General features: G+C 39.1%; 61 protein-coding genes, 1 other RNA gene, 1 pseudogene and 2 other annotated features (2 of these 65 only partly in view). Of the genes and pseudogenes, 55 read left to right on the top strand and 8 right to left on the bottom strand.

Going from position 1 to position 57,671, the window contains the following annotated elements:
• The 5 genes from secDF to dtd form a co-directional block, all read left to right on the top strand.
• Positions 1–572, top strand: the final stretch of a protein-coding gene (gene secDF, locus ACWM35_RS06555) for a protein translocase subunit SecDF (RefSeq protein ID WP_454816619.1). Its footprint begins 1,693 nt before the window's first position; the window shows 572 of its 2,265 coding nt (coding positions 1,694–2,265); its start codon lies beyond the left edge, outside the window; it ends in the stop codon at positions 570–572.
• A gap of 106 nt (positions 573–678) precedes the next feature.
• Positions 679–3,033 carry a single-stranded-DNA-specific exonuclease RecJ gene (gene recJ, locus ACWM35_RS06550; RefSeq protein WP_454816617.1) on the top strand — a complete coding sequence of 785 codons (2,355 nt, stop codon included), beginning with the start codon at positions 679–681 and terminating at the stop codon, positions 3,031–3,033.
• Positions 3,033–3,545: an adenine phosphoribosyltransferase gene (locus ACWM35_RS06545; protein WP_454816615.1), complete on the top strand. Its 513-nt coding sequence runs from the start codon at positions 3,033–3,035 to the stop codon at positions 3,543–3,545. The genes recJ and ACWM35_RS06545 overlap by 1 nt, the downstream gene beginning before the upstream one ends.
• Positions 3,546–3,771: 226 nt before the next feature.
• Positions 3,772–5,967, top strand: coding sequence for a RelA/SpoT family protein (locus ACWM35_RS06540; protein ID WP_454816613.1), 2,196 nt, complete (start codon positions 3,772–3,774; stop codon positions 5,965–5,967).
• 12 nt (positions 5,968–5,979) lie between these two features.
• Entirely contained in the window at positions 5,980–6,420 is a 441-nt protein-coding gene (gene dtd, locus ACWM35_RS06535) for a D-aminoacyl-tRNA deacylase (RefSeq protein WP_454816611.1), read from the top strand.
• Positions 6,421–6,449: 29 nt separating this feature from the next.
• Here dtd and ACWM35_RS06530 read toward each other — a convergent pair whose 3' ends face one another.
• Complete coding sequence (locus ACWM35_RS06530; protein ID WP_454816609.1) at positions 6,450–8,186, bottom strand: SH3 domain-containing protein; 1,737 nt, start codon at positions 8,184–8,186, stop codon at positions 6,450–6,452.
• 166 nt (positions 8,187–8,352) lie between these two features.
• On the opposite strand from ACWM35_RS06530, the gene ACWM35_RS06525 reads away from it, so the two are divergent.
• The 7 genes from ACWM35_RS06525 (at position 8,353) to ACWM35_RS06495 (ending at position 15,118) form a co-directional block, all read left to right on the top strand.
• A complete protein-coding gene (locus tag ACWM35_RS06525; RefSeq protein WP_454816607.1) occupies positions 8,353–8,529 on the top strand; it encodes a hypothetical protein in 177 nt (58 codons plus the stop codon).
• A 54-nt stretch (positions 8,530–8,583) separates the two neighbouring features.
• Positions 8,584–8,825: a binding site (T-box leader), on the top strand.
• A gap of 55 nt (positions 8,826–8,880) precedes the next feature.
• A complete protein-coding gene (gene hisS / locus ACWM35_RS06520; protein WP_454816606.1) occupies positions 8,881–10,152 on the top strand; it encodes a histidine--tRNA ligase in 1,272 nt (423 codons plus the stop codon).
• Between the two features lie 13 nt (positions 10,153–10,165).
• The gene (aspS, locus tag ACWM35_RS06515; RefSeq protein WP_454816604.1) at positions 10,166–11,944 is read left to right on the top strand and encodes an aspartate--tRNA ligase; all 1,779 of its coding nucleotides are present in this window, start codon (positions 10,166–10,168) and stop codon (positions 11,942–11,944) included.
• Between the two features lie 61 nt (positions 11,945–12,005).
• Positions 12,006–12,202: non-coding RNA, 6S RNA (gene ssrS, locus ACWM35_RS06510), on the top strand.
• A 144-nt stretch (positions 12,203–12,346) separates the two neighbouring features.
• Positions 12,347–13,114 carry a tRNA threonylcarbamoyladenosine dehydratase gene (locus ACWM35_RS06505; protein WP_454816602.1) on the top strand — a complete coding sequence of 256 codons (768 nt, stop codon included), beginning with the start codon at positions 12,347–12,349 and terminating at the stop codon, positions 13,112–13,114.
• A 140-nt stretch (positions 13,115–13,254) separates the two neighbouring features.
• On the top strand, positions 13,255–14,181 hold the full coding sequence (locus tag ACWM35_RS06500; protein ID WP_454816600.1) for an ABC transporter ATP-binding protein: 927 nt from the start codon (positions 13,255–13,257) through the stop codon (positions 14,179–14,181).
• Complete coding sequence (locus ACWM35_RS06495; RefSeq protein ID WP_454816599.1) at positions 14,174–15,118, top strand: ABC transporter permease; 945 nt, start codon at positions 14,174–14,176, stop codon at positions 15,116–15,118. Before ACWM35_RS06500 ends, ACWM35_RS06495 begins: the two co-directional genes overlap by 8 nt.
• Before the next feature lie 29 nt (positions 15,119–15,147).
• On the opposite strand, the gene ACWM35_RS06490 is transcribed toward ACWM35_RS06495, so the two are convergent.
• Entirely contained in the window at positions 15,148–16,419 is a 1,272-nt protein-coding gene (locus ACWM35_RS06490) for a replication-associated recombination protein A (RefSeq protein WP_454816598.1), read from the bottom strand.
• A 158-nt stretch (positions 16,420–16,577) separates the two neighbouring features.
• Between ACWM35_RS06490 and cymR the strand changes: the two genes are divergently transcribed.
• The 22 genes from cymR (at position 16,578) to ACWM35_RS06380 (ending at position 38,426) form a co-directional block, all read left to right on the top strand.
• The gene (cymR, locus tag ACWM35_RS06485) at positions 16,578–16,997 is read left to right on the top strand and encodes a cysteine metabolism transcriptional regulator CymR (protein ID WP_454816596.1); all 420 of its coding nucleotides are present in this window, start codon (positions 16,578–16,580) and stop codon (positions 16,995–16,997) included.
• A gap of 45 nt (positions 16,998–17,042) precedes the next feature.
• Complete coding sequence (locus ACWM35_RS06480) at positions 17,043–18,185, top strand: cysteine desulfurase family protein (protein ID WP_454817103.1); 1,143 nt, start codon at positions 17,043–17,045, stop codon at positions 18,183–18,185.
• Between the two features lie 223 nt (positions 18,186–18,408).
• The gene (gene mnmA, locus ACWM35_RS06475) at positions 18,409–19,527 is read left to right on the top strand and encodes a tRNA 2-thiouridine(34) synthase MnmA (protein ID WP_454816594.1); all 1,119 of its coding nucleotides are present in this window, start codon (positions 18,409–18,411) and stop codon (positions 19,525–19,527) included.
• A gap of 83 nt (positions 19,528–19,610) precedes the next feature.
• Positions 19,611–20,264 carry a tetratricopeptide repeat protein gene (locus ACWM35_RS06470; RefSeq protein ID WP_454816592.1) on the top strand — a complete coding sequence of 218 codons (654 nt, stop codon included), beginning with the start codon at positions 19,611–19,613 and terminating at the stop codon, positions 20,262–20,264.
• Between the two features lie 36 nt (positions 20,265–20,300).
• Positions 20,301–22,703, top strand: coding sequence for an SF1B family DNA helicase RecD2 (recD2, locus tag ACWM35_RS06465; RefSeq protein ID WP_454816590.1), 2,403 nt, complete (start codon positions 20,301–20,303; stop codon positions 22,701–22,703).
• Between the two features lie 244 nt (positions 22,704–22,947).
• Positions 22,948–23,442, top strand: a complete 495-nt coding sequence (locus ACWM35_RS06460) for a CBO0543 family protein (RefSeq protein WP_454816588.1) — start codon at positions 22,948–22,950, stop codon at positions 23,440–23,442.
• A gap of 410 nt (positions 23,443–23,852) precedes the next feature.
• Positions 23,853–24,323 (top strand): PRC-barrel domain-containing protein, encoded by a 471-nt coding sequence (locus ACWM35_RS06455; RefSeq protein ID WP_454816586.1) that lies wholly within the window; start codon positions 23,853–23,855, stop codon positions 24,321–24,323.
• 17 nt (positions 24,324–24,340) lie between these two features.
• Positions 24,341–24,532, top strand: coding sequence for a hypothetical protein (locus tag ACWM35_RS06450; RefSeq protein WP_454816585.1), 192 nt, complete (start codon positions 24,341–24,343; stop codon positions 24,530–24,532).
• Positions 24,533–24,555: 23 nt separating this feature from the next.
• Positions 24,556–24,690 (top strand): YrzQ family protein, encoded by a 135-nt coding sequence (locus tag ACWM35_RS06445; RefSeq protein ID WP_454816583.1) that lies wholly within the window; start codon positions 24,556–24,558, stop codon positions 24,688–24,690.
• 91 nt (positions 24,691–24,781) lie between these two features.
• A complete protein-coding gene (locus ACWM35_RS06440) occupies positions 24,782–25,861 on the top strand; it encodes an AI-2E family transporter (RefSeq protein WP_454816581.1) in 1,080 nt (359 codons plus the stop codon).
• Between the two features lie 62 nt (positions 25,862–25,923).
• Positions 25,924–26,139: a binding site (T-box leader), on the top strand.
• Positions 26,140–26,229: 90 nt separating this feature from the next.
• Positions 26,230–28,863 (top strand): alanine--tRNA ligase, encoded by a 2,634-nt coding sequence (gene alaS, locus ACWM35_RS06435; RefSeq protein WP_454816579.1) that lies wholly within the window; start codon positions 26,230–26,232, stop codon positions 28,861–28,863.
• 63 nt (positions 28,864–28,926) lie between these two features.
• Positions 28,927–29,193: an IreB family regulatory phosphoprotein gene (locus tag ACWM35_RS06430; protein ID WP_101579205.1), complete on the top strand. Its 267-nt coding sequence runs from the start codon at positions 28,927–28,929 to the stop codon at positions 29,191–29,193.
• A gap of 3 nt (positions 29,194–29,196) precedes the next feature.
• Positions 29,197–29,613 (top strand): Holliday junction resolvase RuvX, encoded by a 417-nt coding sequence (ruvX, locus tag ACWM35_RS06425; RefSeq protein ID WP_454816577.1) that lies wholly within the window; start codon positions 29,197–29,199, stop codon positions 29,611–29,613.
• 12 nt (positions 29,614–29,625) lie between these two features.
• A complete protein-coding gene (locus ACWM35_RS06420; protein ID WP_454816575.1) occupies positions 29,626–29,916 on the top strand; it encodes a DUF1292 domain-containing protein in 291 nt (96 codons plus the stop codon).
• A 425-nt stretch (positions 29,917–30,341) separates the two neighbouring features.
• Complete coding sequence (gene mltG / locus ACWM35_RS06415; RefSeq protein ID WP_454816573.1) at positions 30,342–31,478, top strand: endolytic transglycosylase MltG; 1,137 nt, start codon at positions 30,342–30,344, stop codon at positions 31,476–31,478.
• A gap of 201 nt (positions 31,479–31,679) precedes the next feature.
• A complete protein-coding gene (locus tag ACWM35_RS06410; protein WP_454816571.1) occupies positions 31,680–32,321 on the top strand; it encodes an O-methyltransferase in 642 nt (213 codons plus the stop codon).
• 5 nt (positions 32,322–32,326) lie between these two features.
• Positions 32,327–33,256, top strand: a complete 930-nt coding sequence (locus ACWM35_RS06405; RefSeq protein WP_454816570.1) for a peptidase U32 family protein — start codon at positions 32,327–32,329, stop codon at positions 33,254–33,256.
• 17 nt (positions 33,257–33,273) lie between these two features.
• Positions 33,274–34,545 carry a peptidase U32 family protein gene (locus ACWM35_RS06400; RefSeq protein ID WP_454816568.1) on the top strand — a complete coding sequence of 424 codons (1,272 nt, stop codon included), beginning with the start codon at positions 33,274–33,276 and terminating at the stop codon, positions 34,543–34,545.
• A gap of 1 nt (position 34,546) precedes the next feature.
• Complete coding sequence (gene udk / locus ACWM35_RS06395) at positions 34,547–35,182, top strand: uridine kinase (protein ID WP_454816566.1); 636 nt, start codon at positions 34,547–34,549, stop codon at positions 35,180–35,182.
• A gap of 147 nt (positions 35,183–35,329) precedes the next feature.
• On the top strand, positions 35,330–35,806 hold the full coding sequence (gene greA, locus ACWM35_RS06390; RefSeq protein ID WP_454816564.1) for a transcription elongation factor GreA: 477 nt from the start codon (positions 35,330–35,332) through the stop codon (positions 35,804–35,806).
• A 66-nt stretch (positions 35,807–35,872) separates the two neighbouring features.
• Positions 35,873–37,633, top strand: coding sequence for a peptidoglycan D,D-transpeptidase FtsI family protein (locus ACWM35_RS06385; RefSeq protein ID WP_454816562.1), 1,761 nt, complete (start codon positions 35,873–35,875; stop codon positions 37,631–37,633).
• Positions 37,634–37,754: 121 nt separating this feature from the next.
• Positions 37,755–38,426 (top strand): DUF1510 family protein, encoded by a 672-nt coding sequence (locus ACWM35_RS06380; RefSeq protein ID WP_454816560.1) that lies wholly within the window; start codon positions 37,755–37,757, stop codon positions 38,424–38,426.
• A 19-nt stretch (positions 38,427–38,445) separates the two neighbouring features.
• Here the strand turns inward: ACWM35_RS06380 and ACWM35_RS06375 are convergent, their stop codons facing one another.
• Positions 38,446–38,649 (bottom strand): DUF2536 family protein, encoded by a 204-nt coding sequence (locus ACWM35_RS06375; RefSeq protein WP_454816559.1) that lies wholly within the window; start codon positions 38,647–38,649, stop codon positions 38,446–38,448.
• A 146-nt stretch (positions 38,650–38,795) separates the two neighbouring features.
• Between ACWM35_RS06375 and ACWM35_RS06370 the strand changes: the two genes are divergently transcribed.
• The 8 genes from ACWM35_RS06370 to ACWM35_RS06335 all read left to right on the top strand — a co-directional run bounded on the left by ACWM35_RS06370 (position 38,796) and on the right by ACWM35_RS06335 (position 43,668).
• Entirely contained in the window at positions 38,796–39,434 is a 639-nt protein-coding gene (locus tag ACWM35_RS06370) for a class I SAM-dependent methyltransferase (RefSeq protein ID WP_454816557.1), read from the top strand.
• Positions 39,435–39,449: 15 nt separating this feature from the next.
• Entirely contained in the window at positions 39,450–40,145 is a 696-nt protein-coding gene (gene mtnN / locus ACWM35_RS06365) for a 5'-methylthioadenosine/S-adenosylhomocysteine nucleosidase (RefSeq protein WP_454816555.1), read from the top strand.
• Between the two features lie 22 nt (positions 40,146–40,167).
• Positions 40,168–41,091, top strand: a complete 924-nt coding sequence (locus tag ACWM35_RS06360) for a PLP-dependent cysteine synthase family protein (protein WP_454816553.1) — start codon at positions 40,168–40,170, stop codon at positions 41,089–41,091.
• A 1-nt stretch (position 41,092) separates the two neighbouring features.
• Positions 41,093–42,226 carry a bifunctional cystathionine gamma-lyase/homocysteine desulfhydrase gene (locus ACWM35_RS06355; RefSeq protein ID WP_454816552.1) on the top strand — a complete coding sequence of 378 codons (1,134 nt, stop codon included), beginning with the start codon at positions 41,093–41,095 and terminating at the stop codon, positions 42,224–42,226.
• Between the two features lie 131 nt (positions 42,227–42,357).
• Positions 42,358–42,612, top strand: a complete 255-nt coding sequence (locus ACWM35_RS06350; protein WP_454816550.1) for a YrhC family protein — start codon at positions 42,358–42,360, stop codon at positions 42,610–42,612.
• Positions 42,613–43,183: 571 nt separating this feature from the next.
• Positions 43,184–43,324, top strand: a complete 141-nt coding sequence (locus tag ACWM35_RS06345; RefSeq protein WP_454816548.1) for a YrzI family small protein — start codon at positions 43,184–43,186, stop codon at positions 43,322–43,324.
• A gap of 34 nt (positions 43,325–43,358) precedes the next feature.
• Positions 43,359–43,499, top strand: a complete 141-nt coding sequence (locus ACWM35_RS06340; protein WP_454816546.1) for a YrzI family small protein — start codon at positions 43,359–43,361, stop codon at positions 43,497–43,499.
• A gap of 28 nt (positions 43,500–43,527) precedes the next feature.
• Positions 43,528–43,668, top strand: a complete 141-nt coding sequence (locus ACWM35_RS06335; RefSeq protein WP_454816544.1) for a YrzI family small protein — start codon at positions 43,528–43,530, stop codon at positions 43,666–43,668.
• Between the two features lie 506 nt (positions 43,669–44,174).
• Here ACWM35_RS06335 and ACWM35_RS06330 read toward each other — a convergent pair.
• On the bottom strand, positions 44,175–44,336 hold the full coding sequence (locus tag ACWM35_RS06330; RefSeq protein WP_454816543.1) for a hypothetical protein: 162 nt from the start codon (positions 44,334–44,336) through the stop codon (positions 44,175–44,177).
• A 159-nt stretch (positions 44,337–44,495) separates the two neighbouring features.
• Between ACWM35_RS06330 and ACWM35_RS06325 the strand changes: the two genes are divergently transcribed.
• Positions 44,496–45,467 (top strand): F510_1955 family glycosylhydrolase, encoded by a 972-nt coding sequence (locus ACWM35_RS06325; RefSeq protein ID WP_454816541.1) that lies wholly within the window; start codon positions 44,496–44,498, stop codon positions 45,465–45,467.
• A 14-nt stretch (positions 45,468–45,481) separates the two neighbouring features.
• Here ACWM35_RS06325 and sigK read toward each other — a convergent pair whose 3' ends face one another.
• Both sigK and pssA read right to left on the bottom strand, forming a co-directional pair.
• The gene (gene sigK, locus ACWM35_RS06320) at positions 45,482–46,195 is read right to left on the bottom strand and encodes an RNA polymerase sporulation sigma factor SigK (RefSeq protein WP_454816539.1); all 714 of its coding nucleotides are present in this window, start codon (positions 46,193–46,195) and stop codon (positions 45,482–45,484) included.
• 152 nt (positions 46,196–46,347) lie between these two features.
• The gene (pssA, locus tag ACWM35_RS06315; protein ID WP_454816537.1) at positions 46,348–46,887 is read right to left on the bottom strand and encodes a CDP-diacylglycerol--serine O-phosphatidyltransferase; all 540 of its coding nucleotides are present in this window, start codon (positions 46,885–46,887) and stop codon (positions 46,348–46,350) included.
• Positions 46,888–47,017: 130 nt separating this feature from the next.
• Between pssA and ACWM35_RS06310 the strand changes: the two genes are divergently transcribed.
• Positions 47,018–47,812, top strand: a complete 795-nt coding sequence (locus ACWM35_RS06310; RefSeq protein ID WP_454816535.1) for a phosphatidylserine decarboxylase — start codon at positions 47,018–47,020, stop codon at positions 47,810–47,812.
• Positions 47,813–47,878: 66 nt separating this feature from the next.
• Here the strand turns inward: ACWM35_RS06310 and ACWM35_RS06305 are convergent, their stop codons facing one another.
• Positions 47,879–48,016, bottom strand: coding sequence for a sporulation histidine kinase inhibitor Sda (locus ACWM35_RS06305; protein ID WP_454816533.1), 138 nt, complete (start codon positions 48,014–48,016; stop codon positions 47,879–47,881).
• A 441-nt stretch (positions 48,017–48,457) separates the two neighbouring features.
• Here ACWM35_RS06305 and ACWM35_RS06300 point away from each other — a divergent pair, with 441 nt between their 5' ends.
• The 8 genes from ACWM35_RS06300 to ACWM35_RS06265 are packed head-to-tail and all read left to right on the top strand — an operon-like array spanning position 48,458 to position 53,493.
• Entirely contained in the window at positions 48,458–48,973 is a 516-nt protein-coding gene (locus tag ACWM35_RS06300; protein ID WP_454816531.1) for a YqeG family HAD IIIA-type phosphatase, read from the top strand.
• Between the two features lie 30 nt (positions 48,974–49,003).
• Positions 49,004–50,086 carry a ribosome biogenesis GTPase YqeH gene (yqeH, locus tag ACWM35_RS06295; protein WP_454817101.1) on the top strand — a complete coding sequence of 361 codons (1,083 nt, stop codon included), beginning with the start codon at positions 49,004–49,006 and terminating at the stop codon, positions 50,084–50,086.
• Between the two features lie 27 nt (positions 50,087–50,113).
• Positions 50,114–50,953 carry a shikimate dehydrogenase gene (aroE, locus tag ACWM35_RS06290; protein WP_454816530.1) on the top strand — a complete coding sequence of 280 codons (840 nt, stop codon included), beginning with the start codon at positions 50,114–50,116 and terminating at the stop codon, positions 50,951–50,953.
• Complete coding sequence (gene yhbY, locus ACWM35_RS06285; RefSeq protein ID WP_454816528.1) at positions 50,947–51,237, top strand: ribosome assembly RNA-binding protein YhbY; 291 nt, start codon at positions 50,947–50,949, stop codon at positions 51,235–51,237. The genes aroE and yhbY overlap by 7 nt, the downstream gene beginning before the upstream one ends.
• 20 nt (positions 51,238–51,257) lie before the next feature.
• The gene (locus ACWM35_RS06280; protein WP_454816526.1) at positions 51,258–51,827 is read left to right on the top strand and encodes a nicotinate-nucleotide adenylyltransferase; all 570 of its coding nucleotides are present in this window, start codon (positions 51,258–51,260) and stop codon (positions 51,825–51,827) included.
• Positions 51,817–52,395 (top strand): bis(5'-nucleosyl)-tetraphosphatase (symmetrical) YqeK, encoded by a 579-nt coding sequence (gene yqeK / locus ACWM35_RS06275; protein ID WP_454816524.1) that lies wholly within the window; start codon positions 51,817–51,819, stop codon positions 52,393–52,395. Before ACWM35_RS06280 ends, yqeK begins: the two co-directional genes overlap by 11 nt.
• Positions 52,388–52,744 carry a ribosome silencing factor gene (gene rsfS, locus ACWM35_RS06270; RefSeq protein WP_454816522.1) on the top strand — a complete coding sequence of 119 codons (357 nt, stop codon included), beginning with the start codon at positions 52,388–52,390 and terminating at the stop codon, positions 52,742–52,744. The genes yqeK and rsfS overlap by 8 nt, the downstream gene beginning before the upstream one ends.
• On the top strand, positions 52,741–53,493 hold the full coding sequence (locus tag ACWM35_RS06265) for a class I SAM-dependent DNA methyltransferase (RefSeq protein ID WP_454816520.1): 753 nt from the start codon (positions 52,741–52,743) through the stop codon (positions 53,491–53,493). Before rsfS ends, ACWM35_RS06265 begins: the two co-directional genes overlap by 4 nt.
• 55 nt (positions 53,494–53,548) lie before the next feature.
• Here ACWM35_RS06265 and comER read toward each other — a convergent pair whose 3' ends face one another.
• A complete protein-coding gene (gene comER / locus ACWM35_RS06260; RefSeq protein WP_454816518.1) occupies positions 53,549–54,373 on the bottom strand; it encodes a late competence protein ComER in 825 nt (274 codons plus the stop codon).
• 87 nt (positions 54,374–54,460) lie between these two features.
• Between comER and ACWM35_RS06255 the strand changes: the two genes are divergently transcribed.
• The 3 genes and pseudogenes from ACWM35_RS06255 to ACWM35_RS06245 all read left to right on the top strand — a co-directional run.
• Entirely contained in the window at positions 54,461–55,093 is a 633-nt protein-coding gene (locus tag ACWM35_RS06255) for a helix-hairpin-helix domain-containing protein (RefSeq protein ID WP_454816516.1), read from the top strand.
• A gap of 78 nt (positions 55,094–55,171) precedes the next feature.
• Positions 55,172–55,618, top strand: a pseudogene (locus ACWM35_RS06250) (ComE operon protein 2); the annotation flags it as partial.
• 73 nt (positions 55,619–55,691) lie between these two features.
• Positions 55,692–57,671, top strand: the 5' portion of a protein-coding gene (locus ACWM35_RS06245; RefSeq protein ID WP_454816514.1) for a DNA internalization-related competence protein ComEC/Rec2. The gene runs 354 nt beyond the window's last position; 1,980 of the gene's 2,334 nt are visible here — the first part of the coding sequence; its start codon is at positions 55,692–55,694; its stop codon lies beyond the right edge, outside the window.

The following is a 57,671-nucleotide window of genomic DNA, read 5'->3' as shown; positions in this document are numbered from 1 at the left end:
AGGAGTTGGCGAAAAATGGAATCATTGCTCTAATCATCGCATCAATCGGTATCATTATTTATGTAACGATCCGCTTTGAATTCGCGATGGCGATTTCGGCAATTGTGTCCTTGCTTCATGATGCCTTCTTTATGGTTGCCTTCTTCAGCATCACTCGGCTTGAAGTAGATTTAACCTTTATTGCTGCTGTCTTAACAATTGTCGGTTACTCGATCAACGATACGATTGTTACCTTTGACAGAATGCGTGAAAACTTGCAAAAGAAAAAGAGACTTAAAACCTTTGATGACATCGCTGATGTTGTAAATATAAGTGTTCGTCAAACATTAACACGTTCGGTTAATACCGTGTTAACCGTGTTAGTAACGGTTATTGCGATGGTTATCTTCGGCAGCGAATCCATTCGTAATTTCAACATCGCCTTGCTGGTAGGATTAATTACTGGTGTATATTCTTCTATCTTCATAGCTACAAACCTATGGGTTGTCCTTAAAGCTAGAGAATTGAAAAAGAAGGGTACAATCAAAACAGTAAAAGAAAAAAGAAAATACTCAGACGAACCACAAGTATAAAGTATTTAAAACCGCAGAAAATATCTGCGGTTTTTTCTACGTTAATTTAACATTTGAAAGGACCTGATCACTCCTGTATAATAGTAAAGTCTGAGAGGTGATTCGCATGTTGAAGTCGAAAACGAGATGGATTGTTCGTGAATCTGATACACAATTAGTAAAAACACTTGAAAATGAACTGAAAATAACGCCACTTGTTGCGTCTATGCTTGTCAACCGCGGATTCAAAACGTGCGATACAGCACGGTATTTTTTATTTGGTAAAGAACAGTTCCATGACCCATTTTTACTTAAAGGCATGGATTTGGCTGTTGAGCGGATTCGCAAAGCCATTGACAATCAAGAACCGATCCTCATATTTGGAGATTACGATGCGGACGGAGTGAGCAGTACAACGGTTATGATACTCACGCTAAAGGAATTAGGAGCAAATGTACAATTTTACATTCCTAACCGTTTTACAGAAGGATATGGACCGAATGAACCTGCCTTCCGTCATGCAGCTGAAATCGGAATAAAATTAATTATTACTGTTGATACGGGAATATCTGCGATACATGAAGCAAATGTTGCGAAAGACCTTGGGCTTGATCTCATTATTACGGATCACCATGAACCTGGTCCGGTATTACCGGAAGCGCTGGCCATTATCCATCCCAAACTTCCTGATAGTGTGTATCCGTTTAGGGAGCTTGCAGGTGTTGGTGTTGCCTTTAAGTTAGCTCATGCTTTATACGGTAAAGTTCCGGAGCATTTACTTGAAATCGCCGTTATTGGAACAATTGCAGATTTAGTTTCTTTAAAAGATGAAAATCGTCTGATTGCTAAAAAAGGCTTAGAAAAACTAAAGGTTACGAAAAATATTGGTTTAAAAGCGATTTTTAAATTGGCTGGAGTCGATCTTCAATCCATAAATGAAGAAACAGTCGGATTTGCACTAGCACCAAGGATTAATGCCGTTGGACGTTTAGAAAATGCCGATATGGCTGTTGAACTACTACTTACGGATGATCCGATGGAAGCAGAAGTGTTGGCTGAAGAAATGGATGCGCTCAATAAGACAAGGCAATCAATTGTCAATGAGATTACCGCTGAAGCGATCGAAGAGGTTGAGAGCAAATTTCCAATTGACAAGAATTCCGTTCTTGTTATTGGAAAAGAAGGCTGGAATGCTGGTGTCATTGGGATCGTTGCTTCCAGACTAGTTGAAAAATTTTACCGTCCGACCATTGTCTTGAGTTTTGATCAAGAGAAGGGACTGGCTAAGGGCTCGGCGCGGAGCATTGAAGGTTATGATTTATTCCGAAATTTGTCAACTTGCCGCGATATTTTACCTCATTTTGGGGGACATCCGATGGCAGCGGGCATGACTCTTCAACTAGAAAATGTTCCTGACCTGCGCAATCGATTAATTGACCTTGCCAATCAACAATTAACGGAAGAAGACTTCACTCCGATTACAAAACTTGATCTTGAAACGAATATCGACGAGGTCACTTTAAAATCTTTAGAGGAAATGAATCTTCTTGCACCATTTGGGATGGACAACCCTAAACCCAAGGTATTAATCAATGATGTTCAAATTACCACTTTGAGAAAAATCGGCAGTGATCAAAATCATTTAAAGGTGATCGTTAATGAAAATAATGCCAACTTGGATGGAATTGGTTTTGGTTTAGGGGCATTAGCTGACCATATTTCACCAGCGGCGAAAATTTCATTAATGGGTGAATTAGCGATAAATGAGTGGAATAATATTCGTAAACCACAAATTTTTATACAGGATATAGCCATCAAGAGTTGGCAGCTATTTGATTATCGTGGAGCAAAACGCTTGAACGTGATAGCAAATACAGTCCCAAAGGAAAAGCGGAAATTTGTTGTTTTCAACAAGGAACAGTTTGAAATCATTGACCCGGCACTTAAAGATGAGGCATGTCTAATTCAAGACACCGAAGCGGCAATGGCTTTCGATACTCATCAAGCAAACCTCGTATTTGTTGATTTGCCGCCTTCCAAGGAAATCCTTGGTCAAATGCTAAATGGTAAACAGCCAGCTAGAATTTATGTTTATTTTCTTAAAGAAAATAGTGATTTTTTCAGTACGGTACCAACAAGGGATCATTTTAAATGGTTTTATGCCTTGCTTTTAAAAAAAGGTCCTCTTGATTTAGCACGATATGGGGAAGATATTGCTAAAAGCCGTGGGTGGTCACAGGAAACAATCGCCTTTATGTCAAAGGTGTTTTCTGAACTTGAATTTGTTACAATAAACAATGGATTTATCACATTGAATAAACAAGCGCAAAAGCGCGATTTAACGGAATCGATAACCTATCAAACAAAACAACAACAATATGAGCTTGAAAAGGATTTATTATTTTCTTCCTACCAGCAATTAAAAAGTTGGTTTGATGGAGTCATCCAAGATTCGGTTACAATTGAGGAGGCACTAATTTAATGGACTTAAAGCAATTTGTAGCAATCGTACCAGATTACCCAAAACCAGGGATTAAATTTAAAGATATTACTCCGTTAATGAATAACGGTGAAGCCTATAAGTATGCTACAGATCAAATTGTTGATTATGCAAAGGATATGCAAATTGATATAATTGTTGGACCTGAAGCACGTGGTTTCATTATTGGCTGTCCTGTTGCCTATTCTTTAGGGCTTGGCTTTGCTCCTGTTCGTAAGGAAGGAAAACTTCCGCGTGAAACAGCTAAAGTCAGCTATGGCTTGGAATACGGAAGTGATGTTTTAACGATTCATAAGGATGCCATTAAACCAGGTCAGCGTGTTTTAATCACAGATGATTTACTAGCAACTGGGGGCACGATTGAAGCAACGATTCAATTAGTAGAACAACTTGGCGGTGTTGTTGCTGGAATTGCTTTTCTTATTGAATTAACGTATCTTGATGGTAGGAAAAAGCTAGACGGCTACGACATTCTGACTTTGTTAGAATATTAAAATTAGGTAGAGGGCACTCGCAAATCGAGTGCTCTCTTAATTGTAAATAGAGCTAATTCTTCGTTATTTTCGACATTTTTCACTGGAATTGTAGAAAAAACTTCTCAATCCCTTTACATCTGCGGTTTTTTTTTCGATAATAGTAACAATCATTTCAATTTTGTAACGACTATAGTTAGTGAAACATTTAATAAATAATAAAATGAGACGAACAAAAGGTGATTTTATGGCGAACGATCAAGTGTTATCGGCCGAACAAGTCATCGACAAGACGAAAGCCTATTTAAACGAAGAGCATGTTGAATTGGTAAAAAAAGCATACGAATTCGCAAAACATTCTCATCGTGAACAATACCGGAAATCGGGAGAGCCTTACATTATTCATCCCATTCAAGTTGCTGGCATTTTGGCAGACTTAGAGATGGATCCTGCAACGGTTGCTGCTGGTTTTCTGCATGATGTCGTTGAAGACACCGATGTTACCTTAAAGGACATCGAGGAGGCTTTTAATGACGAAGTGGCGATGCTTGTCGACGGGGTAACAAAGTTAGGGAAAATTAAATATAAATCGCATGAAGAACAGCAGGCAGAAAACCACAGGAAAATGTTTGTGGCGATGGCTCAGGATATCCGCGTCATTTTGATCAAGCTCGCGGACCGTTTGCATAATATGAGGACGCTTAAGCACCTTCCTTTTGAAAAGCAGCGTCGAATTTCAAATGAAACACTTGAAATTTTCGCACCTTTGGCTCATCGTCTTGGAATTTCTAAGATTAAGTGGGAGTTGGAAGATACCGCATTAAGATATCTAAATCCGCAGCAGTATTACCGGATTGTTAACTTAATGAAGAAAAAGCGAGCAGAACGGGAGCAGTATTTAGAGGATGTTATGGACGAAGTCAGCGGTCGGATGAAGGAAGTATCCATCAACGCCGAGGTTTCGGGGAGACCTAAACATATTTATAGTATTTACCGGAAAATGGCACAACAAAATAAACAATTTAGTGAAATCTATGATTTACTTGCCGTGCGAATTGTTGTGAATAGCATCAAGGATTGCTACGCCGTTTTAGGGATTATCCATACATGCTGGAAACCAATGCCAGGCCGCTTTAAGGACTATATTGCGATGCCTAAGCCAAATATGTATCAATCTCTGCATACGACGGTGATTGGTCCGAAAGGGGATCCGCTGGAGGTCCAAATTCGTACATTTGAAATGCACCGCATCGCGGAATTCGGGATTGCCGCCCATTGGGCCTATAAAGAGGGCAAGGGGCTTAGTGAAACGACTTCCTATGAACAAAAATTAACTTGGTTTAGAGAAATTCTTGAGTTCCAGAATGACACACAGAATGCCGAAGAGTTTATGGAATCGTTAAAAATCGATTTATTCTCTGACATGGTATTTGTGTTTACACCTAAGGGTGATGTCATCGAGTTGCCTGCTGGATCAGTACCGATTGATTTTGCTTACCGAATCCATTCGGAAATCGGAAATAAGACAATTGGTGCAAAAGTAAACGGCAAAATGGTCACATTGGATTATAAGCTCAAAACAGGTGATATCATTGAAATCCTTACCTCGAAGCATTCATATGGTCCAAGCCAAGACTGGTTGAAGCTTGCACAAACTTCACAGGCAAAGAATAAGATTCGGGCATTTTTTAAGAAGCAGCGTCGTGAAGAAAATGTTGAAAAAGGTAAGGAACTTGTTGAGAAAGAAATCCGCTCGATGGAATTTGATTTAAAAGAGATCTTAACCTCTGAAAACCTGAAAAAGGTTGCCGACAAGTTTAATTTTATGAATGAAGATGATATGTATGCTGCCGTAGGTTATAACGGTGTTACCGCCTTACAGGTGGCCAATCGTTTGACTGAGAAGTGGCGTAAAAAGCGAGATCAGGAACAATCAGCGACCATTACAAATGCTGTTTCTGATTTAAAGGCGTTTCCTTCCACGAAAAAACGTGAATCCGGTGTCCGCGTTTCCGGTATTGATAATTTATTAATCCGGTTATCAAGATGCTGTAATCCCGTTCCAGGGGATGAAATCGTTGGTTTTATTACAAAGGGGCGGGGTGTTTCAGTTCACCGATCCGATTGTACGAATATCGATTCTAATGATGCGCAATCACGTTTAATTCCGGTTGAGTGGGAATCGTCATTAAATGATCGAAAAGAATATAATGTCGATATTGAAATCAATGGCTATGATCGTCGTGGCTTGCTAAATGAGGTTCTTCAGGCGGTTAATGAAACAAAAACAAATATTTCAGCCGTTTCTGGGCGTTCTGACCGTAATAAAATGGCTACGATTATCATGTCGATTGCGATCCACAATGTCGCCCATTTACAAAAGGTTGTTGACAGAATCAAACAGATTCCAGACATTTATTCGGTACGCAGAATCATGAATTAAGGAGTTCTAAAAATGCGAGTTGTTGTTCAGCGCAGTAAAAAAGCTAGAGTCACCGTTGGTGGGGAAGTGACCGGAGAAATATCAAGCGGACTTGTTTTGCTTGTTGGTGTTACTCATGATGATTCAGAATCGGACGCTGTCTTCCTCGCTGATAAAATTGCAAACCTGCGAATTTTTGAAGATGCTGAAGGAAAGATGAACTTATCTTTACTGGATGTTGGCGGGGAAATCCTTTCTGTATCTCAATTCACTCTTTATGGTGATTGCCGTAAGGGGAGACGGCCGAATTTCATGGATGCAGCAAGACCGGAGCAGGCCAATCAACTATATGAAAGCTTTAACAGTCTTTTACGAGACAAAGGAATTAGTGTCGAGACTGGACGCTTCGGTGCGATGATGGACGTTGAGTTAATCAATGATGGACCAGTAACATTGATTATCGATAGTAAATAAAAGAAGCTTGGCATAATGCCAAAGCTTCTTTATTTTTCTTTAAAGTATAATGCTAATCCGTTATATAATCCGGTTGCTGCATTTTCTTGATATTGACTAGATTTCAATGTCATTTCTTCAGCAGAATTACTGAGGTATCCTAGTTCCATCAGTACAGCCCTTTGAGGATTTTCACGTACTACATGGAAATCACCTGTGCGGACTCCACGGCTTTTTAACCTAGTTTGGGCATTTGTGGCATTGTAAACGTATGTAGCCAACGCTTTTTGATAGGAATGGTAGTAATAACCGGTCATTCCCCGTACGCTTTGATCGAGGCTGCTATCATAATGTAAACTGATAAAGGCGTCAGCGCCATGGGTGCTTGCCATTCTTACCCGTGATGGCAGTGATATGAAGGAATCATTGCTTCTAGTTAAAAACACATTTGCCCCCGAGGCCTTTAGCTTGTCATACAAAAGTTTCGCCGTTCTTAATGTTAATTCTTTTTCACTTGTACCGCTGCGACCTGATGCTCCGTCATCCACACCACCATGTCCAGGATCAATGACAATTGTCTTGGACTGGAGAGAATCATCAGCACCTTTCTTTTCTATGCGCTTCGTGGAATCATTGGTGCTGACAATCCAGCCAGCAATAAATCCACTAGACCCGTTAGGTAAGTCGATTTCATACCAATCATTGCGGATACTTTTTACAGGATAAGTCTCACCCTCATTTGCTCGAAGAACAACATCTGATTGAACGGTGGCATTTTTTCTAATATTACTACCATCATGGAGAACAGTTATCGTGCTTTCTTTTACTGGTTGTTTTGGCGTTTCTTTATCTCGATTAAAATACCAGCCTGCGGCCCAGCCAAACCTTCCGGGCTGGAATTCTATCTTAACCCAATTATTTACTTCCTCTACAATAGGATAACTTTCCCCTTTAGAAACCGATCCGATAATGCTGGCATTTTGCGAGTAATCCTTACGCACATTTAAATTGCTTGCTGTTACAGTTCCAATCGTTCCTTTGTCTTTACTTGATGGAGTTTCCGTTTTCCCGCCAATTTGAACATATTCCGCACTTACCCAGCCTGTTTGGTCCTTGAACTTAATTTCTACCCAGTTATTCTTTTTTGAATAAATCGTGACTGTTGTCCCTTTTGAGATTTTACCAAGAATGGTACCTGTGGTAGAAGGCTCCTTCCGGACATTCAATATGTCAGTTACAACGGCTTTTTCTCCTGTTGTTTTATTCTCTTCTTTAGACTCAGCCTTCTTACCCGAATTAAAACTTATGTATTGTCGTGCCACCCAGCCTTCACCAAAACTTGCGGAAATTTTTAACCAGGTTTCATTTTCTTCTAGAATCATGACAGCTTGTCCTTTATTTAAATACCCGATAATTCGGAAGCTTGTCCCAGGTCCGGAACGCACCCTTAATTGGTCAGTATTTGCCTCAGCAGCATTTTTGTTGGATGAAACTGCAGAAGAAGACTCGCCATTTGATTTTTTTACGAGCCAATTGGCCACCCAACCCGTTTTTCCTGAGGGAAGGTATATCTCAATCCAATCGTCCTTTTCTTTTACAATCGTAAATTTATCGCCCTTTTTTACCTGTTTCACGAGCGGATAGCTTAAGCTTGGTCCTTTTCGAATATTCACCGAATCAGCTGCAATTGTAATCGTACCGTTTGCCGCGATTCCCCTATCAAGTGGCAGGATGGCTCCGAAAAAGAGTGTGAAACATAATAAAAATAGACTAAATCTTTTTACCATCTATGCTCTCCCTTTATGTATATTTCTTTTATTTTAGCGTAAAAGGGCCTGAAAATCAGCCTAAAATGTAAAATTACGGCTTTTTTTTCGTCTTGGCCAGAGGTAAGTTTTTTAGATTGTTGGAAATAATAGAGGTAATAGATGATGTGAACGAGGTGAATGAACGATGAGATCGAACGAAAAGGGAATGAGTACGCAAGAGATGAACAATAGGCTTTTTGGTGTAGATTTTCATGATTTTATTCAAAGTGAACAACATAATACGACATTTGAGCTAGCTTCCGAATTTGGATTATCCATCAGAGATGTAAGAAAGTTAAAAAAACATCTGGAAAGATCGTAAATCCTGCTTGACAATGGAATCGATGCTCCGTATTATTAGTAAATAATAAACATGATATAACCAATGATGGAGCATAGTAGTTAAGCAAAAATACATGAAAAGAGAAGAAATGCCCTAGGCTGAAAGCATTTCTGCATGGTACTTAATGAATGAACACTCCGAAGGCTTCTCTCTGAAAAAGCTAGACTCTAGTAGGAATAGAACGTATGCAGGCGTTAACTGTAAAAGAGGAAGGCAGCTGTAATCAGCCGTCTTCAACTAGGGTGGCACCGCGGGATATAACTCTCGTCCCTTGTATTTATACAAGGGATGGGAGTTTTTTTATTTTTTATTGAACAGGAGGACATTGCTATGTCAATTAGCATTCCAAGAGGCACACAGGATATTCTGCCTGGAGAGGTAGAAAAGTGGCAGCTAATCGAAGCCAAAGCCAGAGAGCTTTGCGAGAAATATCAATATAAGGAAATTCGGACACCGATATTTGAACATACAGACCTGTTTTCAAGAGGTGTTGGTGATACAACGGATATTGTTCAGAAAGAGATGTATACATTTGAGGATCGTGGCGGCCGCAGCATTACCCTTAGACCGGAAGGAACAGCGGCAGTTGTAAGATCGTTTGTGGAAAAGAAAATGTTTGGCTATCCGACGCAGCCTGTAAAGCTTTATTACATGGGACCAATGTTCCGTTATGAACGCCCTCAGGCAGGACGTTTCCGCCAATTTGTTCAATTTGGTGTCGAAGCATTGGGCAGTAATGATCCGGCCATTGATGCGGAGGTTATCTCACTAGCAATAAACTTATATAAGGAAATGGGCTTGAAAAAATTAAAGCTTGTTGTCAATAGTCTTGGAGATAAAGAGAGCCGGACAGCTCACCGCAATGCTTTAGTGGATCACTTTAAACCAAGGATCGGAGAATTTTGCCAGGACTGTCAAAGCCGGCTTGAAAAGAATCCATTAAGGATTCTCGATTGCAAGCAAGACCACAATCACGAATTAATGGCATCTGCCCCTTCGATTATCGAATATTTAAATGATGAGTCCCGAGTTTATTTTGAAAAATTACAGCAATATTTAAAGCAGCTAGAGGTTGAGTATGTTGTTGATCCAAATCTTGTCCGCGGATTAGATTATTATAATCACACAGCGTTTGAAATAATGAGTGATGCCGCGGGATTTGGAGCCATTACCACTTTGTGCGGCGGCGGCCGCTATAATGGTTTAGCCGAAGAAATTGGCGGCCCAGAAACACCAGGAATCGGCTTTGCTTTAAGTATCGAACGTTTTATTGCTGCTCTTAATGCTGAGGGGATTGAGCTAGAAGTTAATGAAGGCATTGACTGCTATATTGCTTCTCTCGGTGATGAAGCAAAGGATTATACAGTTGGTCTTTTGCAGCAGCTGCGTTTAGCTGGTTTTTCTGCTGAAAGAGATTACTTGAATCGAAAAATTAAAGCACAATTTAAGGCAGCGGATCGTCTAAAAGCAAAATATGTTGCTATCCTTGGCGACGATGAACTTAATAACAATAAGATTAACTTAAAAAATATGGCTACAGGTGAACAAGAGGAAATTGAGTTAGCCGAATTTATTAAACATTTTAAAGAGTTGCATGGATAAGGAGAGGGTAAGCATGTATGGCAGATCGTATTTTTGTGGTGAAGTTCCAGAATCAGCAATTGGCGAAAAAGTAACCCTAAAGGGCTGGGTCCAGAAACGCCGTGATCTAGGCGGATTAATTTTTATTGATCTTCGTGACCGTTCTGGGATTGTTCAAGTTGTTTTTAATCCAGATTTATCAAAAGAGGCACTTCAAACTGCTGAGAAAATTCGTAATGAGTTTGTTCTTGATATTCAAGGTAAAGTGGTAAGCCGTGACGTGGCAACGATTAATCCGAACCTTAAAACCGGAAAGATTGAAGTCCATGCAGAACAAGTGACGATTATCAATGAATCCAAAACACCTCCATTTATCATTTCAGATAAAACGGATGCTTCTGAGGATGTTCGTCTTAAATACCGCTACTTAGATTTCCGTCGTCCGGTCATTTTTGAAACCTTAAAGATGCGTCATGAGGTAACCAAACATATTCGAAATTTCCTGGATACTGAAGGTTTCTTAGACATTGAAACGCCAATTTTAACAAAAAGTACTCCAGAAGGGGCTCGTGATTATCTTGTCCCAAGCCGTGTGCATCCGGGTGAATTTTATGCACTTCCTCAGTCACCACAGCTATTTAAACAATTGTTAATGCTTGGCGGGGTTGAGCGCTATTATCAAATTGCCCGTTGTTTCCGGGATGAGGATTTACGTGCAGACCGTCAACCGGAATTCACTCAAATTGATATTGAAACAAGCTTTTTAGGTCAAGAAGATATCTTGAGCTTAATGGAAAGAATGATGACAGGCCTTATGAAGGAAGTGAAAGGTCTTGATATATCTTCACCATTTCCAAGAATGTCCTATGATGAGGCGATGAGCCGTTTCGGTTCGGATAAACCAGATACTAGATTTGGGCTTGAGTTGGTAGACCTTTCTGAGATTGTGAAGGATTCAGGTTTTAAAGTATTTGCAGCAGCAGTTGCTGGAGGCGGGCAAGTTAAGGCAATTAATGTAAAAGGCTTTGCTGACAAGTATTCTCGTAAAGATATTGATGCTTTAACAGAGTTTGTTGGAGTATATGGTGCAAAAGGGCTCGCATGGTTGAAGGTAGACGCTGAGGGCTTAAAAGGGCCGATAGCGAAATTCTTCTCAGAAGAGGATGCAAAGGCTTTAGTAACTACGCTTGATGCAAGTGAGGGTGACTTGCTGCTATTTGTTGCTGACAAGCGAAATGTCGTGGCGGATGCTTTAGGTGCCTTACGAATGAAGCTAGGAAAAGAGCTAGGACTGATTGATCAAACTAAGTTCAATTTCTTATGGATCACGGACTGGCCGCTCTTAGAGTATGGTGAGGAGGAAGGCCGTTACTTTGCGGCGCATCACCCATTCACTATGCCTGTACGAGAAGATCTGCCATACTTAGATACAGATCCTTCTAAGGTAAGAGCACAGGCTTACGACCTTGTCTTGAACGGCTATGAGCTTGGCGGCGGAAGTTTAAGAATTTTTGAACGTTCAATTCAAGAAAAAATGTTCAAAGTACTTGGCTTTACACCAGAAGAATCAAATGAGCAATTTGGATTCCTTTTAAATGCGTTTGAATATGGTACGCCTCCACATGGCGGTATTGCTCTTGGATTAGACCGATTGGTTATGCTGCTAGCTGGTAGCTCTAACCTGCGTGACACAATAGCATTCCCTAAAACAGCAAGTGCCAGCGACTTATTAATGGCCGCACCAAGTGAGGTTTCAGAAGCACAATTAAAAGAGCTTAATTTGTCATTAAATCGTAATAATAAAAGTGAATAAAACGCTTTCATGGAACCTTGAATCAGTGTTTATTTTATGATATTATAAAGGCAATCAAATAAGAGTCCTGAAGTGTACGTTGTATTACCTGACTTTTGACCAACATTATTTCTTCGGGAGTTCGGAGTTTTCCGGTAGCGTAAATGCCCCAACCTATACGGTAAAAGGGACTTACTAATACGTGAAATAGAACACCCACCTGCGAAAGTAGCGGGATCAAAAGAAGGAACTAAGCGCGACGGCATCATTGGGACCCTTATAAAAATAGTCTTCTGCAAACGCAGAGGGCTATTTTTATATTTCAAATAATTCCTATCAAAATACTTGTTTTTATATGCTGGTATGATATATTTTTTTAGGGTTAAAGCTAATGAAAAGTGAATTTAAATTTTGGAGGACTATATGTTACATCAATTTTCCCGTAATGAATTAGCCATTGGTAAAGAAGGCCTTGTGATAATGAAAAACAGCACGGTTGCTGTTTTAGGAATCGGAGGTGTCGGCTCCTTTGCCGCGGAAGCACTTGCCCGTTCTGGTGTTGGACGTTTAATTTTGGTTGATAAAGATGTGGTGGATATTACGAATGTGAATCGCCAGCTTATTGCTCTTCTTTCTACGGTCGGACAACCGAAAGCCGATTTGATGAAAGAGCGGATTAAAGACATCAATCCTGATTGTGAGGTTATTGCTTTAAAAATGTTTTATACGGAAGAAACGTATGAGCAGTTTTTTAGCTATGGCCTAGATTTTGTCGTGGATGCATCAGATACAATTATTTATAAAATTCATCTGATGAAGGAATGTTTGAAAAGAAATATCCCAATTATCTCTAGCATGGGCGCGGCCAATAAAATGGATCCGACCCGCTTCAAGATTGCGGATATTTCTAAAACACATACTGATCCGATTGCAAAAGTGATCCGTACAAAGCTGCGTAAAGAAAGAATTCACAAGGGGATTCCCGTCGTGTTCTCAGACGAAAGCCCAATTGTCATTCGTGAGGATGTTCGGAAAGAAGTGGGCAATGACCAAGCTGTCATTCGAAAAGCGCAAATGCCTCCAGCCTCCAATGCCTTTGTTCCATCTGCTTGCGGATTAATAATGGCAAGCTACGTTGTCAATCAATTGCTGGCTGATATTAAAATTACCCGAGTTGCTGACGAAAAATAAAATTAAATGTTTAGCCTCGAACAGGATGCTGTTCGGGGTTTTTTGGTTAGAATGATTGTGATTTATTAAAACGAGAAAATTACTCTTCAATAAGTTAAACTTGTGTGAGAGGGTAAAAAGTAATGAGAGGGGGCGCCTAGTTGGAATCAATTGTAGTATTAAAAGATGTTACTAAGGTTATCAAGGGCAGAACCATTATAGATAATATCAGCTTTGAAGTTAACAAAGGTGAGGTTTTTGGATTCCTAGGTCCAAATGGTGCAGGAAAAACGACGACTATCCGGATGATTGTTGGCTTAATGGGGATAACCTCTGGTGACATCACCGTTGGCGGCGCAAGCATCAAAACAAACTTTGAGGATGCAGTCAGGCATGTCGGTGCTATTGTTGAAAATCCAGAAATGTATAAATTCCTAAGCGGTTATCAAAACCTTGTTCATTATGCTCGAATGTCCAAAGGAATTACAAAAGAAAAAATTAACGAAACGGTTAAATTGGTGGGTTTAACGGACCGGATTCAAGATAAAGTCAAGACATATTCACTTGGGATGCGTCAAAGATTAGGCTTGGCACAATGTCTTTTACACGACCCGGCAGTACTGATTTTGGACGAGCCGACCAATGGTTTGGATCCAGCAGGAATAAGAGAAATCCGTGACTACATCCGACTGCTTGCCCGTGAAAAAAATATGGCAGTGATTGTTTCCAGTCATATCCTTTCCGAAATGGAAATGATGTGTGATCGGATCGGAATCATTCAAAACGGTCGTCTTATTGACGTTCAGCTTGTTGAGGAATTTGTCCATTCTAAAGCTTCAAGCTTTGAATTTGAAGTTATTCCAAGTGATACAGCCCTTGCTTTAATCGAAAAGAATTATCCAAAAATCCCATTAACACGTTCGAGAAATGGTGTAACGGTTGAGCTGCCAAAAGAAGAAGTTCCGAATGTTGTTAAAATGTTTGTAGCAGATAATATTCAAATTTTTGGGATTAAAGAAGTCTCTAAAACATTAGAAGATCGCTTCCTCGAAGTCACCGCAGATAAGGGGGGAGATCATCATGCTTAGCCTTATTCAAAATGAGTGGATGAAAATATTTAGACGGCCCGGAACATATGTAATGATTGCGATTCTAATCCTGATTGTTTCAGTGACAGGGATTTTCATGAAGGCTCAGGATCAATCTGTTCGTGCTGATGAGAATTGGAAGCAGGTGCTTCAGCAGGAAAACGAAGCATTAAAGGGACAATTAGAATCAAGTCCGCTAAAAATGGAGCAGGAGTATTATAAAAAACAAATTGCCATTAATGAATATCGGATCGAACATGATATTCCTTTAATTGACAAATATAATGTTTGGTCATTTGTAAAGGATAGTTCCGACCTTATCGTATTAGCTGGATTATTTACCATAATAGTTTCGGCTGGAATTGTTGCTAGTGAATTTACATGGGGAACCGTGAAACTCTTACTTATTCGGCCAATCAATCGCAATAGAATACTTCTATCCAAGTATTTAACGGTACTGATATTTGCCTTGTTGATGCTCTCGATCTTATTTGTTTTTTCAACGCTATTAGGTGCAATTCTGTTTGGAATGCCAGAAAAGGCAATTCCCTATTTAAATTATTTTGGTGGGGAAGTGGTCGAGCAAAGTATGGTTGTGCATTTATTGATTTATTACGGTCTTAGCTCGATTGAAATGATCATGCTGACAACGATGGCGTTCATGATCTCATCTGTTTTTCGAAACAGCTCGCTTGCAATTGGCTTATCATTATTCCTAATGTTTACTGGAAGTCAATTTACGGCTCTTTTATCGATAAAGTTTTCATGGGCAAAATATATTTTGTTTGCAAATACGGATTTAATGCAACATGTTGAAGGATTCCCGTTACTAGAAGGAATGACATTGTCATTCTCAATTCTTGTATTGTTAGTATACTATCTCCTATTTCTATTTTTGGCCTTCTATGTTTTCAAAAAGAGAGATGTTGCTGCTTAATAAAAATAACCTCTGGAAATAGTCAGAGGTTATTTTTTTCGTTTTATATTCTCATAGACATTGGCAATAGCCTGTTCGAATTTTCCGGTTTTCTTTGGCTGATAGTACTGCTTATTTTTTAATTTGTTCGGTAAATACTGCTGTTTGACCCATCCTGACTCAAATTCATGTGGATATAAATATCCAATCCCTCTACCGAGTTCTTTTGCACCCTTATAATGAGCATCCCGCAAATGATCAGGAACTTCACCGCTAATGCCTTTTTGGATATCTTCCATTGCGGCCTGGATGGCTATCACTGCTGAATTAGATTTTGGTGATAAACATAACTCAATTACGGCGTTAGCCAGTGGGATCCTAGCTTCTGGGAATCCGATCCTCTCAGATGTCTCGATCGCGGCTAAAGTTCGTGCTCCTGCCTGTGGATTGGCTAAGCCCACGTCCTCATAGGCAATTACTAATAGACGTCTGCTGATACTTGGCAGGTCACCAGCTTCAATTAACCTTCCAAGATAATGAAGTGCAGCATCCACATCACTGCCGCGAATCGATTTTTGGAAGGCAGATAAAACATCATAATGTCCGTCCCCATCTTTATCGGCAGCCAAGCTTTTCTTTTGCAGGCATTCTTCGGCAACTTTCACATCGATATGAATGACTCCATCGACATCCTCATCGCTTGAAAGGACAGCTAGTTCCAGTGCGTTTAAGGAGCTGCGCACGTCGCCATTGGAGGCACTAGCGAAATGGGCTAATGCCTCTTCCGAGAGTTTGACCTTTAATTGACCGAATCCTCGGTCCTCATCGGTGATCGCCCGAAGTATAGCTGCTTTAACATCCTCTGGCTCCAGTGGTTTAAGTTCGAAAATTTGACAACGGCTTCGAATCGCTGGATTAATCGCATGATAAGGGTTGCTCGTTGTAGCTCCAATTAATGTTATCATTCCGTTTTCTAAATAGGGTAAAAGGAAATCCTGTTTTCCTTTATCGAGGCGGTGGACTTCATCTAAAAGGAGAATTACTTTTCCTGACATTTTTGCTTCAGCTGCAACGATTTCCATATCTTTTTTATTATTGGTTACGGCGTTAAGAGTTCGAAAGGCATATTTGGTGCTTCCGGCAATCGCACTGGCAATCGATGTTTTCCCAATTCCCGGTGGTCCATATAAAATCATAGAGGTCAGCTGTTTTGCCTTTACCATTCTGGCAATAATTTTTCCATCGCCAACTAAATGCTGCTGGCCAACGACCTCTTCAATGGTTCTTGGACGCATTCGAAATGCGAGTGGCTTTTGCTGCATAGTTCATCTCTCCAACTTAAATCTTCATATACCTTTACTCTATCATTTTTATCTGAAAAAGCATATTAAAGTACAATATGCTATAATATCTAATGCCAATTAAATTACTGAGAATTTTTGTTAATATATAGAAATATCGAAAAGAGGTGCTTGAAAAAATGAGAATTTCGACAAAGGGCCGCTATGGGCTTACGATTATGATAGAACTAGCGAAAAATTATGGGGAAGGTCCGACTTCCTTAAAGACGATTGCACAAGCAAATCAATTATCAGAGCATTATCTTGAACAATTAATTGCTCCGTTAAGAAATGCAGGGTTAGTAAAAAGTATTAGAGGTGCCTACGGAGGTTATATCCTCTCAGACACTCCATCAAAAATCACAGCTGGAGATGTCATTCGTGTTCTAGAAGGTCCTATCACCCTCGTTGAAGGGATTGAAGATGAAGAACCAGCTCAAAGGGAGCTTTGGATCCGAATCCGTGATGCCATTAAGGGAGTTCTCGATCATACCACGCTTGAAGATTTGGCAAGTCATAGTGATGACAAAGAAGTCGACGGTTATATGTTTTATATTTAAGGTTAAAAGTATATAGAGGAATTATTTTTGATTGAAGGTGTAATGATGGAACGAATTTATCTCGACCACGCCGCTACCACTCCGATGCATCCAAGGGTTATTGAAAAAATGATAGAAGTGATGAATGGCTCATTTGGAAACCCGTCTAGTATCCATTCATATGGAAGGGAAGCCAGGCATCAAATTGACTTAGCACGGGAAGTTTTAGCCAATAGTATTGGTGCAAAGGAAAATGAGATTATCTTTACTAGCGGCGGTACAGAAGCTGATAATATGGCTTTATTTGGAGCAGCCGAAAGCTATCAGCATAAAGGAAAGCACATTATAACGACGCTAATCGAACATCATGCTGTGCTTCATGCATGCGAGCGCCTAGAAAAAACAGGCTATGAGGTTACGTATTTACCAGTGGATGAAACAGGGATGATTTCAATCGCAGAACTCCAAGCTGCTTTACGAGAAGATACCATTTTAGTATCGATCATGTTTGGAAATAACGAGGTAGGGACGATTCAGCCGATTAACGAAATTGGTGCATTATTGAAGGAGCACCAGGCTATTTTTCACACCGATGCGGTTCAAGCTTATGGCATTGAAAATTTTAATGTTAATGATAGCGGAATTGACTTATTATCCGTTTCTGCTCATAAAATTAACGGACCTAAAGGGACGGGCTTTCTTTACGTTCGTGATTCAGTAAAAATTGTGCCGCGTTCCTTCGGTGGAGAACAGGAAAGAAAACGGAGGGCAGGCACGGAAAATGTTGCCTCAATCGTAGGCTTTCAGGAAGCTGTAAAAATTGCCATCGAAGAGCGGGAAGCAAAGCGAGAACTGTATCAGGGCTTCAAAGAAACCTTTATTCAGCATTTAACTGATCATGGGGTTGAGTTTTACGTGAACGGATTGCTTGAAAGATCCCTTCCGCATGTATTAAACTTAAGCTTTCCAGGGACTAACGTAGAAGCAATGCTCGTGAATCTTGATTTAGCGGGAATTGCTGTTTCAAGCGGTTCTGCCTGCACGGCGGGTTCGATTGAACCTTCGCACGTCCTGGTCGCCATGTTTGGTAAGCAATCAGATCGTTTAATCAATTCCGTTCGTTTCAGCTTTGGTTTTAATACGACAGAAGTAGAAATAACCAGAGCAGCAGATGAAACCGCAAGAATTGTGTCACGTCTGAAAAAATAAAGCGTTCATAATGCCCGGAAATCGATTGGAGCAAGGATTACGGTCATTATAAAGCGTTCATAATGCCCGGAAATCGATTGGAGCAAGGATTACGGTCATTATAAAGCGTTCATAATGCCCGGAAATCGATTGGAGCAAGGATTATGTTCATTATAAAGCGTTGATAATGCCCAAAAAATCGATTGGAACTATATATGGTTATTTAGGATGAGAGGTGAGAATGATGGAAAAAAAGGATCCAAAAAATACACGCGTCGTTGTAGGGATGTCAGGTGGTGTTGACTCCTCAGTCGCAGCCTTGCTTCTAAAACAACAGGGATACGATGTCATCGGTATCTTCATGAAAAACTGGGATGATACCGATGAAAACGGGGTTTGTACGGCAACGGAGGATTACAATGATGTCATTCGGGTTTGTAATCAAATTGGTATCCCTTATTACGCGGTTAATTTTGAAAAACAATATTGGGATAAGGTATTCACCTACTTCCTGGAAGAATATAAAGCAGGAAGGACACCGAATCCAGATGTTATGTGTAATAAAGAAATCAAATTCAAGGCCTTCCTTGAGCATGCGATGAATTTGGGTGCAGATTATTTAGCGACAGGTCACTATGCAAGAGTAGAGTTTCGTGACGGTGAGTACAAAATGCTGCGTGGTCTAGATGAAAATAAAGACCAAACCTATTTTCTTAATCAATTAACGCAGGAACAGCTAAGCAAAGTGATGTTCCCAATTGGTAATCTTGAAAAATCAAGAGTTCGGGAAATTGCCAAGGAAGCAGACCTTGCGACAGCTACCAAAAAGGACAGCACAGGAATTTGTTTCATAGGTGAGCGTAATTTTAAAGATTTCCTTGGTCAATATCTACCGGCTCAGCCTGGTAGTATGGAAACTCTTGACGGCGTTGTTAAGGGCAAGCATGAAGGCTTGATGTACCATACCATCGGTCAGCGCCACGGTTTAGGTATTGGCGGCTCAGGGGAACCGTGGTTTGCGATCGGCAAGGATTTAAAACGAAATATCCTTTATGTTGGTCAGGGTTTTCATAATGAAAAACTCTATTCTGACTCACTTGTGGCCGTAAATGTTAGCTGGGTTTCTGACCGAGAAAAGTCAGTGGAATTTGAATGTACGGCTAAATTCCGTTATCGTCAGGAAGACAATAAAGTGACCGTTCGTCTGATGGAAGATCAAAAGGTTGAAGTCCTATTTCATGAACCAATTCGTGCGATAACACCTGGGCAGGCTGTTGTATTTTACAATGGCGATGAATGTCTCGGCGGCGGTACAATTGATCTCGTTTTTAAAAATAATGAACGCTTAACCTATGTAGGTTAAAAACATCCCTGATTCCTTATTTGGAGTCGGGGATTTTTTTCTCTGATATGATATACTCACAATTAGAACGGAGTGATTAACTTATGGAAAAAAACCAATTAGGGGTTCAATACATGCAAGAAGGAAAATGGGAAGAAGCAGCGAAGATTTTTAATGAAATCATTACAGAAAACCCAGAGGACCCAATTGCGTACATAAATTTCGGTAATGTATTATCGGCAGTTGGTGATGATGAAAAAGCCTTGAAGTTCTATGAAAAGGCCATTCAATTAGATGAAAATGCCGCTGCGGCCTACTATAGTGCAGGTAACATCTATTTCAGCAATGAACAATTTGAGCAGGCCAAAAAAATGTTCGAAATGGCCATGAAAAAAGGACTTAACAACAGTGATAACTATTTCATGTTAGGGCTGTCACTCGTCCAGCTTGATCAAGGAAAGTTTGCCATGCCTTATCTTCAAAGAAGTGTAGAACTGGATGAAAATGATGCCGAAGCTCGCTTTCAATACGGTTTATGTCTTGCACAGCTCGAACTTATCGATGAAGCGATTGTACAATTAGAAAAATGTGTTGAGCTTGATAAAGAACATTCTGATGCCTATTACAACTTAGGAGTATCCTATGCTTTTAAAGAAAATGGTGTTAAAGCATTGGATATGTTTGATAGGGCCCTCGAAATTCAGCCGGATCATCTCTTAGCCGGACATGCAAAAAAACTAATTGAAAATAATCAATAAGAACAGCCACTTTTATGGAAAGGAGGGAGCATCAAGATGGACAAGCAAAGCTCATTGGATTTATTTGCAGAGCAAGGAAAGTTTGTAAAAGGAAAACACTTGGTAACGATTTTTCATAATGAACAAAACCTTTATACTGTAATGCGAATTCGTGTGGAAGAAACAAATGATGAGTATGATGATAAGGAAGCGGTTATTACCGGTTATTTTCCAAAAATCCATGAACAGGAAACCTATATCTTTTATGGGGAATTTAAAGATCATCCAAAGTTTGGACTCCAATTCCAAACAAAGCATTTTCGTAAGGATATTCCGCAAACCAAGCAAGGGGTTATCGGTTATTTATCGAGTGAAATGTTTAAAGGAATTGGAAAGAAAACAGCAGAAAATATCGTTGAGGTTCTAGGAGAAAATGCCATATCAAAAATACTAAACCATCCTTCCTTGCTTGACTCAGTTCCTAAGCTTCCTCCCGATAAGGCAAAAATGCTTTATGACACCCTTATGGAGCATCAAGGACTCGAACAGGTAATGGTCGCCTTAAATCAATATGGTTTTGGCCCGCAGCTGTCAATGAGAATTTACCAAGCTTATAAGGAAAACACCCTTGATAAGATTCAATCTAATCCCTATCAGCTGGTAGAAGATGTTGAGGGGATTGGTTTTGGACGTGCAGATGAGCTCGGCTATCAATTGGGAATATACGGTAATCATCCTGATCGAATCAAAGCAGCCTGCCTCTATACACTTGAAAGCGAGAGTATGCAGACAGGCCATGTTTTTATTTATGTCGAGGATTTACTTATCAGGGTGCAAAGTCTTTTAGAGGAAAACAAACGAGATCAAATTGAGTTTACGGACATATCACAAGAAATCATTAAGCTTGAAGAAGAGGGGAAAATAATTGGTGAAGAAAAACGAGTCTATTTGCCTTCTTTATTTTTCGCAGAAAAAGGACTTGTAACCAGTATTAACCGGATTCTTCAACAAACGGAATACAAAGATCTGTTCCCAGAATCAGAATTTTTGCTGGCCTTGGGTAGTTTAGAGGAAAGAATTAAGGTTCAATATGCTCCAACACAAAAGGAGGCAATCCAAACAGCTTTAATGTCACCTATGTTAATTCTGACCGGGGGGCCAGGAACCGGTAAAACGACGGTCATTAAAGGGATTGTTGAACTTTATTCTGAGCTGCATGGCTGCTCATTAGAGCCTAAAGATTATCATAAAAAGGGCGAGCCATTTCCTATTTTACTTGCGGCCCCAACTGGAAGAGCAGCAAAACGAATGAGTGAATCCACAGGGCTTCCGGCCGTTACGATCCACCGATTACTTGGATTAAATGGGATGGAAGGGGTCGATCGTGGAGAATCCAGTCCACTAGAAGGAAAGATTCTGATTGTCGATGAAACCTCTATGCTTGATATTTGGCTTGCGAATCAGTTATTTAAAGCACTGCCGGAAAATATTCAAGTCATTCTTGTTGGCGATGAGGATCAGCTGCCTTCAGTAGGTCCTGGGCAAGTGCTGAAAGATCTTTTAAGCTCTGAAGTGATACCGACAGTAAGGTTAACAGATATTTACCGACAGGCTGAAGGTTCTTCGATCATTGAACTAGCCCATGATATTAAAAAGGGCAATTTGCCTGCTGATGTAACGATGAAAAAAGCAGATCGCTCGTTTATACGCTGTAACTCAACGCAGATTGCTCAGGTTGTGGAAAAAGTGGCCCAAAATGCAAAAAGTAAAGGCTACACGGCAAAGGATATTCAAGTGTTGGCCCCGATGTATAGAGGTCCTGCTGGTATTGATCGATTAAATGTCTTATTGCAGGAAATTTTCAATCCGAATCCTGATGGAACAAGGAAAGAAATCACCTTTGGAGAGGTAAAATACCGCATTGGAGATAAAGTTCTTCAACTAGTCAATCAGCCGGAGAGTAATGTGTTTAACGGTGATATCGGCGAAATTATTTCGATCTTTTATGCAAAGGAAAATACCGAAAAACAAGATTTACTTCTCATTTCCTTTGAGGGTAATGAGGTCGAATACACAAGGCAGGATTTGAATCAAATTACTCATGCCTATTGCTGCTCAGTACATAAATCACAGGGGAGTGAATTCCCGATTGTCATCCTGCCAATCGCAAGAAGCTATTACAGGATGTTACAAAGAAATTTAATATACACTGCGATTACCAGGAGTAAACAATCGCTCATTCTTTGTGGTGAAGAGGATGCTTTGAGGATGGGCGTCAAAAGGGCAGATGAGCAAAGCCGGAATACGACCCTTTGTCAAAAACTGCAGGAGACCATTACATTTTTAAAAAATGGCAATGCAAATGAAAAGTCAGATTCAGAATTTTCACAAGAAGAGCTTTTGATGACGGTAGACCCAATGATTGGCATGGAAAACCTTACACCTTATGATTTTATGTAGACGTATAGAGAAACACCGATATGAAGTATAAAAATATTGATATATTAACGATTCATGGTGTTTTTGCAAATGGGGTAAGAAAGGATTCTATAAAAGCGAAAAAGCTAATCGAAAATACTCGATTAGCTTTTTACTTTAAACCATACCGAAACATAATAATTTCTCTATATTTTAAAGGATAATACTTAATTGAATAGGTAAATGTAATAATATTACTAATTAATCCTTTTGGACGGTGTTCTTTATGGAGAAAAAATTGTTAAATTTACTTACAGCTCTATGCATATTTTCATTGCCATTTTTATTTAAAGGCTCAAAAATGAGAGAAAATCTGCTTATTTTTTTCTCAAAAGGAATTATTTCGACTCTTATTGATGCATATGTTGTTGCAACTAAAAGAGTTGAATATCCAGTTCGTCCTTTTCCAAAAATTTTTAAAACGAATATTATTTATGACATGTTGTTTTTCCCGATTCTAAGTGTTATTTGGGTTAAGATTTCATACAACGACAATTTTTGGAAAATATTACTTAAAAGTTTTATTTTTAGTGTTCCTATGAGTTTGGGTCAATGGTTTATGGAAAACAAAACAGGATTATTTAAATGGAGAAAATGGTCACCTTTCCATACTTTTGCCAGTGTTAATTTTACCTTGTTTATTATTAGAGGGTTCGTTGGTTTATTAAAAATATTAGATAAATTTAAAGGTAATCACCCTATATCCCAATCTCAAGGTTAATACTATGAAGAAACGTATAAGTTAGAAGCGATTCTTTGGATTGTTACTTTTCTAGGATTTGGTTAATCAGGAATTCGTTGCATAATAATAAATTTTGGTTCTAAAATGAATTATAGTGACAAGGGTAACCATCTTAATTATAAAAATAATGATTGTGAAGAAATATTCTTAAATAGGGGGCTGAAATTAAATAAGAAGCCATAGACTACTTCAAAAAAAGTAGTCATTTATTTTAATTTTATACAGAACGCTAGTTCGTTGTTTTTCCTGTGACCAAATCGAGTAAACCAACGTTGGAAGCCTTAGTAAATAAAGGGTTTGAACCCAAACCACAATGGAAAACCTTACACCTTATGATTTCATGGTGATTGACTGAAACTATAAATGTTCATAAGGAGGTGGGACACTCTTTGCGAACATTTAGTCTTTTGAAAGGTCAACCTGTTTTTGAAGCGAAAACGGGAGCCAAAATCGGTGAAGTTACAGACTTGTGGATCACGAACGATGGGGTAGTCAAAGGCCTTATCGTAAAAAAAGGCGCGTTCTTCAAACAGTCATTTTTCCTCAACATCCAAGATGTATCATCCTTCGGCTGGGATGGGGTCATGATTGATGATGATGAATACCTTGAAAAACTAAAAACAAGTCCAGAATATACGTTAACCCATCAGCGCTCTTTAAGCGGGAAGATGCTTATAACCAAAAGTGGTGAATCATTGGGGTTATTAGAGGACGTATATTTTCATGAGGAATTGGGCACAATCGTAGGGTACGAAATAACGGATGGTTTCTTTTCAGACATATCGGAAGGTAAACAGGTAATTCATTCCGGAGTGCCCCCAGCGATTGGAAAGGATGCCATCATCGTAGATGTAGAATAAACGAGAGGTGTCATTTCATGTTCAAGTGTCCTAATTGTCAGAGTAAGGATATTGGTAAAATCGGGATAAACCAATATTATTGCTGGAATTGTTTTATTGAATTATCTCTTGGTAAAGGTATTATCAATACCCATCAGGTTGAAGAGGATGGTACACTCAGTTCCCTTGATGATTTGTTTGAAGAAGAAGAGCGTCGTTACACCCTATAAAAAATAATTTAGAGGTGAAACGTATGAACAAGATGATGACTTCTGCCTTAGCTTTCGGTGCTGGTATTGCAGCTTATAATATCGCACAAAGAAACAATATGATCTCTGCCCGACAAATGAAGAGAATGCAACGGAAAGTAAAAAGAGCTTTGTTCTAAAAATCAATCCCCCTCATCACAAGTGAGGGGGATTCTTGTATAATTCCACCAGATGTCTCTAAGAATAAAAACAACAAAGGAGGCATTCGTGTTGGAAATACGTATGAAGTGGTTTTATCGAATTGGATTTTTACTTCTTTTACTAATCTCCTTGTACGTTTTCTTAAAAATAAGATTTGTTTGGTTACCAGTTGTAAACATGGGAATCGTTATTCTCCTGCCATTTGTGATTGGTGGGTTCATTACATACTTGCTTCACCCGGTTGTTGAAAAGTTGCATGAAAAGGGATTGCACCGTGGGTTAGCGATTTTTTTGATTTATTTTCTCTTTTTTGGGGGAATCGCTTTCGCCTTATATAAAGGAATTCCAGCATTTATTGCCCAATTAAGAGATCTTGCGGAAAGTGCTCCTTTTCTTGCTGAGAAATATCAAGGCTGGATTAAAACCTTGCAATCACATACGAGAGAATGGCCCAATGGCATTCAAGAACAGATGAATGCTGGGATCAATGGTTTTGAAAAAAAATTGGACTCGCTGTTGCAAGTGATGATCGATATCTTACTCAAATTTTTAAGTTCTGCCCTTGCCGTTTTAATTATTCCTTTTATCGCTTTTTATATGTTAAAAGATTTTCCTGTTATTAAAAGGGCTGTCTGGTATATCACCCCTAAAAAATGGCGGAAGCAGGGGATCCGCTTTCTAAAAGATGTTGATGAATCCCTAGGAAGCTATATACGAGGCCAGCTCCTTGTATGCGTCATCATTGGCAGTCTTTCGACTTTGTTGTTCTGGCTGTTTCATCTAAAGTATCCTTTACTGTTAGGTTTTATCATTGGTGTCACAAACGTGATTCCTTATTTTGGCCCCATAATCGGGGCTGTTCCGGCAGTGATCATTGCCGCTACAATCTCGGTAAAATTAGTGATCATTACGCTTGTGATTGTCTTTGGACTCCAATTTCTAGAGGGGAATATATTATCCCCTTACATAGTTGGAAAAAGCCTGCATATGCACCCATTAATGATCATGCTAGCTTTAACAGCAGGAGGGGAAATCGGCGGAATTATTGGCATGATCTTAGCTGTCCCTGTTTTAGCCGTATTAAAAGTGGGTATTATGCATGCGAAGAACCATTTTATAGAAAGTAAAATCAAAGAGCAATCACGTTAAAGCAATAAGCAGATTGACAAACGTTTTTTGGGTAGCTATAATCCACATATAGAATAATTTGGATGAACATGTTGAAGGATCAAGTATGTTGTAGACCATCTTTTAGAGAGGGGCTTCCTTGGCTGTAAGAAGCTCTAGATGAAGGATAACAGAAAGCTAATCTGGAGTGCAGCTAACCACTGCCGTTATTGCCGCGTTAAGGCAATATTGAGAGATGAGCACGGACTTTTTGTGTTCATAATCAGGGTGGTACCGCGAGGCAAGCTCTCGTCCCTGTTAGGGATGAGGGCTTTTTTGTGTTTATTTTTATAGGAAAAGCTGCAGCGCCTAGGGGCGGTAGCTGGACAAATTTTAGGAGGAGTAAAGAAATGAAAAATTTAACGGGCTCAGAAATTCGTAAAATGTTTTTAGATTTCTTTCAAGAAAAAGGACATACTGTAGAACCAAGTGCACCACTCGTCCCGCACGATGATCCGTCTTTGTTGTGGATTAATAGTGGAGTGGCAACTTTAAAGAAATATTTTGATGGCCGGGTGATCCCTGATAACCCAAGAATCACAAATGCGCAAAAGTCAATTCGTACAAATGATATTGAAAATGTCGGAAAGACTGCACGTCATCATACTTTTTTTGAAATGCTTGGGAATTTTTCAATTGGCGAATATTTCAAAGTAGAAGCAATTGAATGGGCATGGGAATTCTTAACGGATAAAAAGTGGATTGGCTGGGACCCGGAGCTTTTATCAGTCACGATTCACCCAGAAGATCATGAAGCATTTGATATTTGGTACAAAAAAATCGGTATTCCTGAGGAACGCATTATTCGTTTAGAAGGGAACTTCTGGGACATTGGTGAAGGTCCGAGTGGTCCAAATACGGAGATTTTCTATGACCGCGGTCCTGAATATGGAAATGATCCAACAGATCCAGAACTTTATCCTGGCGGTGAAAACGAGCGTTATCTAGAAGTTTGGAATCTTGTCTTTTCCCAGTTTAACCATAATCCAGACGGCACTTATACACCCCTTCCAAAGAAAAACATTGATACCGGTATGGGCTTAGAGAGAATGGCATCCGTCGTGCAAAATGTTCCAACGAACTTTGATACAGATTTGTTTATCCCAATCATCCGCTCGACGGAAGAGATTGCTAGCGTAAAATATGGTGATGACAAGGAAAAGGATGTTGCTTTCAAAGTTATCGCTGACCATATTCGTACCGTTGCTTTCGCGGTTGGAGACGGAGCACTGCCTTCTAATGAAGGACGTGGCTATGTGTTACGCCGCTTACTGCGCCGTGCCGTCCGTTATGCGAAACAAATTAATATTAACCGTCCATTCATGTATGAACTTGTACCAGTTGTTGGTGAGATCATGCACGACTTCTATCCAGAAGTAAAAGAAAAGACGGAGTTCATCCAAAAGGTCATTAAGAATGAAGAGGAACGTTTCCATGAAACTCTTCATGAAGGGCTCTCTATTCTTGGCAGTGTCATTAAAAAGGAAAAGGATAAAGGCAGTGATACTATCTCAGGTGCCGACATTTTCCGTCTTTATGACACCTATGGATTCCCTGTTGAATTAACAGAGGAATATGCAGAAGAAGAAGGAATGAAGGTTGACCATGACGGTTTTGAAGCAGAAATGGAATTGCAGCGTGAGCGCGCACGGGCGGCTCGTCACGATGTGGACTCAATGCAGGTTCAAGGCGGCGTTCTCGGTGACCTGAAAGTTGGTAGTGAATTTGTTGGCTATGAACAGTTGCAAACAAATGCTACAGTTATTGCATTGTTGAAAAATGGTGAATTGATTGAAGAGGCTTCTGAAGGTGAAGAGGTTCAATTTATTTTAGATGTGACACCTTTTTATGCTGAAAGCGGAGGACAAATTGCTGACCGCGGAACATTGGAAGCGAATGGTGTTATTGTGGCTGTTAAAGATGTCCAAAAGGCTCCTAACGGGCAAAATCTTCATAAAGCAGTGGTTCAATCCGGAACATTAAGAAATAACTTAGCTGTTAAGGCTACAGTTAATCAAGAAAACCGAGTGCAAATTATTAAGAACCATACGGCAACCCATTTGTTACATCAAGCTTTAAAGGATGTACTTGGGACACATGTTAATCAAGCTGGATCTCTTGTAGAACCAGATCGTCTCCGTTTTGATTTCTCTCATTTTGGCCAAGTGAAGCCGGAAGAATTAGAGCAAATTGAGAAAATCGTAAACGAAAAAATTTGGAAGAATATCGAAGTTGATATTAGCCTAAAACCAATTGCTGAAGCGAAAGAAATGGGAGCAATGGCCCTATTTGGTGAAAAATATGGAGATATCGTTCGTGTCGTTAAGGTTGGCGATTACAGCCTTGAGCTATGCGGCGGTTGCCATGTACCGAACACATCGGTTATTGGTTTGTTTAAAATTGTATCTGAAGGTGGAATTGGGGCAGGTACCCGCAGGATTGAAGCAGTTACTGGTCAAGGAGCATACGAGTTATTAAATGAACAGGTTGGACTATTAAAGGAATCTGCTGATAAATTAAAAACGAATCCGAAAGAAGTGGTTAACCGAATCGATGCCCTGCTGAATGAGATGAAACAGCTGCAGCGCGAAAATGAATCACTAGCTGCTAAACTTGGAAATATTGAAGCAGGTAACCTTGTTTCGAATGTCAAGGAAATTGACGGTGTTAAAGTGTTAGCTGCGAAGGTTCAAGCGACTGACATGAATAACTTAAGAAGTATGGTAGATGATTTAAAACAAAAACTCGGCTCTGCAGTCATCCTGCTAGGCAGTGTGAATGAAGGCAAAGTGAATTTAATTGCCGCTGTCACGAAAGATCTAATTGACAAAGGTTATCATGCAGGAAAGTTAGTGAAGGAAGCAGCTTCGATTTGCGGAGGCGGCGGAGGCGGCCGACCTGATATGGCACAGGCAGGAGGAAAAGATCCAGAAAAACTGGACTCTGCCCTACAATTCGTTGACGAATGGGTTAAATCCATTTGATAATGGGACAAAGTAGTGTAGAATAATAGGTAATTGATCCAGTAAAAATGCGAGGTGCATGTCATGAGCTCATTTGATAAAACGATGAGATTTAATTTTCCTGAAGAGCCTTTCGAGCATGACGTTAATGATGTCTTGTTTCAAGTGTATGAAGCCCTGCAGGAAAAAGGGTATAACCCTATTAATCAAATCGTCGGATATTTACTGTCTGGAGATCCTGCCTATATCCCCCGTCACCGAGATGCACGCAATATCATTCGGAAGCTGGAGCGGGATGAAATTATTGAGGAATTGGTGAAATCCTATCTAAAACAACAGCGAGAGGGTTAAGGAATGCGGATATTGGGATTAGATGTAGGCTCTAAAACAGTCGGTATCGCGCTAAGTGACGAGCTTGGCTGGACTGCTCAGGGCCTCAAAACCCTCAAAATCAACGAAGAAAAAAATCTGTTTGGTTTTGATGAAATTGGTCAATTAATAAAAGAGTATGGTATAAGTAAAGTTGTCATTGGTTTGCCTAAAAATATGAATGGTTCGATTGGACCTCGCGGAGAAGCCAGCCAGAGGTTCGCTCAGGAAATCGAGGATCGTTTTGCTGTGCCCACCGTCTTGTGGGATGAGCGGTTAACAACGATGGCGGCAGAGCGGGTCTTACTTGAAGCGGATGTCAGCCGAAAGAAGCGAAAAAAAGTAATCGATAAAATGGCAGCAGTGATGATTTTACAAGGCTATCTTGATAGCAAAAATTAATGAGGTGAAGAAATGAATCACGGAGAAAATCAAATTACGATTGTCGATGAACAAGGAAACGAGCAATTATGTGAAGTGCTCTTTACTTTTGAATCAGAAGAATTCGGTAAGTCCTATGTGTTGTTTCAACAAATAGGAGAGAACGAAAACGATGAAGAAGGACCAGAAATCCATGCCTATGCCTTTAATCCTTCAGAAGACGGAGAAGATGGTGAGCTAATCCCAATTGAAACAGAAGAAGAGTGGGATATGGTTGAAGAAATGCTTAATACTTTCTACGATGAGCAGGAAGAAGAAGAATAAATTTGAAAAATCGACCTTTATATCAAGGTCGATTTTTTTATCCAATTTTCCTCCACTTTTCGTGATGTCCAGCTCCAGCGCCTAGGGCTCGGGTCATAAGCGTGTCTAGTTCCGGCTCCTTGGGACTCGAGTCGTAAGCCGCCCACTGATAAGGCAAAAAGCGCCTTCTTGCAGTGATCGTCTTACGCCTTCGTCCCAGAGCAGTCGCCTCCACTTTTCGTTCAATCCGTCAAGAAGGTTAAAGAGCAACCTTCTCGCCGGCTTGTCTTATGCCTGTCGCCCCTGGTCAAGGCGCTTCCGCTTTTCGTGATAAATTGACATTTTCCTCCGTATATGCTGAAATAATACCGATATGCATTTTTTATAATATATAAATGTGAGTTTGAAAGATACATGTTTCACCGGTTGTAGGGAGGAGCAGCTAAATGTCGACAGATGGAAAGAATGAGAAGAAAGAGTTGATTCGGAAAAAAATGCTTGAGCATCAAAGTGAAGCAAAAATTGTCCGAAGAATTGTAATGACAATCACGATTGTATCGCTATTGGTTATAACTGTGATTGGCGGGGGCGGATACCTTTATATTCAGTCCGCACTTAAGCCGGTTGACCCTGATAGCAAGGAACAGAAAAAAGTTGAAATTCCAATGGGGTCTTCGATCACTGGAATATCCCAAAGATTAGAAGATAGTGGTATTGTCAAAAATGCAAAGGTCTTTAAATATTATGTGAAATTTAAAAATGAGGCAGGTTTCATGGCGGGGGAATATGAACTGAGTCCTTCGATGGCAATTCCAGAAATCGTGAATCGACTAAAAACAGGTAAAGTATTGCAAAAAGCAGCTTTTCAATTAACGATTCCCGAAGGAAAACAATTAAAGGAAATCGCACAAATCATGGCGAAGGCAATTAATAAGCCAGAAGATGAAGTATTTAATCAATTGAATGATAAGACATTTATTCAATCGATGATGGCTAAATTTCCTGATCTGTTAACTTCTGATATTTTAAATCCGAATATTAAATATCCATTAGAAGGTTATTTATTCCCAGCGACCTACCCCTTCTACAAGCCGAATCCTACTGTTGAAGAAATGGTTTCAACGATGCTGACACAAACAGAGAAAGTGTTGGCTCCATTTGCAGAGGAAAGTCAGGAGAAGGAACTTTCAATACACCAGCTTTTGACCATGTCTTCATTGATTGAAGAAGAGGCAACAGAAAAGGCGGATCGCAAGAAGATCTCCAGTGTTTTTTATAATCGAATTGAACAGGGAATGCCATTACAAACAGACCCTACCGTTCTTTATGCCCAAGGAAAGCACAAGGAAAGAGTGTTGTACGAAGATTTAAAGGTCGATTCACCGTATAATACTTATAAGCATGTTGGACTGCCTCCAGGGCCGATTGCCAATTCTGGTAAGGATTCGATTGAAGCGTCATTACAGCCAGAAGATACAAAGTTCTTATATTTCCTTGCAACTGGGGAGGGAGATGTCATTTTTACTAAGACATTGGAAGAACATAATCTTGAAAAAGAAAAGCATATTACCAATAAAAATTAAAGGCTGATTAGGGGGAGAGGTTTTCTTTCCTCCATAATTATGTTAAAATAATTCAAGTGTTTTTATGCAGGTCATAGCGTTTTTTTATAAACGCTATTTTTTCATGTCTATAGATAGAAGGTTTAGCTAGTGCCTAAGAGCTTGGGGTTCAAAAGAATTAAGACAAGGTACTTACGCTTTTCGAGAGAGGGTGATGACAGCTTGCAAAATGATAAGCTGCATTCTTATATAGAGGGACTTATACCAGAGCGCAACTCACTCTTCATGGAAATGGAGAGTTTTGCATTAAATCACAAGGTTCCGATTATGGAGTTAGCTGGAATGGAAACGATGCTTCAAATCTTAAGAATCCATCAAACAAATAAAATTCTCGAAGTCGGAACGGCAATAGGTTATTCGGCTTTAAGAATGGCCGAAGCACTTCCAAAAGCAGCTATTGTAACCATTGAAAGAGATTTAGAACGGATTCAGTTAGCGGAAGATTACCTTAAACGTTCAGAGCACGGCGAACAAATAACCTTGATAAAAGGGGATGCTCTTGAAGTGGAAGAAATGGTTCGTCAACACGGGCCTTATGATGCGATTTTTATCGATGCGGCAAAAGGCCAGTATCAGAAATTCTTCGAGCTTTACGCTAAATTCCTTAATGAGGATGGACTAATCCTTACCGATAATGTGTTGTTTAAAGGGCTTGTAGCCGAAACAGAAATTGAGTCGAAAAGGATTCGTAATCTTGTTAGAAAAATAGATGGTTTTAACCACTGGTTGATGAATCACCCTGATTATCACACGGTTATTCTCCCGGTCGGAGACGGAATCGCGATCAGTAAAAAGAAGAGGTGAAAACGATGAAAAAAACAGAGATTTTGGTTACACCACTAACGACTGAAGATATTCTCCCTTTAGCAGAAGCGGGGGCAGATGCGTTTGTTATTGGTGAGCAAAGATATGGCCTGCGTCTTGCTGGTGAATTTAACCGGGATGATGTTAAGAAAGCCATTGACTTAGCTCATTCCCAAGGAAAGAAAGTGTATGTAGCCATGAATGCCATTTTTCATAATGAAAAAATCAATGAGCTTGGCGACTACATTGGATTCTTAAGTGAAGCAAAGGCAGATGCGATTATTTTCGGTGATCCTGCTGTTTTAATGGCAGCGCGTGAAGCAGCACCAAATATGAAACTTCATTGGAGCACAGAAACAACAGGAACGAATTGGTATACATGTAATTACTGGGGAAAAAAAGGTGCGAAACGTGCCGTACTAGCCCGTGAAATTAATATGGATGCCATCGTGGAAATAAAAGAAAATGCAGAAGTAGAAATTGAAGTCCTGGTACATGGGATGAGCTGTATGTTCCAATCAAAGCGTTCGCTGCTTGGAAACTATTTCGAATATCAAGGAAAAGCAATGGAAATCGAAAATAGAAAACAGCAAAAAAACATGTTCCTGCATGACAAAGAACGTGAAAATAAATATCCAATCTTTGAAGATGAGAATGGTACTCATATTATGAGCCCAAATGATATTTGCATCATTGACGAGCTTCAAGAAATGCTTGAAGCAGGTGTGGATTCATTCAAAATTGATGGGATATTAAAAACGTCTGAATATCTTCTTGCCGTTACGAAAGCCTACCGTGAAGCTGTTGATTTATTTTTTGAGGATCCAGATCTATATGAAGATAAAAAGGATGAGTTATTAGCTGCAATTGAAAAGGTACAACCAGCTAACCGCAAATTAGATACAGGATTCTTTTTCAAAGAAACAGTTTATTAAAAAGGAGGAGTTCATTCGTGAATATCGTTAAAGATAAGATTTCTGAAATCATCGATGGAAAACGTGTCATTGTGAAAAAGCCCGAACTCCTTGCACCTGCAGGAAATCTTGAAAAATTAAAAATAGCTGTTCAATATGGCGCAGATGCGGTATTTATTGGCGGCCAAGAATATGGTCTACGTTCGAATGCTGATAACTTTACCTTCGATGAAATGAAGGAAGGTGTCGAATTTGCAAAACAATTCGGCGCAAGAATTTACGTAACAACAAATATATTTGCCCATAATGAAAATATCGATGGCTTAGAGGACTATTTACTTGGCTTGAAGGAAGCGGGAGTGGCAGGAATCATTGTTGCTGATCCGCTAATCATTGAAACATGCCGTCGTGTTGCACCAGAAATTGAAGTACATTTAAGCACGCAGCAATCACTTTCAAACTGGAAGGCTGTTCAGTTTTGGAAGGAAGAGGGTCTAGAACGTGTTGTTTTAGCACGTGAGACTAGTGCTGAGGAAATCAAAGAAATGAAGGAAATGGTAGATATTGAAATTGAAACCTTTATCCATGGTGCGATGTGTATTGCCTATTCAGGCCGCTGTACATTGAGTAACCACATGACCGCAAGGGATTCAAACCGAGGCGGATGCTGTCAATCTTGCCGCTGGGATTATGATTTATACCAATTGGAAGGTGTCACAGAGGAAAAACCGCTATTCGCGGAAAACGATTCGCCATTTGCGATGAGCCCGAAAGATCTTAATTTAATTCAAGCCATTCCACAAATGATTGAACTTGGTATCGATAGTTTGAAAATCGAGGGCCGTATGAAATCTATTCACTATATTGCAACAGTTGTAAGTGTCTATCGCAAAGTAATTGATGCTTATTGCGCAGACCCTGATAACTTTGTGATTCAGCGAGAGTGGCTGGCAGAGCTCGATAAATGTGCCAATCGTGAAACAGCACCAGCATTTTTTGAAGGTGTTCCAGGGTATAAAGAGCAAATGTTTGGTAATCATAGCAAGAAGACAAAGTTTGAATTTGTCGGTCTTGTGTTGGAGTATAATCAAGAGACACAGATGGTTACGCTACAGCAGCGGAATCATTTTAAACCGGGTGATGAAGTCGAATTCTTCGGACCGGAAATTCAAAACTTTACTCATGTGATTGATAAGATTTGGGATGAAAAAGGAAATGAATTGGATGCTGCTAGACATCCGCTTCAGATTGTACAATTTAAATTGGACAAACCGGTTTACCCTAACAACATGATGCGAAAGGAGAACTAGGTTGATGCGCAAACCGGTTGTTATTGGTGTAGCCGGAGGTTCCGGCTCGGGAAAAACAAGTGTGACGAAAGCAATCTATGAAAGCTTTAAAGGTCATTCCATTTTAATGCTAGAACAAGATTATTATTATAAAGATCAAAGTGAACTCCCCTTTGAGGAACGCTTAAAAACGAATTACGATCATCCGCTGGCGTTTGATAATGACTTATTAATTGAACATATCGAAAAGCTTTTGCGCTACGAGGCAATAAATAAGCCTGTCTATGATTATTCGCTCCATACACGTTCAAATGAAGTGATTAATGTAGAGCCTAAGGATGTAATTATTTTAGAGGGCATTCTAGTTCTTGAAGATGAACGATTACGTAATTTAATGGATATTAAGCTTTTTGTTGATACAGATGCTGATATTCGAATTATTAGACGTTTGTCTCGTGACATTAAAGAACGTGGACGTACATTGGACTCAGTGATTGATCAATACACAAATGTGGTACGGCCAATGCATAATCAGTTTATCGAACCAACCAAACGATATGCCGATATCATTATCCCAGAAGGCGGCCACAATTACGTCGCTATTGATTTAATGGTCACAAAAATTCAAACAATTCTTGAACAAAAATCATTTTTATGACACAATAGCCTAAGAAAAGTCTAAAATAAAATCCATACTGGAGTGCGCGCCCTTTTTAGAGGACGCGCTCCTATGTATTTTGACAACCTACATAATTTTTCATCCACAATCTATGGGGGATTGTGAAGACTAGAAGGAGTGAGAGTTTTGGCAATAGAGAAAGTATTTCCAATGACACAAGCAGGTAAAGAGAAATTAGAACAAGAGCTTGAATATTTAAAATCAGTAAAGCGGAAAGAAGTTGTTGAAAGAATTAAAATCGCTCGTAGCTTCGGAGATTTATCTGAAAACTCTGAATATGATTCCGCGAAAGAAGAGCAAGCCTTTGTTGAAGGTCGTATTACGACGTTAGAAAATATGATTCGCAACGCTAAAATCATCGAAGAAGGAGAAATGACAAGCGACGCTGTAGCCCTTGGAAGATCTGTCACTTTTGTTGAGCTTCCTGATGGTGAGGAAGAAACATATACAATCGTTGGTAGCGCTGAGGCAGATCCATTTGAAGGAAAGATTTCAAATGATTCTCCAATTGCTAAAAGCCTTATCGGGAAAAAAGTGGGCGATGAAGTATCCGTTCAAACTCCTGGTGGTGAAATGAGCGTTCGTATCGTTTTGATCAAGTAATACATTTTTAGGGATAAATGTTTGAAATGAGCACACCTCGTCAAAACTTTTGACGAGGTGTTTTTTATGTGGCATAAGCGAACAAAGGGTTTGCTATTTTTAATTATGGCTGGTTTATTATTACTTATTGGACGTCTCATTCAAATTCAGTTAATACAAACAGAGTCATTTTCTAAGCACCATGTTAATTTATTGGAAGAGAGTGTAAAGCAAAGAACGCAAGAATTGGTTATTGATAATGGCCGTGGTAATTTTCTGGATCGGAACGGTAACTTTTTAACCCATAAAAAAGTATCTGTCCTTGTCCTATTTCCTTTTTTAAAAACTATGGACTGGGATGTGAAAAAAGTTTCCTCAATCACTGGCATATCAGTGAAAAATTTAGAAATTGCTGTTGAAACGGCAAAAAAGCCATTCTCCTACGGGGACCCTATGCCAATTGAGCTTACGGCTTCCCAAATGGAGAGAATTAATCAATTAGAAATACCAGGGGTTTTTGCTATTGAAAAGAAATTTGAACGCGCCAGTATTCCAGCGGAGCAATTAATTGGTCTTACCGGAGAAAATGTGGAGGAATTAAAAAAGCGCTATCCCAAAAAGGAACTTTCAGAAAAAACACTAATCGGTGTTTCCGGGCTGGAGGAGAGTTTTGACGAGTTCTTGCTTCCAGAAGGGAAATCGAAACTTGTCTACCATGTGGATGGGGATGGCGCACCCCTTTTTGGAATCAATGTTAAATACGTTGATCCTGCTAATCCCTTTTATCCTGTTAATGTAAGAACCACTTTAGATAATAGCTTGCAGCAAAAGTCCGAGGAGTTAGTGGACAAGTATGGGATTAAAAAGGGTGGATTAATCCTGCTCGATATTGAAAACAACAGTGTGCTTGCAAGTGTTTCTAGACCAGCAATTGATAAAAAAGATCCATATAGCGGTGCGGGGATCACGAACAGAATGCTTAAGCAAGAAATAATGGGGTCTATTTTTAAAACCGTCGTGGCCGCCGCTGCTATCGATCAAAATCTTGATGATCCTACTCGATTATTTGATTGCAGCAAAAAAATTAATGGTGATCCTGAGCTGAAATATAATTATGGGATGCTTTCATTTTCTGACAGCTTTGCGAGAAGTTGTAATCGGGCATTTGGTGAACTGGCAAAAGAGCTGCAGAAAAGGGATAAGGGCTTATTAGAGGAGTATGCGGCGAAATTGTCTTTGACAGGCACAGTTGGCTGGCAAGGAGAAGTCTACCATACGAGTCATTTTAAACAGCTTGTCGATGAGGATAAGGGGAGAGTATTTTTATCTGAGGAGGCCAGAAAAGACCCCAATTTTGCAGCGATGTCCGGGATAGGTCAACATGAGGTACGTGCAACTCCACTCGCTATTGCTAATATGATGGCCACCATTGCCAAAGGTGGTAAAAAGGAAATGGTTCGAACCGCTGCCAAAATTGAATATAAAAATGGGACAACCATGGTTGATTTCCAAAATCAAAAGCTACCTGGTGAAACCATTTCACCTTATACGGCTATGAAACTGCAAAAGCTGTTAAGAGAGGTTGTGATTAATCCTAATGGCACGGGAAAATGGTTTCAAAATCTCCCCTATGAAGTGGCAGGGAAATCGGGTACGGCAGAGACAGGCAAATATGAGGGAGACAATCAATTGCATAATAAATGGTTTGCCGGGTACTTTCCTTACCAAAATCCTAAATATGCATTAGTTACGGTCAATCTTGATGTGATAGACAGTGAAGGTGGAGTAAATTTATTATTTGCCGATATGGTAAAAATGCTTCATGACAATAACAAAGGGAATCAATAGTCCTAACTTAAGGGATATTCCTTCAAGTTCTCATCGTTTCATGTTAGAATATTGAAGACCTTATTTAATGTCTAGCTCCAGCGCCTAGGGGCTTCAGCATTTTTATTACGGAGGGATAATATTGAGTAACGATTTCCAATCAGGTTCGCGCTCTGGTTATCGAGCAAAAAGAAAGAAAACGAATCTTATTTTAAATAGTTTGATTGTCATTGTCCTAGCACTTATCGTTATTGTTGCTTACTCGATTTTTTCTTCAGGTGAAGAAAAAGCAACATCTACCCCTGAACCAAAAACCGAAGAGAAACAAACGAATAGTAAAGATGATAAAGCAGAAGATAATACAGAAAAACAAACTGAAGATAAACAGTCAGGAAAAGAAGATGATGATGATAAAGTAGATGAAAACAAAGAAGATGATTCTGATTCTGAAGAAGCTGATGATTCTGAGGCAATAGTGACAGCGGGAGATGGTACTTCCAATGTGTTGAAAACGATTGAAAATCCATCATGGAAACCAGTTGGCACAGAGCAATCTGGTGTTCACAATCCTGTTTATGATGATACATCCGTTGACTGGCAGGAAATGTTGAAGGCCATTTCTTATGCAACTGGATTAGATCAGAGCACGATGACGGTTTATTGGTTAGGAAGAGACCAATCTGCAACAAATGGATCTGTGGGAACAGTCTATTCAAAGGAAACACAGGAAAAATATCGAGTCTTCATCCAATGGGTGGATGGTCAAGGCTGGATGCCTACAAAAGTAGAAGAACTATCAGAACTTGAGAGGTAAGAGGATGGGGATTCCCATCCTATTTTTTTTTGAAATGAACAACTGCTGTAAAGAAAGTCTGTCCTTTATCCGTCACATGCATTTGATGTGAGACAGAATGGACGCCTAACAAAATAGCTTTATTTTCTTCAATTTTAACCTCAATCTTTTTTTCTAAGGATTTCAGATCAGTTGCCTCGAAAAATTCTACCTTATCCTCGATAAAATCAATTTGAAAATTCATTTCTATCACCCTTTCCACTACATTTTAGTTTTTCCTACTTGTTCACGCAATGAAATTTGAATAAATACAGTCTGTATGATAACATGTTTATAGATAATTCATAGTATACTCATAGGAATTATAAGATTGCATCTGGGGGAAGACATATGGGCAGAGAATTTTTAGATATATTTGAGGAATGGGCAGGTTCATACGACGAAACCGTTGTGGGACATGATTTAGAATATAAAGAGGTTTTTTCGCGGTATTATCAAATACTTGATGCAGTAGCAGACCGCTCACAGGGTCATGTGGTTGAATTTGGAATTGGTACAGGGAATCTTACAAAAAAATTGATAGAAACAGGCTTACCTGTTACCGGAATTGAGCCTTCGCCAGCGATGAGAAAAATAGCCGAAGAGAAGCTTGGCGAATCAGTACAGATTCTTGATGGTGATTTTCTTCAATTTCCTGAAATAGAAAATGTCGGTACCTTTGTAAGTACGTATGCTTTTCATCATCTTACTGATGAGGAAAAGGCAAATGCAGTAGCTCATTATGGCAAGCTTCTTTCTAAAGGTGGTAAAATAGTGTTTGCGGATACGATGTATGAATCAGAGGAAGATTATAATAATGCAATCGTTAATGCAAAAGATCAAGGCTTTCATAACCTGGCAAGTGATTTGGAAACGGAATATTATACGACAATTCCTGTTTTAAAAAACATTTTTGAAAATAATGGTTTCCGCGTGACTTTTACACGCTTCAATGACTTTGTCTGGTTAATGGAAGGTGTAAAACAATAAGAAAGAGGTTTGTACATGAAAATTGCCATCATCGGAGCAATGGAAGAAGAAGTAAAACTACTAAGAGAAAATATTGAAGGGCAAACGCAAGAAACCGTTGCCGGCTGCGAGTTTACATTTGGAAAAATGCAAGGAGCAGAAGTGATATTGCTGCGTTCTGGAATTGGAAAAGTAAATGCCGCGATGTCAACAACAATTCTATTAGAAAAATATAAACCAGACTGCATTATCAATACAGGCTCGGCAGGGGGCTTTAATCCAGATTTAAATGTTGGTGATGCTGTCATTTCCACAGAAGTCCGACATCATGATGTCGACGTAACGGCTTTTGGCTATGAATATGGACAGGTGCCGCAGCTTCCGCCAGCATTTACAGCGGATGAAAAGTTAATTACTGTTGCCGAAAACGCAGCTAAAGAACTGGAGAAATTCCAAATTGTAAAAGGCTTGATTGTAACTGGGGATTCGTTTATGGAAGATCCTAAACGAGTGGAATTTGTTCGATCAAAATTTGAAAATTTACAAGCAGTAGAAATGGAAGCTGCCGCGATTGCACAAGTTGCACACCGATTTGATGTTCCATTCGTGATTATTCGTTCGTTATCAGATATTGCGGGTAAAGAATCTGAAATTTCGTTTGATCAATTTATTGATCAAGCAGCAACCCATTCAGCCACATTGGTCATGAAGATGGTAGCGGCATTAGGGTAGTCAGCATGAAAGTGGTGGGAAAATGAAGGTTTACAAAAGTGTTCATGAATTAATTGGTCAGACACCTATTGTGGAAATTTCACAGTTTCCACTTCCTCAGGGTGTTCGGATTTTTGCGAAACTGGAATTCATGAATCCTGGGGGAAGTGTCAAGGATCGGCTTGGAATGGAACTGCTAAATGAGGCTTTTGAAAGTGGAAAGCTTAAGCCGGGAGGAACAGTCATTGAACCTACAGCAGGAAATACGGGGATTGGCTTAGCACTTGCCGCTTTAAATAAAGGAGTTCAGGTACTATTATGTGTTCCGGAAAAGTTCAGTATTGAAAAGCAAGAGCTTATGAAGGCACTCGGAGCAAAGATTGTTCATACCCCGACAGAAAAGGGGATGAAGGGTGCAATTGCTAAGGCAGAAGAGCTTAAGAAGGAAATCCCTGGAGCATATTGTCCTCAGCAATTTGGCAATCCAGCCAACCCTGAAACGTATTATAAGACGCTTGGTCCGGAAATCTGGGAACAGCTGGACGGAAATGTCAACGTTTTTATTGCTGGTGCAGGTACTGGCGGTACATTCATGGGGACAGCACGCTATTTGAAGGAACAAAATAAAGCCATAAAAACAGTCATTGTTGAACCAGAAGGATCAATCTTAAACGGTGGTGAATCAGGACCCCATAAAACAGAGGGCATTGGAATGGAATTTCTGCCTGGATATATGGATCCTGCCTATTTTGATGCCATTCATACGATAATGGATGTTGATGCCTTTCAGCTTGTAAAAGAATTGGCTGAAAAGGAAGGGTTGCTTGTCGGCAGTTCGTCTGGTGCGGCATTTAAGGCAGCGCTATTTGAAGCAGAAGTAGCTGAACCAGGTACTAACATCATTGTCATTTTTCCAGACGGAAGTGAACGATATTTAAGTAAAAAGATATTTGAAGGGGGGATTTAAGGTGAAAAGAAAAACGCAATTAATCCATGGCGGAATGAGCACTGACCCAGCAACAGGTGCTGTATCTTTTCCCATTTATCAGGTAAGTACTTATAAACAAGAAGGTGTCGGTGGTCATAAAGGCTTTGAATATTCAAGAACTGGAAATCCAACGCGGAATGCTCTTGAAGAGTTAATCAAAGATATCGAGGGCGGTAAAGCAGGCTTTGCTTTTGGTTCCGGTATGGCAGCTATTACGGCCGTTATTATGCTGTTTAACAGTGGTGATCATGTTATTTTAACTGACGATGTTTATGGCGGTACCTTCCGTGTCATGACAAAGGTTTTAAACCGATTTGGAATTGACTCCACTTTTGTTGATACAAGCAATTTAGACAATATTAAAGGTGAAATTCGCCCGAACACAAGAGCGATTTATATCGAAACGCCAACAAATCCATTACTTAAGGTTACCGATATTGAAGCAGCTGCTAAAATCGCGAAAGAGCATGGTCTGTTAACGATTGTAGATAACACGTTTTCAACACCATACTGGCAAAATCCAATTGAATTAGGCGCTGACATCGTTTTGCATAGTGCGACTAAATACATTGGAGGACACAGCGATGTTGTTGCTGGCTTAGTGGTGGTAAATAGTGACCAGTTAGCTGAAGACTTACATTTTGTACAAAATTCAACTGGCGGCGTTTTAGGGCCTCAGGATTCGTGGTTGTTAATCAGAGGTATCAAAACACTCGGTATTCGCATGGAAGAAACAGAAGCCAATACTAGGGCGATTGTAGAGTTCCTTCAGGGACATCCAGCTGTTAAAAAAGTCTTCTATCCTGGTATTGAAACACACCCTAACCATGATATTGCCAAAAGGCAAGCAAGGGGCTTTGGCGGGATGGTATCGTTCGATGTTGGCAGCGCAGAAAATGCAGATAAGTTATTAAGTAAAATTAAGTATTTCACATTAGCAGAAAGCCTTGGTGCTGTGGAAAGCTTAATTTCAGTTCCTGCAAGAATGACACATGCTTCAATCCCAACAGAACGCCGTGCCGAATTAGGTATTGTCGATGGTCTCGTACGTATTTCAGTCGGCCTTGAAGACGTCGAAGACTTAATTGAAGACTTAACACAAGCTTTAGAATAGTGAACTATATCCGGCTTCCGAGCCGGATTTTTCAATTAACCTGGTATCTTTTCTATAATTTACATTCTGCTTTCCTTCAAATTTTGTGTTAAAGTAGCTTAGTAGATTTTAAGAAAAGCAGGTGATAAACTTTGAAGAATCAAATTAAAATCCTTTCTGAAAAGATGATTGATTTTAAACGATTCGCCGTGATATTACTCACTGTGGGTGTTTTTTTCTATTTAGGTGTAATCATTCCAACGGACATAAAAAATGAGTTTGATCAAAATATAATGATGATTTGTTCTATGTCTTTTTTAGCAGTTTCGATTTTATTCTTTATTGAATCAAAGAAATGTAAGCTAAAACTAATGGATATCGAAGAAGGATCACACGGCCAAAAATAAACGTTCCCGATAATGGGGACGTTTATTTTTTAGATAAGCGTATTAATTCGGATTTGTGAAATGTCCAGCTCCAGCGCCCTAGCGGCTAGTGTCCTTCGCTCTCCGCCCTACGATAAGTCAACATCGAATCGCTCCGCTCTTCGTGTTTCCTTTATCTCAGTTGGAGCGCTCCAGGCCATACGCCGCTGACCAGGGCGCTTCCGCTTTTCTAATAGGCAATTTATTTATTTCGAAAAATTTTCAAAAAAATGGTTTACAAAGTATGTGGTGATGGATATAATTACCGTAGTTAGTAAAAAATTCCGAAGGAGGTCGAAGAAAATGATGATGACTAACAATTGCAGGTACTCAGGCATTGCCATGACAACTTCAAAATTAAATAACATGCATTCGACCAGACTGGAATGGATTGCTTAACGATTAATTAATCTTACATATCCATGCCGCAGGGAGAGTGCTGCCCTGCGGCATTTTTGTGCTCAAAAACTGGCCGCAAGGGGGTGACTTCTTGCGGCCTTTTTGTGCCATTTTGGATATGTTTTTCCATTTTTAGAAAAAGGAGGTAATATACATGATGCTAAATATACTATTCTTCTCCATTACAATTCATAAACGTCAAATGAATCTTGAAGAAGCTTCTCAACAAGAGATGATTGAAAAGCTTTATGAACAAAACAAAGAACGGCAAATTTCCGTGCACCATTTAATGTAATAAATACTAAAATTACTAGAGGAGGTCAATAAAAATGACCCTAAATATTTTTTTCTTTTCAATAACTATAAAAAAACGTCAAGTAAATCTTACAGAAGCTGCACAGAACGAGATGGCTGAAAAGCTTTATGAACAAAACAAAGATCGTCAAGTTTCGGTGCATCACTTCTTGTAATCACTCTTATTAGAGGAGGTGAAAAGCCATGACTCTTAATATTTTCTTTTTATCAATTACAATCAAAAAACGTGAGATAAGTGTAGAAGAAGCCATTCACGAACAACAAGTTGAAAAGCTTTACGAGCAAAATAAAGATCGTCAAATATCTGTTCATTACATTTTGTAATCTGTAAAAAATAATCGATAAAGAAAGGTGGTTTTATTAATGATATTTTTAATGCAAGGTCGGGGAGCAAGCTTATGGGGTATGAAAGATACCACCTAGTTTAAATCTAGTATAGGAGGTAATCGAATTTGCCGTTGCATACGATTCTTTTGTCGCTTTTCTTAAGACCTAAGAAAAAAGCGAAATAATGTTATCATATCAAAATTATATTGCTACTATTAAAAAATCTTTGTTAACAAAATGTTCACATCCCTTGGAGTTAGTTACTGTGAAAATATGATAAATTCAAATTAGAAGAGCAGGATCTATCTAAAGGGGTGGAGAAAATGTTCATGATGGTGATGGCGCTAGTTATTACAGGAGCAATTGGCTGCGTAATAATTGCAGAGTTAAGTGTTGAATAATTAATTATAAGGGGTGTTCCAGTTAAACTGGAACACCCCTTTTTTTGAAAAATTCTATTAATAGAAAAAGCTTATGCGCAGTGCATAAGCAGAATAACATTGTTAACAGAAGGTTGTGAAATACCACCAGCCTCCGAAGATGAGGACGATAATGAATAGTACGATAAACAGTGCGTACCATGCTCCACTGCTGCCTGCATAGTGAACAGGATAAGCTGGATAAGGGGCTGGAAAGTAAGATGGGTATGGATAACCGTATGACACAACAATACCCCCTTTTCCTTTTTTTATTAGCGTATGTGCCTGTATACTTTCTGGTATAGGCATGTGCCGTAAAGAGCGATTATTTGACAATCGTTTCAAACCTAAGGTATAAGTGGATGGAGTCTAATTTGTAAAAAGAGTTAATGCTGGAGGAGAAATATGAAGAGTCATACGAAGATCCTTACAATTTTTATAGGCCTGCTGATCATTTTATCTGGTTGTTCAAATGAGAAGCAGAATAAGAAAGAGCCGGAGCAAGAAAGTAGTTTTGATAAAACAGTTGATTTCGAAATGGTTGAGGAGAAGAAATTAAAGGTTGAGCAAATTCGCGGGATTGGCTACCCAGGTAATGATAATGCTTTGTATATTGCTTCGGATGATGGTTTAAGGCTATTTAAAGATAATCTGTGGTATAAAACGACAACGAACAAGCATGATTTTCTTGGTTTTCAAGCGGTATCTGAGGGTTTTATTGCTAGTGGTAAACCACAAAAGGGTACGGGATTAAAGGACCCACTTGGAATTGTCCAAAGTAAAGACAAAGGGGAAACGCTTCAGAAGTTAGCTTTCTATGGGGAAAATAGTTTTTATTTTATGGGGGCAAGTTTTAATGGTGACGGTATTTATGTGATAAACCAAGAAGCGAACGATGATTTAGCTTTAGGTGTAAACTACTCAACGGATAACGGCGAAACGTGGAAATCAAGTGAATTAGAGGGTTTTCAAGCAGATTCTCTTGGAATGTTAGCTGTTCATCCAGAAAATGATGATATTATCGCGATGTCGACAAGATCGGGAATTTATTATTCAGAAGATAGTGCAAACACGATGAAATTAATTACTGGCACCAATATGGTGACAGGACTGACCTTTACTGGGGATGAGATTTTATTTTCAAGTGTTGAAAATGAAAATATTCTGCTAAAGAAAATGAATCCTCTAACAGGGGAAGAAATAAATTTCACCATTCCATTTTTAGATTACCAGAATCCGATCACATATATAGCGGTTAATCCGAAAAATCCACTACAAATGGCGTTTACTACCTATAATAATGACTTATATGAATCTTTAGATGGTGGTAATCAATGGAAGAACCAGTTGTTAAATGGTAAAACAGAGTTGGAATAATTCCAACTCTGGTTCTATTTTTTCTTCCGTTCTTTTTCTGCACGGTAAAATTCATGAAACATTTTCATTAGCGCCCGCTTTTCAATCCTTGATACATAGCTTCGTGAAATCCCTAGCTCTTTTGCGATTTCACGCTGAGTTTTTTCTTTTTGAAGATCAAGCCCGAAGCGGCCAATAATGACTTCCTTCTCTCGGTCGTCAAGAACATCTATATATTTACGGATTTTCTCAAGTTCCATGTTAAGCTGAATGGTATCAATGACATCTTCTGATTCCGACTTCAATACATCAATCAAAGAAATTTCATTTCCTTCTTTATCCTGACCGATAGGATCATGCAAGGAAACATCTTTTTTTGTTTTCTTAAGAGCCCGCAAATGCATTAGTATCTCATTCTCGATACATCGGGCCGCGTACGTAGCTAGCTTCGTACCTTTTCCCTCGGAATAACTTTCAATTGCCTTAATTAGCCCAATCGTTCCAATCGAGATTAAGTCTTCTGAATCTTCCCCGGTATTTTCAAATTTTTTCACGATATGAGCAACTAGCCGCAAATTATGCTCAATTAGCATATTCCGAGCATGTGCATCCCCCTCCGCCATTAAGCGTAAGTATTTTCGTTCATCTGCAGCAGATAGGGGTTGCGGAAAGGCATTGTTTTTTACATATGAGACAAGAAATATTATTTCCTTAATTAAATAACCAAGTGCTGTTAAAATTCCGGCCATACAAATCCACCCCCGTACTTTTTTCTGGGACTATCGCCTATTAATAATTCCTATGTAAGGAGAGGAAGGATTGTGTCTGTCCAGAATAAATTTATATAATTGGGTGCCAATCGCCTATGATAAAAGCCCAGCATCTGCTGGGCTTAACTGCGTCACACTTTTCTAAGTTTAAATGGTGCAACCATTAGGAAGGATAGGATAATGATTAGAAATAAGAATATTTGTGCTGGCAAGTATGGAATCGCTAAGAAACTTAATGTTGCAATACAACCAGCAGCCGTAATTGGTAATCCTGTAAAGTAGCCATTGCTTTCAGTAATATTAAAACGAGCTAAACGAAATGCACCACATCCGATATAAAATACCGTAAAAAATGAACCGGGTCCACCAAATTCATGCAAAATTCCTTGATATAGTAATAGTGCTGGCGCTACTCCAAATGATATAATATCACTCATGGAATCCAATTGCTTGCCTAAATCTGATTCAATATTAAATTTTCTTGCAACCATGCCATCAAAACGATCAGCTAATGCTGCCACAAAGATTAACAGGAGACTGGCTCTTAAGTTGCCATGCATGGCAAAAATAATCGCAAATCCACCAAAGGATAAGTTAATTAATGTGATGACATTTGCTGTTTGAGATTTTAGCTTTTTAATTGTGGAATCGAAAATGTCTAATAAGAACATTTCTCTACACCACTCCTTTTTTAACAAATCGGAAGTGTACTACATTTCCTTGAGTTAGTCTATTGTATTTAATTTTATGCTTTTTATGCTATTTCGTAAAGAGTATATTTACACTTTTTGGGGGAATTTGATGATACAGTCATTATATCGACTATTGATAGAACTAACAAATGGTAGATGGACATCCAAAATTTTAATGAAATTTGCCCGTTCAAAGGCAAGCCGTTTTATTGTCCCATCGTTTGCAAAAGTTTATAAGTTAAATCAAAATGAGATGGAAAATTCATTGCAAGAATACCCGACCCTTCATGAATTGTTTATTCGAAAGCTGAAGAAGGATGCGAGAATAGTTGACCATAGTCATGATGTCGTTGTTAGTCCTGTGGATGCTGTCATTGAGGATGTAGGAACGATTAATGAGAATAGTGAGATCAAGGTGAAAGCGAAAATTTACTCGATTGAAGAAATGTTAGGAAATCATGATTCTTTTAGATGCTACGTAAATGGAACCTTTATGATCCTCTACTTAAGTCCAAGTCATTATCACCGAATTCATAGTCCTGTTAATGGTACGGTCAGAAAGAAGTGGACACTCGGATCTAAATCATATCCGGTTAATAAATTGGGGTTAAAATATGGAGTAAGGACACTGGCAAAGAATTACAGGGTCATTACCGAGGTGGAAACGGATTCGGGACAAGTTGCAATCGTCAAGGTGGGGGCGATGTTTGTTAATTCGATTGAAACAACCCATCGAGGATCAACGCTGGAAAAAGGTAAAGAAATAGCCTATTTTAGCTTTGGATCCACAGTTGTACTATTGTTTGAAAAAGGAATTTTTCAGCTAGATCCTTCCATACATACACCAAAGGATATAAAGGTTGGTGAAAAGCTTGGAAGCTTGCTCAGAAAGTCTGGAATATAAACAAAAACGGCGCTCCTGAGCGCCGTTAAAGTCTTGAAAAAAAGAAAAAGCCCATATAAGGGCATATTAAGAGATCTTCATCTTGTGAAATAAAGAGCGGCGTTGAATTTCCGTTTCAATAAGATAAATAAAATCAGGACTTAGCTTTAATTCTCTCGCTTTATAGTAGGATTCAATTAATAATTCATCTGACAGTTTACGCAAGCCAGAATGCACCTCCATAGTAAAAATAAATGGTCTAATTGAAATAAATGAACATAAAATGGTAGGTTCAGTTGGTGTACCCTAAATCTACCAAAATTACTTAAACAGGACAACCTTACCAATTATTCACAATTATCAGTGGATAACTTGTGATTAAATTGTTTATAAAGGACTAAAAACTGTCCTTTACTAAGGGGAAAATGTTAATAACTTTATCCACAGGTAGAGCGATGCGTCCGTTTTGTCGAAAAATATTTTTTTCTTATCAAATATCCAGTAGAAATTGGTGGCTTTTTTGTAAGAATGTCGTAATTTGACGAATAATAACTAAGGTAAGGTAGATTACAGATACATTTTACTTTGAAACTAAGGATAAAATTGGTTATGATGGTACAGATAAGCATTTAGAATTAAAAGCTGAATTAATGAGGTGTAAGTGAAGTGTTAAAGAACTTTTTACCTGATGAACATGTGAAAAGCATTTTAGATATATCCCCTGCTGAGTTGAAAGCAAAAGGAATTAAGGGGATTATTACTGATTTGGATAATACACTTGTGGAATGGGATCGCCCAAATGCCACTCCGCAATTAATTAAATGGTTCGAAGAGATAAAACAGGAAGAGATTCTTGTAACAATCGTTTCTAACAATAATGAACAGCGGGTTAAAGCTTTTTCAGATCCATTGCAGATTCCGTTTATTTTTCAGGCGCGGAAGCCAATGACACGAGCGTTTAACAAGGCATTATCCCAAATGAGCATTAAAAAAGAAGAAACAGTGGTGATTGGTGACCAATTATTAACGGATGTTTTAGGTGGAAATCGCAGTGGTTTTCATACCATTCTAGTTGTCCCAGTGGCGCAGACAGATGGATTTATTACTAAATTTAACCGCTTTGCAGAACGAAGAATTATGAATTGGTTCCGTAGAAAAGGGTTAATTCAATGGGAGGATTAAGGTGTGAATGAACAACAGCAATATTTGTGTATGGGTTGTGGAGTAAAGGTACAAATTGAAAACCCAGAAGAGCTGGGCTATGCTCCTGCTTCTGCACTTGAGAAGGATCAAATCATTTGCCAACGTTGCTTTCGCTTAAAACATTATAATGAGGTTCAAGATGTTAGTCTCACGGATGATGACTTCCTGAAAATTTTAAATGGGATTGGACAGACCGATGCTCTGATTGTGATGCTGGTTGACATTTTTGACTTTAATGGAAGCTGGCTTCCAGGCCTGCATCGTTTTGTAGGTCATAATAAAATTCTGCTTGTCGGCAATAAAGTCGATTTGTTACCAAAATCGGTTAAGCATCACAAATTAATCAATTGGATGAAGCAAGAGTCGAAGGAACTAGGATTAAGACCAGAAGATGTGTTCCTTGTCAGCGCAGCAAAAGGGATAAATGTTAAGGAAACTGCGGCAGCCATCGATGAAATGCGCAGTGGAAAAGACGTCTACGTGGTAGGATGTACAAATGTTGGGAAATCTACCTTTATTAATCGAATTATTAAAGAAGTTACTGGAGAAGAAGATGTGATTACCACATCACATTTCCCAGGTACTACCTTGGATATTATTAAAATTCCACTGGAGGACGGAAAGGCGCTTATTGATTCTCCAGGTATCATCAACCATCATCAAATGGCACACTTTGTTGATAAGAAGGATTTAAAAGTCATAACTCCCAAGAAGGAAATAAAGCCTAAGGTGTTTCAATTAAATGAGGGACAAACTCTTTTTTTCGGGGGCTTAGCTCGTTTCGATTATATTAGCGGAGGCCGAAAATCCTTTGTCTGTCATGTCTCGAATGAAATCAATATCCATCGAACGAAAACAGAAAATGCTGATGAACTATATGAAAAGCATGTTGGGGAAATGTTAGCACCACCAAGACTCGATCAACTAGAGGGCTTCCCTGAGTTAGTGAGACAAGAATTCATCATCAAAGAGGCAAAAACAGATGTGGTCTTTTCGGGGTTGGGTTGGATAACCGTAAATGAACCAGGCACGAAGGTTGCAGCTTATGTTCCAAAGGGTGTGCAAACCTTAACTCGAAAGTCCTTAATCTAATAGACAAAGGAAATGGGGAGAAACTAGGTGAAAAAGCTATTTGCCGTGTTGGGAGATCCAATCGGTCACTCGATGTCTCCAGTCATGCATAATGATTTATTTGCATTTTATAAGATGGATGCTCATTATCATCCATTTCTTGTCAAAAAGGAAGGTTTAAAAACAGTTGTAGAGGGATTAAAGGCAATCGGTATCGCCGGTTTTAATGTAACCATTCCACATAAGAGTGAAATTATTCCATTACTTGATGAAGTGGATGAACTTGCCCGCAGTATAGGTGCGGTCAATACCGTCGTTAACAAAAATGGAAGGTTCATTGGCTATAACACAGATGGACCAGGATTTTTGAGGGGACTAGAACCGTATATTTCTTCGCTAACGGGGAAAAAAGTGTTAGTAATTGGTGCTGGAGGGGCTGCAAAGGCTATTTATTTCACTCTGGCCAAGAATAAGCCTGTGGTTATTGATATTGCTAATCGTACCGTTCAAAAGGCAGCAGAACTAATCGAGGCGTGTCCATTTGAAACTTCCTCGAAAGCTTTATCTTTAGAAGAGGCTGGAGATCAATTGGGAAATTACGACTTGATTATTCAAACGACGATGATTGGGATGTCACCAAAAATAACCGATCAACCAATCGAACTCGATCATCTTGCTAAAAATGCTTTAGTTTGTGATATAATATACAACCCGTTGGAAACATTAATTTTATCAGAAGCAAAGAAGCAGGGGGCAAGAACCCAAACGGGACTTGATATGTTTGTATATCAAGGGGCGCTGGCGTTTGAATTATGGACCGGAATATTCCCTGATATCCAAAGAATGAGAGAGAATGTTTTAGAACAGCTAGGAGGAGCAAAATGTTAACAGGTAAACAAAAAAGATTTTTACGTTCAAAGGCCCATCATTTGGATCCAATTTTCCAAGTCGGTAAAGGTGGCGTAAATGAAAATATGATTAAGCAGGTTGCTGATGCCCTTGAAGCAAGAGAGCTATTTAAAATCAGTATCCTTCAGAATTGCGATGAAGATAAAACGGTTGTTGCTGAGCAGCTAGCAGAAGGTACAGGTGCAGAGATTGTTCAAATTATCGGGAATACCATTGTTTTATATAAGGAATCAGTAGAGAAGAAACAAATTACATTACCTTAAGCTAAAAGGAGGGGGCATCAATGAAGAAGATCGGGATATTAGGTGGAACATTTGACCCTCCGCACCAAGGACATTTGTTGATTGCGAATGAGGTGCTCTCTGAACTTAATCTTGATGAAATTTGGTTCATGCCAAATCAGGAACCTCCCCATAAGAAAAAATCAGAATCTGTAAAAAATGATGAACGGCTAGATATGCTGGAGCTTGCCATAGAAGGGAATTCTTCCTTTAAAATCGAAACCATCGAGCTAGAAAGGAAAGGTCCTTCTTTTACCGTTGATACAATAAAGATTCTAAAAGATCACTATCCAAATTATCTTTTTTTCTTTATTATTGGTGCAGATATGATTGAATATCTGCCGAAATGGCATCAAATAGATGAACTAATTAAACTAGTTCAATTTGTTGGTGTGGAGCGGCCAAAGTACAGTCATCTAACAGAATATCCGATTGTTTATGTTGATGTACCTGCTTTTGAAGTGTCGTCGAGTATGATTCGCGAGAGATTGAAAGAAGGAAAGACAGTTCGTTATTTATTGCCCGATTCTGTCATCGATTATATAGGAGAGAAGCATCTTTATGGAACGTGATACGGCTTTAAAGATTGTAAAGGAACAATTAACGGAACATAGATATTTGCATACAATTGGAGTAATGGAGACAGCTGTCACACTGGCCAAACAATATGGTGCTGATGAAAAAAAGGCCGAACTAGCTGCAATTTTTCATGACTATGCAAAATTCCGCTCAAAGGCAGAGATGAAAGCCATCATTATTGCAGAGGGCTACCCCGAGGATTTGCTTCAATATAATGCCGAGTTATGGCATGCACCCGTTGGAGCATACTTAGTTCAAAAGGAAGCAGGAATTGCAGATCAGGAAATATTAGATGCAATTCGGTATCATACATCTGGACGACCGGGGATGTCACTGCTTGAAAAAATAATCTATTTAGCCGATTATATTGAACCTGGAAGGAATTTTCCTGGTGTAGATGAAGTAAGGGCATTAGCAATAGAGGATTTAGAGAAGGCGTTGATTAAAGCAGTTCAAAATACGATTCTTTTTCTTATGAGAAAGAATCAACCTGTTTATCCTGATAGCTTTCAAACGTATAATGATCTCGTAAAAAAAACAGGAGGCTTGATGAATGAGTAATCAAGAATTATTAAAAATAGCAGTAAAGGCTGCAGATGATAAAAGAGCGGAAGATATTTTAGCACTAAATATGCAAGGGATCTCGTTAATTGCTGACTACTTTATTATTTGTCACGGTAACTCGGATAAGCAGGTACAAGCGATTGCCAGAGAAATGAAAGAAAAAGCGGAAGAGAATGGATATCACGTAAAAAGAATGGAAGGCTTTGACGAAGCAAGGTGGATTTTGATTGACCTTGGCGATGTTGTGGCGCATGTATTCCATCGTGATGAAAGAAGCTATTACAAGCTTGAGCGCTTATGGGGAGATGCTACTTTAGAGGATATCCGCAGTGAATTGAACACATGAGCTATGAAAAGTTTGCCTATCTCTACGATGAACTTATGCAGGATGCCCCTTATGATGAGTGGGTCAGGTTTGTAAAAGAGAAATTGGTTCAATATCAAATTAATGGGAAAAGCTTGCTTGATTTGGCATGCGGGACTGGGGAGCTTTCTGTTCGCTTCGCAAAAGAAGGCTTTAATGTAACTGGAGTTGATTTATCATCCGATATGCTATCTGTGGCCCAAGCAAAATCGCAGCAAGCAGGCTTGTCCATTTCTTTTTATGAGCAGAATATGGCTCAGTTGGAAGGTCATGGGACCTACGATATTATTGGGATATTCTGCGATTCCTTAAATTACTTGCAATCAGACGAAGACGTGGTACATACCTTTTCAAATGTTTTCCAGCATTTAAAGAGCGAAGGCATTTTCATTTTTGATGTTCACTCCATTTTTAAGATTACTGAGGTTTTTATTAATCAAACGTATGCCATGGCTGAAGAAAACTTATCCTATATTTGGAATAGCTTTGCTGGGGATCATCCAAATAGTGTCGAACATGAGTTGAGTTTTTTTGTTTTAGATGAAATGACGGATAAATACGATCGGTTCGATGAACTGCATTATCAAAGAACATATACTACCCAGCAATATACCACATGGTTAAAGGCAGCAGGTTTTGAATTGCTTGAAGTCAGCGCAGATTTTGAAGACGCAGAACCACAACCAAATTCCGAAAGAATATTTTTCATAGCAAAAAAGCCATCTGTGTAAAAAAAGATGGCTTTTTTTGCTTATTGAAGGAGGATTTTGTTTTTATTTAGCGAAATTAGTGGTTAGAGAATTGTAAGCTGATTTTTTTCAGCTCATCGTTAAACTTTGCGTGTGTGGCTTGGAAAATATGTTCAAAGACATCACCAAGCTCTTCTTCCAATACTTTGATTCCCTCACCTGTTATTCCACCCTTGACACAAACTTTTTCCTGTAACGTTTGTAATGTATAATGGCCCTGTTTTAATAGCTCCCCAAGTCCGACAATCATTTCACTTGCCATCACAGTAGCAGTTTCATTATCAATTTTTGTTTCTTTTACAGCAGCATGAATGAAGCGCTGTAGTAAGTAGCTAAAAAAAGCTGGCCCGCAGCTGACAATATCAGATGCGACCCTTGTGATGTTTTCTTCAATCGTAACAGGAACAGATATCTTTGAAAAAAGATTCTCCACTGTTGTCCTCCAAAATTCACTGCAATTTTTTCCGTATGTTACTAAAGAAACTCCCGCTAATGCCCGATTGGTGATGCTCGGAATAACTCTAATCACGGAACAGTCTACTTTTGTTTCGATCTGATTTGTATCGATGGGACTTGTAATCGAAATCACACATTTCTTTTCATCCAAGTGCGGATGCATTTGTTTAAGAATGTCTTGCATATCTAAAGGTTTTACACATAAAAACACTAAATCGGCTTGAGACGCCACATCCGCTGCATTTGCCCCAACCCTAATATGCTTATATTTATTTTTAAGCAACATTGCTTTTGATTTAGTTCGATTTGTTATCACCATAGAAGAAGGGGAAACAGCTTTTCCATCTATTAAAGCTTCAACCAAAATTCTCCCCATATTACCGGTACCAATGATACCTATCTTCATTATTCCGACCCTCCTTCACATGCAGATTCTCTTATAACAATATGAAAATGGAGAGTGAAATATACCATAAGAAAGGATGGACTCACGATGAAAGACTGGCTGAACGAGCACATGTGGTACATAATCGCAGCTTTGATTATAGTCATAGGAGGTACTTATTATTTATTTGTTAATGGTGAAGTGGTTTCCGGAGGGGGTGTAGAAACGATCCTCCCGGAAGAAGTAAAAGATGAAGGGAATAAGGAACAAAAAGCGGATGCTGAACTGCCTGAAAATATCATTGTTGATGTCAAAGGACAGGTAGTCAAACCTGGTGTTTATCCTTCAAGCCAAGGAGAAAGAGTAATTGATGTTATTCATCGTGCTGGGGGATTAACTGAAAATGCAGATGAAAGCCAAGTGAATTTTGCTGAACATGTCCTAGATGCGATGGTCATTTATATCCCTGCAAAAGGGGAGGAGGGTATTATCGCTGGGGGGCCTCAAACTGGTTTCACAGGCACGGATGGCGGAAGCAGTCAACAAGCTAAGGTGAATTTAAATAAGGCGGATGAAACCGAATTACAAACCTTGCCTGGGATTGGACCGGCAAAAGCGAAGGCTATTATCGAATACAGGGAGACGAGTGGTCCATATAAAACAATTGACGATTTAAAAAATATTAGTGGTATCGGTGATAAGACCTTTGAAAAATTGAAGGACCATATCGATGTCCGATAATAATTCAAAATAACCATTTAAACTCTGTCCAGGAATACGTAAAATAGAAATAGATCGAAATTTGGAGGAGTTGGGAAAGTGGAGCGCATTTCGTGGGATCAATATTTTATGGCACAAAGCCATTTGCTTGCATTAAGAAGTACATGTACAAGGCTGACAGTGGGTGCGACCATTGTCCGTGATAAACGTATTATTGCCGGCGGCTACAATGGTTCGATTGCTGGGGGTGACCATTGCATCGATAAAGGCTGCTATGTCATCGAAAATCATTGTGTTAGAACCATTCATGCGGAAATGAATGCCCTTTTGCAATGTGCAAAATTTGGGGTTCCTACAGCTGAAGCCGAAATTTATGTCACTCATTTTCCGTGTCTTCAATGCTGTAAAGCAATTATTCAAGCCGGGATAAAGACGGTTTACTATGCAGAAGATTATAAAAACCATCCCTATGCTATTGAATTGTTTCAGCAGGCCAATGTAAAGACAGAAAAAGTAGAGTTGACAGAATCGGTTATTGATTTTAGAAAGGTCACACAATAAACCTAAATTGACGCCGGTTTTATTCCGGCGTTCATTATTCCTAAAATGGAGAATTACGATGAATGGGAAATTCCTTTTTCTTGCAATATCTGCCTTATTAGGCGTTTTATCTTCACAAGTTCATTTTCTTCCGTTTTTCATCCTCGTTATTGGATATCTTTTTTTCTTATCAAAAAATAAATGTTTTTCTTTTCACCTACTGGGAATTGTGTTTGGTATTTATCTTGTATTTTATCTTACAGGCTATTATGCAGAATTGAATACGAAAACAACGATACCCTCCACAACCTCAACCTTTTATCTCGAATATATCGAAAACAGAAAAATAGATGGGGATTTACTCCAGGTGGTGGCATTAGACCAACGATATGATGAAAAGGTCATTGTCCGCTATAAGATAAAGTCTGAGAACGAAAAAGAGACACTAAAAATCCAAAATTTTTATAGTCGTATATGTAAAGTTTCCGGACAGTTATCAACGCTTTCCATCGCAAAAAATCCAAATGCCTTCCATTATCAAAAGTATTTAGCCACTAAAGATATTTATTGGATCGTTGAAACACCGTTTAATCCTCTTGATAGTTGTGCTCCGGTAAAATCAACTCCCATTACTTGGGTAAAAAACATTCGATTTCAAGGAATTAATTATCTTGAAAAGACGTTTCCTGCCGAAATGGCAGCACTTTCAGCTGCCTTGTTATTTGGTGATCGAAGCCTATTTGATCCCGATTTATTAAGCGATTATCAACGAACGGGAATTGTCCATTTATTGGCGATATCAGGTTTACATGTTTCACTGCTGGCAGCGATGTTCTTTTATCTTGGAATCCGAATTGGTTTGACCAGGCAATTTATGACCAATCTTCTTCTGTTCATTTTACCGATTTATGCCATTCTCACGGGGGCATCGCCTTCCGTCATTCGTGCTGTTTTAATGATCTTTTTGATATTATTAACGTTTAAATGGAAGAAGCAGCTGAAATTATTCCCAATCGATGCGATCAGTATTGCTCTCTTGATTTACTTGTTTTTTGCACCCAAAATTATCTATGATGCCGGATTCCAGCTTTCATTTGCTGTCAGTTTTGCCATCATCCTCTCTTCCACTAAGCTTCTTCCACACTTTCAAAGAGCCATCGCTCAAATGCTGGTTATTTCTATCATCTCTCAAATTGCTGCGATGCCGATTTTACTTTATCATTTTTTTGAAATTTCATTTATAAGTATTGTTGCCAATTTGCTTTACATACCCTTATTCTCCTATGTTTTTTTGCCTGGTTTATATCTTACATATTTCATACAACTTCTCTTCGGGTTTACTCCATCCCTTTTGATCCATTTTTTTATGAACATCATCTCTCTTGCAAATCAACTCATCGATTATTTAGCTTCGATCCGCTTTGCTCAGTTTATCCCTGGTAGACCGAATTGGTTTTTCCTTATCCTCTATATACTGATTATTTTCTTGATCATGGTTATTTGGGAGTCAAAGTCTTATCTCATGAAAAAACAACATCTGTTAATCCTAGTGATGGGCTTATTTTTATTCCAAAGTGGTTGGAATAAAGTTAATCCATTTGGGGAGGTGACGATGATTGATGTCGGCCAGGGGGAAAGCATTGTCATTCATCTTCCTTTTGATAAGGGAACTTATTTAATTGATACTGGCGGGTCGATGCAATTTAATATGGAGGAATGGAGAGTGAGAGCCAAGCCTTATGAGGTTGGCAGGGATGTGGTTGTCCCTTTTTTAAAAGGAAAGGGAATAACCAAAATAGATAAATTAATTCTCACGCATGGTGACACAGATCATATTGGAGGTGCTAGCTCGGTCATAGAGGAACTAAAAGTGAAAGAAATTTTACTTCCTTCGATTTCCGAACCCTCAGAATCAGAATTAACCATTATCCATGAAGCAAAGGAGAAAAAAATCCGTATTGCCTACATTTCAGAAGGAAGTCAATGGAAAAATGGAAAGAATGAATTTTATGTACTTGCACCAGAAAAGAACTTTGTTGGTGAGCGGAATAGTGGATCT

The organism is Neobacillus sp. K501 (assembly GCF_053749995.1).
Note: the sequence above shows the minus strand (reverse complement) of the source record. Positions and strands in the feature narration are given on the sequence as shown.

Coding starts and splice junctions, on each gene's coding strand:
- sigK (WP_454816539.1), bottom strand. CDS start 46,195: ATGGCCGGAATTTTAACAGCACTTGGTTATTTAATTAAGGAAATAATA.
- ACWM35_RS06310 (WP_454816535.1), top strand. CDS start 47,018: ATGATACAGTCATTATATCGACTATTGATAGAACTAACAAATGGTAGA.
- ruvX (WP_454816577.1), top strand. CDS start 29,197: ATGCGGATATTGGGATTAGATGTAGGCTCTAAAACAGTCGGTATCGCG.
- ACWM35_RS06545 (WP_454816615.1), top strand. CDS start 3,033: ATGGACTTAAAGCAATTTGTAGCAATCGTACCAGATTACCCAAAACCA.
- dtd (WP_454816611.1), top strand. CDS start 5,980: ATGCGAGTTGTTGTTCAGCGCAGTAAAAAAGCTAGAGTCACCGTTGGT.
- ACWM35_RS06490 (WP_454816598.1), bottom strand. CDS start 16,419: ATGCAGCAAAAGCCACTCGCATTTCGAATGCGTCCAAGAACCATTGAA.
- alaS (WP_454816579.1), top strand. CDS start 26,230: ATGAAAAATTTAACGGGCTCAGAAATTCGTAAAATGTTTTTAGATTTC.
- ACWM35_RS06345 (WP_454816548.1), top strand. CDS start 43,184: ATGATGCTAAATATACTATTCTTCTCCATTACAATTCATAAACGTCAA.
- ACWM35_RS06450 (WP_454816585.1), top strand. CDS start 24,341: ATGTTCAAGTGTCCTAATTGTCAGAGTAAGGATATTGGTAAAATCGGG.
- ACWM35_RS06370 (WP_454816557.1), top strand. CDS start 38,796: ATGGGCAGAGAATTTTTAGATATATTTGAGGAATGGGCAGGTTCATAC.
- ACWM35_RS06335 (WP_454816544.1), top strand. CDS start 43,528: ATGACTCTTAATATTTTCTTTTTATCAATTACAATCAAAAAACGTGAG.
- ACWM35_RS06375 (WP_454816559.1), bottom strand. CDS start 38,649: ATGAATTTTCAAATTGATTTTATCGAGGATAAGGTAGAATTTTTCGAG.
- ACWM35_RS06460 (WP_454816588.1), top strand. CDS start 22,948: ATGGAGAAAAAATTGTTAAATTTACTTACAGCTCTATGCATATTTTCA.
- yhbY (WP_454816528.1), top strand. CDS start 50,947: ATGTTAACAGGTAAACAAAAAAGATTTTTACGTTCAAAGGCCCATCAT.
- ACWM35_RS06265 (WP_454816520.1), top strand. CDS start 52,741: ATGAGCTATGAAAAGTTTGCCTATCTCTACGATGAACTTATGCAGGAT.
- ACWM35_RS06280 (WP_454816526.1), top strand. CDS start 51,258: ATGAAGAAGATCGGGATATTAGGTGGAACATTTGACCCTCCGCACCAA.
- hisS (WP_454816606.1), top strand. CDS start 8,881: ATGTCAATTAGCATTCCAAGAGGCACACAGGATATTCTGCCTGGAGAG.
- recJ (WP_454816617.1), top strand. CDS start 679: ATGTTGAAGTCGAAAACGAGATGGATTGTTCGTGAATCTGATACACAA.
- ACWM35_RS06360 (WP_454816553.1), top strand. CDS start 40,168: ATGAAGGTTTACAAAAGTGTTCATGAATTAATTGGTCAGACACCTATT.
- ACWM35_RS06405 (WP_454816570.1), top strand. CDS start 32,327: ATGAAAAAAACAGAGATTTTGGTTACACCACTAACGACTGAAGATATT.
- rsfS (WP_454816522.1), top strand. CDS start 52,388: ATGAGTAATCAAGAATTATTAAAAATAGCAGTAAAGGCTGCAGATGAT.
- mtnN (WP_454816555.1), top strand. CDS start 39,450: ATGAAAATTGCCATCATCGGAGCAATGGAAGAAGAAGTAAAACTACTA.
- ACWM35_RS06385 (WP_454816562.1), top strand. CDS start 35,873: ATGTGGCATAAGCGAACAAAGGGTTTGCTATTTTTAATTATGGCTGGT.
- pssA (WP_454816537.1), bottom strand. CDS start 46,887: ATGTTCTTATTAGACATTTTCGATTCCACAATTAAAAAGCTAAAATCT.
- ACWM35_RS06540 (WP_454816613.1), top strand. CDS start 3,772: ATGGCGAACGATCAAGTGTTATCGGCCGAACAAGTCATCGACAAGACG.
- recD2 (WP_454816590.1), top strand. CDS start 20,301: ATGGACAAGCAAAGCTCATTGGATTTATTTGCAGAGCAAGGAAAGTTT.
- ACWM35_RS06530 (WP_454816609.1), bottom strand. CDS start 8,186: ATGGTAAAAAGATTTAGTCTATTTTTATTATGTTTCACACTCTTTTTC.
- ACWM35_RS06525 (WP_454816607.1), top strand. CDS start 8,353: ATGAGATCGAACGAAAAGGGAATGAGTACGCAAGAGATGAACAATAGG.
- yqeH (WP_454817101.1), top strand. CDS start 49,004: ATGGGTTGTGGAGTAAAGGTACAAATTGAAAACCCAGAAGAGCTGGGC.
- ACWM35_RS06480 (WP_454817103.1), top strand. CDS start 17,043: ATGGAACGAATTTATCTCGACCACGCCGCTACCACTCCGATGCATCCA.
- aspS (WP_454816604.1), top strand. CDS start 10,166: ATGTATGGCAGATCGTATTTTTGTGGTGAAGTTCCAGAATCAGCAATT.
- mltG (WP_454816573.1), top strand. CDS start 30,342: ATGTCGACAGATGGAAAGAATGAGAAGAAAGAGTTGATTCGGAAAAAA.
- cymR (WP_454816596.1), top strand. CDS start 16,578: ATGAGAATTTCGACAAAGGGCCGCTATGGGCTTACGATTATGATAGAA.
- comER (WP_454816518.1), bottom strand. CDS start 54,373: ATGAAGATAGGTATCATTGGTACCGGTAATATGGGGAGAATTTTGGTT.
- yqeK (WP_454816524.1), top strand. CDS start 51,817: ATGGAACGTGATACGGCTTTAAAGATTGTAAAGGAACAATTAACGGAA.
- ACWM35_RS06445 (WP_454816583.1), top strand. CDS start 24,556: ATGAACAAGATGATGACTTCTGCCTTAGCTTTCGGTGCTGGTATTGCA.
- mnmA (WP_454816594.1), top strand. CDS start 18,409: ATGGAAAAAAAGGATCCAAAAAATACACGCGTCGTTGTAGGGATGTCA.
- ACWM35_RS06420 (WP_454816575.1), top strand. CDS start 29,626: ATGAATCACGGAGAAAATCAAATTACGATTGTCGATGAACAAGGAAAC.
- ACWM35_RS06340 (WP_454816546.1), top strand. CDS start 43,359: ATGACCCTAAATATTTTTTTCTTTTCAATAACTATAAAAAAACGTCAA.
- ACWM35_RS06325 (WP_454816541.1), top strand. CDS start 44,496: ATGAAGAGTCATACGAAGATCCTTACAATTTTTATAGGCCTGCTGATC.
- ACWM35_RS06255 (WP_454816516.1), top strand. CDS start 54,461: ATGAAAGACTGGCTGAACGAGCACATGTGGTACATAATCGCAGCTTTG.
- ACWM35_RS06470 (WP_454816592.1), top strand. CDS start 19,611: ATGGAAAAAAACCAATTAGGGGTTCAATACATGCAAGAAGGAAAATGG.
- ACWM35_RS06430 (WP_101579205.1), top strand. CDS start 28,927: ATGAGCTCATTTGATAAAACGATGAGATTTAATTTTCCTGAAGAGCCT.
- ACWM35_RS06505 (WP_454816602.1), top strand. CDS start 12,347: ATGTTACATCAATTTTCCCGTAATGAATTAGCCATTGGTAAAGAAGGC.
- ACWM35_RS06495 (WP_454816599.1), top strand. CDS start 14,174: ATGCTTAGCCTTATTCAAAATGAGTGGATGAAAATATTTAGACGGCCC.